Genomic DNA, 57671 nt, shown 5'->3' on the forward strand with positions numbered 1-57671 from the left:
GAGGCTGCCAGAGGAGGATAGAGCAGAAAAATCTGCTCTATCTGCACTTGGCCGAGGATTGGCAAGTTTCTCGACAGACTGAAGGTGATTGCAATGATGCGGTCATTCCTATGAATTGAAACAATATTTTCGTTTCAATACAATTATATTGATTCATAAAGGGATGTGTTATAAAATGAATGTAATGATAGCAATTTAGAAAGCGGGTGCGAGCGATGTTGGAGCTTAGCTTCAACGATCCGGATAAGCTGGTTGCCGTGGCCCACGCGTTATCGACGCGGGCGCGCGCAGACATGCTGCGGTTACTGAGCACGAGAAAGATGAACGTCGTGGAAATCGCGGAACAGCTTGGTCTTCCGGTATCTACGGTAGCGAATAACGTTAAGATCCTTGAGGCGGCCGGACTGATCAATACAGAGCTGCTGCCGGCGACGCGGGGCGCGATGAAGGTGTGCAGCCGCAATTACGATGATATCCACTTTGACTTTAATGTGCTCAAGTCGCTGCCGAAGGGCGAGGGAGCCTTGTATCAAATTGAGCTGCCGATCGGCCATTACAGCGACTGCGAGGTGTATCCGACCTGCGGACTGGCTGGACCAGACGGCTTCCTGTGCAAAGAGGACGAACCGGCGCTGTTCTACCATCCGAGGCATATCGACGCTCAGCTTATCTGGTTCCGCAAAGGCTACGTGGAGTACTTGTTCCCGCTCGAAATACCGTCGGGCGCCCGCGTCGAATCGATGGAGCTGTCGATGGAGATTTGTTCGGAGGCGCCGAACTACGATAATAACTGGCCGTCTGACATCACGCTGTGGGTGAACGGCCGGGAAGTCGGCTGCTGGACGAGCCCTGGCGATTTCGGAGACCGGCGCGGCAAGCTTAATCCGGCTTGGTGGTCGGATACGGCGACGCAATACGGATTGCTGAAGACGTGGCGGATCACGAAGGAGAAGACGATGCTGGACATGGTACCGGTGTCGGATGTGACCATCAACGATTTAAATATTAAGCAGCGTCCAAGCGTACGCATTCGAATCGGCGTGAAAGAAGATGCCGTGAACAAGGGCGGCGTCAATCTGTTCGGGAAGCATTTCGGCGATCACGAACAGGAGATTCGGATGAAGGTTCATTACGTCATGGATTAATCGCATTTTAGGCGACAGGAAAAGACCTTTAATTACACGATTCGTGTAGTTAAAGGTCTTTATTATGTTTTGTGTTACAAGAAAATGAAATGAAACCGTTGACAAATGGTTTTATTGGCACTAATATGAGTTTATAGAAACAAGATATATGTAATAAATCAATAAACGTATTTTGTTTCTAAATAAGGTGGGTTTTAGGAAAGGGAGGCACACATGAAAAAGAGATATTCTTTAGTACTGGCCGGACTGCTCTCGACTTCCTTGTTGCTGAGCGCTTGCGGAGGCAACAGCAACAGTAACAACAATGAAGGGAACACGGCATCATCCTCTGACACGGAATCAACTGCTCCGGCGGCAACCGAAAGTAAAGACACGGGTTCCAGCGGTAAGGCAGTCACCCTGCAATTCTGGACGCTGTTCGACGGTGGCGACGGCGCGAACATGCAGACGCTGATTGATGAATTCAACAAATCCCATCCGGACATCGTGGTGAAGAATACGAAGCTGGTGTGGGCGGAGTACTATACGAAGCTGATTACGGCGGTCGGCAACGGCAACGGTCCGGACGTCGGCATCTCCCACACGTCCCGTCTGCCGGATCTGATTGATCAAGGCGTTGTGACGACGGTGGACGATGCGGCAACGGACGCTGGCGTCGACTGGGCTTCCTACAACCAGAACCTGCTGAATGCGACGGTCGTGGACGGCAAACATTACGCAGCTCCGATCGACACGCATCCGTTCATTATGTTCTACAACAAGGCGCTGCTGAAAGACGCCGGTCTGCTCGGCGATGACGGCAAGCCGGTGCTGGAGCAATCCGCAGACGGCTTCGTGAACTTCCTGACGACGCTCAAAGAGAAGCTGCCGGCGAAGGTTACGCCATTCGCGTTGTCCAATTCCAACGACGACCCTTACCGTCTCTGGTGGGCGCTGTACTCCCAGCTCGGCGGCAACGACATCGTGTCCGACGATCTCAAATCGGCGGCAGTCGACCAAGAGAAAGGCGCGAAAGCGGCTGACTACATCCAGAAGCTGTACACGGGCGGCTTCATCAAGAAGAACGATCCGGACTTCTATAAAAACTTCCAAAGCGGCACAGCAGCGATCATGATGACTGGCGTATGGGCGACAGGCACGTGGGAATCGACGAAAGGTCTCGACTTCGGCGCGATGCCGATTCCGAAAATTTACGACCAAGAAGCGACGTGGGGCGACTCGCATACGATCATCCTGCCGACGACGAAGGACAATGATCCGGCGAAGCGCAAAGCGGCTATGATCTTCGCCGACTGGGTTGCTTCCAACGGACAGATCTGGGCGAAGGCGGGCCATATTCCTTCGAAGCCATCCGTTCTTGAGAAGCAAGAGTTCAAAGATATGCCGAACCGCAGCGACTACGCGAGCGTAGCGAGCACGGTTAAATTCAACAAGCCGTCCACGAAGAACTGGCAAATTCGCGACAACGCGTCGTTCAAGTTCCTGAATGAAGTGTGGGCGAACAAAATGACGCCGGCGGATGCGATGACGAAGCTGCAAGACGGCGTGCAAAAGGTTCTGAACGATTAGGCATACGAATAGAGACGCTTCGACAAGCTTGCGGTTCGAGAGAGCCGCGGGCTTGTCGGCGACAGGGAAGAGGCGACGCATATGAAGATGAACAAAATGAGAGCGGACGTGCAAGCGCTCCTGTTCTTATTGCCGTTCCTGATCGTGTATTTGCTGTTTACCATCTGGCCGATGATCAAAGGCGTTCAGATGACGTTCTACAAATGGACACTGATTAAAAAAATGGATTACGTCGGCTGGAGCAACTACTCCAAGATGCTCCGCGACCAAGAGATGTGGGACGCCCTATGGCACTCCACCATCTTCGTTATTCTGACCACGCCGACAATGATCGTGCTTGCGATCGTGCTGGCGTTGATTGCGAACCGCAAATCGCGGATGCAGAAGTTTTACCGCAGCATCTTCTTCTTGCCCAGCGTATTGTCCGTTGCGGTCGCTTCGTTCTTGGGACTGTTCGTGTTCCAGCCGTACACGGGTCTAGTCAATTCCGTTCTTCACCTGATCGGCATCTTGAACGAGCACCGGGAAATATATTGGCTGACAGAGACGAACTTGGCTTGGATCGCTGTTTCCTTAATTACGTTGTGGTGGACGGTCGGCTTTAACTTCATTCTGTACTTATCCGCTATGCAAGATATTCCAGACGAAATCTACGAGGCCGCCCGGTTGGACGGTGCGAACGATAGACAGACGTTCTGGAGCATTACGCTGCCTTACCTCAGCCCGATCACGAAGACGATCGCGATGCTCCAGATCATCGCTTCCTTTAAAGTGTTTCTGCAGATTCAGATTATTACCGGCGGAGGCCCGCTCGATCAGACTCGTCCGATCATCCAGCTTATCTACCAAACGGGCTTTAAGAAGAACGATCTGGGCTACGCGGCGACGATGTCGTATATGCTGTTCGCCATCCTGCTGATCCTGTCGATCATCCAGTATGCCATCAACAACCGGAAAGGGGCGAATACGTAATGAAATGGCTCTATCGCGCAATATCTCTCCTTGCCGCAATCGTTTTCTTGGCACCGGTCATCTGGATGCTTGTCGTCTCAATCAAGAAGGAAGGCATGAAAATCATCACCGTCGTCGACTGGTTCACGCCGCCGTATTCCTTCGCGGTGTACGACGAAATCTTGAACGGCACGAAGCTCACGAACTGGATGCTGAACAGCGTGCTGGTCGCCGTCGCGGTCACCTTGTTGACGGTCATCATTGCGGCTATGGCGGGCTTTGCCTTGTCCAAGGTGCCATTCCGGTACCGCGCCTTCATGTTCTTCTTCGTCCTGGCCGGCTTGCTCATTCCCGGCGAAGCGACGATCATCCCGCTCTATCAGGTGGCTAAGGACATGGATTTGCTTAATTCCTACGAAGGGCTCGTCATTCCGATGCTGGCCTCGCCGGTTGCAGTCATCGTGCTCAAAAGCTTCTTCGACGGGGTTCCGAACGACTTGCTGGAGAGCGTGCAGATCGACGGCGGCGGCGTATGGCGCATTTTCGCCCACATCATGCTGCCTCTCATCCGTCCGGCGCTCGCATCGATGGCGATTCTGACGTTCATCGGCTCGTGGAACAACTTCCTGTGGCCGTTCCTGTCCATTACCGACGATAATCTGTTCACGCTGCCGATGGGTATTCCGACGCTGATGAGCCAGTATTCCGAGGACTATGTGAAGCCGATGGTCGTCAATACGATCGCATCCTTGCCGATCATGCTGCTGTTCATTATCTTCGAGCGGCAAATTGTGAAAGGCGTCAGCCTGTCGGGTATCAAAGGATGACAGAAGCGGCGAACGCGCCCCGCAAGCGGGAGAGAGCCATCGATCTCTTCAAAGGTTTGCTTGTGCTCGGCATGGTATATTGCCATACGCTTCAATTTTTTAGCGACCAGCAGGTGTATCCGAATGGGCAGTATTGGATCGAAGTCATTAACCTGATTACGTTCTCCGGCTTCGTGTTCAGCTTCGGGTACGTCTCGCAGCTGGCCTATTATTCGAAAACATTCCGCAAAGCGGCTCCCCGCATGCTGATGACGGCACTCAAGACGCTTGCTGCGTTCTACGTATCGGGGACGGCTTACCGGCTGTTCATTGACGGCAGGGTGCTTAACTGGGATAACATCCGGCCGATTCTGCTGCTGAATGACATGCCGGGCTGGTCGGAGTTTCTGGCTTCATTCACGTATTTGATGGTGCTGGGTTTGGTATTGTTCGTGCCGCTGAAGCGGCTTGCGGAAATTAAGTGGTTCGCCTTCGCTATAGCAGGCGCGCTGCTGCTGACAACGTTCGTACCGTACGGGGACGTTCACGGGATGAAGTGGGGGCCTCTCCTCGGGACGCGCGACTTCGCTTCGTTTCCGGTGCTGCAATATTTCCCTTACTATTTGCTCGGCATATTGTTCGCCCGTTACCGCATCGTCTGGGATTGGCGCGTGCTCGCATGCGCGGCTGCCGCTTCCGCAGCTTTCCTGTGGAAATGGCTGTCGGCCGAAGGCCAGACGCTGCCGGAGCGGTTCCCGCCGTCGATCTGGTGGATCGCCGGTCCGGCGCTGCTGCTCTACGGCTATTACTTGCTGAGCCGGTGCATGGAGCGGTATCCGGCGCCGTTCGTTCCGCTCGAAGCGATGGGACGGAACGTGCTTTGGTACTTGGTGATGAGCAATGTGCTCATTTTTACACTGAAGGGCAATCAACAGAACAATGTGTTGTTAAGTGCATGGGACGGCTTCCTGATGGCGGTCGTACTGCTCGCCGTCGTGTCGTTCAGTATATGGATCATTACGAAAAAGAGATAGAGAACATAAGGAGATGTGGAGCATCATGTCAATGCAGCCTAGAGCAGAGTATCCTCGCCCGCAATTCGTGCGCGACCGTTGGTTGAACTTGAACGGGGAATGGGAGTTCGAATTCGACGATAATAACGCAGGCGAACGGGAAGACTGGCAGAGCGGCGCGCAGGCGTTCTCTCGAACGATCATCGTCCCGTACTGCTACCAGAGCGAGCTGAGCGGCATCGGAGAGACGGCGTTTCACGATATCGTCTGGTACAAGCGCTCGTTCCGGATTCCGGTTGAGTACGGGAACAGCCGTATTCTTCTACACTTCGGGGCCGTAGATTACGAGGCGCGCGTCTGGGTGAACGGGAAGCTTGTCGCTTCGCATGAAGGCGGGCATACGCCGTTCCAGGCGGACATTACCGATGCGCTGTCGGATGAAGATAACTTGCTTGTCGTCCGGGCGGTCGACTACAGCAAGGACGTGACGCTGCCCCGCGGCAAGCAATTCTGGGAAGAGAAATCTGCCGGCATCTTCTATACGAGGACGACGGGCATCTGGCAGACCGTGTGGCTGGAGCCGGTCAGCGAGACGCATCTGGGGCGCTGCCGCGTGACGCCGGACATCGACAATAACGAAGTGAAGCTGCAGGCGTTCGTGGAAGCCGCATCGGGACGCGATGTCTCGCTTCGCGCAACGGTGACGTTCCAGGGAGCGCTGGTGTCCGAGGATACGTTCCGGATGACGCGGGCTTCGGAGACGCGTACGATTACGATCCACGACTTCAACGATCATGGACTGGGCCGTTGGTGGAGCCCGGAGAAACCGAACTTGTACGACCTCCGATTGACGCTGCTCGTCGACGGGCAGGAAACGGATACGGTGCAAGCCTATTTCGGCATGCGCAAAATATCGGTCGAAGACGGCGTCGTGCTGCTGAATAACCGTCCGTACGAGATGCGGATGGTTCTCGATCAAGGGTATTTCCCGACGGGACTCTTGACCGCGCCGACGGATGAAGATTTGAAGCGGGACATCGAGCTGACGAAGGAAATGGGCTTCAACGGCGCCCGCAAGCATCAGAAGATCGAAGATCCGCGCTACTTGTATTGGGCGGACCGTCTCGGCTTGCTCGTCTGGGGAGAGATGGCGAACGCCTATCATTTCTCGGAATCGTACGTCGGCCGCGTAACGCGCGAATGGCTGGAAGCGGTGGAGCGGGATTACAACCATCCTTGTATCGTCGTTTGGGTCCCGATCAATGAGAGCTGGGGCGTGACGAACATTCTCGTGGACAGCCAGCAGCAGCAGCATGCGCTCGCGATGTACCATATGACGAAGTCGCTCGATCCGACGCGGCCGGTCATCTCGAACGACGGCTGGGAGCTCGTGAAGACCGATCTTGTAACCATCCACGATTACGAATGGCGCAAGGATGTGCTGGAAGACCGTTATTCCACGGTCGACAAAGCGCTCAGCGCTCGTCCGGGCAACCGTTGGATACTTGTACCGGGGTTCCCATATGAGGGACAGCCTATTCTAATGACGGAATTCGGGGGCATCGCTTTTCAGAAAAGCGGCTGGGAAGGCTGGGGCTATTCCGGCGCCTCGGACGACGAAGATTTCGAACAACGGCTTCGGGACGTCATCGGTCCGATTGCCAAGGCTCCGCTTCTGCAAGGATATTGTTATACGCAGTTAACAGATGTCGAACAGGAAATCAATGGCCTGCTCACTTACGACCGGAAGCCGAAAATTCCGCTGGAACGCATTCGGGCGATCGTGAACGGCCGGTAACGCGAACCGCGGGAGGAGGAAGGCGATGAACAGATGGGCGTGGACGGGCGTTCTGCTGCTGGCGCTTGGAATCGGCTCGATCGGCTGCGATTCTGATGGCGGCGGCAAGCCGGCGCCGACAGTGCGCACCTACGTCAACCCGATCGCCCTGCCGGACGAGTGGGGCGAATACGGGCTGGGCGATCCGTACGTGTTCTCGTATAACGGAGATTACTACTTATATGTGAGTACGCGGGACACAGATGCGGGCGTCAAAGTGTGGCGATCTCCGAATCTGATCGATTGGACGTACGAAGGGCTGTGCACGGAAGATCCGGTCACGACAGGCGCCTACGCACCGGAAGTCCGGTATTGGAACGGCAAGTTCTACATGTATACGTCGCCAGCCGGACAAGGCCATTACGTGCTGGTCAGCGACAAGCCGACAGGGCCGTTCACCGTCGCGACGGATAACTTCGGCCGAACGATCGACGGGTCGACGTTCGTGGACGACGACGGGCAGTGGTATTTCTACTACGCCGGCCCGATGGGCATTCAAGCGGCACCGATGACCGATCCGCTTACGGTGGCGTCTTCGGAGGCGCAGACGGGCGCCTACATGGGCGGCTGGACCGAAGGGCCGACTGTGTTCAAGCGGGGCGGCAAGTATTACATGACATACACCGGCAATCACGTCTTCAATAATGGCTATCGCGTGGACGTCGCTGTTAGCGATAACCCTTTGCAAGGTTTCGAAGGGCAACGGGGCAATCCTGCGCTGCTGCGCTCGGAAGGGGCGACCGTCGGGCTCGGGCACAATTCGGTCGTGACCGGCCCCGATCTCGATACGCAATATATCGTCTATCACAATCTGGAAGGGCACGGCGTCGTCGGCCCGCTGCGGCATATGAACCTGGACCGGATCGTCTGGAGCGGGGACCGGCTGCAGGTAGCAGGACCAACTTCCGAGCCGCAGCTTGTGCCGGCGCAACCGGCATTCTCTGAACGCTTCGAAGGCAAGGGACTCGGCAAGGCGTGGAAGAGTGCCGGGACTAAGGCGAAGTGGGAAGTCGATCCGGCGGCGCCCGGCTTGCTCGCGGACGCGTCCGGGGCTAGCAAGCCGGGCGTTGCGATGCTGCTCGCAAAGCCGGACACCGAAGAGCGGTATACGGCGGAGTTCCACTTGCAGCATCTGTCCGGCGGGCAGGGGAAAGCGGGCATCGTCTTCTCGTACCGCAATGCCGATAATTACGGCTTGGTCACGTGGAATGCCGAGAACTCGGAACTGGAAGCGAAGCTCGTTCGGGACGGCGAGGAAGTGCGGCTAGAGAGCGCGGCTGCTCACGTGCCGGACAATCTGGACGTCGGCGAGCTGCAGGCGCTGCGGATCGAAGCGGTTGGCAAGACGGTTCGCGTCTATCTGGCGGAGATGAAGCTACTCACGCTCGAACTGCCGGCTCCGGCTGGCGCTGGCCGAATCGGCTACGCCGTCGAAGGGGCAAAGGCGCGTTTTGGTTACGTTGCATTCAGCAATCACGTTGACGGAAGCGGGGCGGGCGATGCGTACGCGCCGTTGCCGGGCCAAGTGGATGCGGTTCATGCTGAGGGAGAGGGAGGCAAAGCCGAAGCGCTTGGCGTTGTTGACGACGGGAACGGCGGGCTGGCAGCGGCAGGGCTTGATGCGAATACGCCGCTGACCTACCGCGTGAACGTGGCGAAGGGCGGCGTGTACAGCCTGCGGTTCCGCGTTCGGGCCGGGAGCGAAGGCGTCCGGTTCGACGTGACGGAGGATGACGAAAGCAACGGTGAAAGCGGCGGCGGGAAAGTTGCCTCGAACGTGGAAGCCAAGCCTGAGAGCGGGACAGACGGTTGGCAGACGGTGTCTGTGAACGGCGTCCGGCTGACGGAGGGCATGCACCGCTGGACCGTGAAGGCGGCTGAAGGCCGAATGGATCTGGCGGGCTTCGAAGCGGCACCATACACACCGGTTGTCGCAAGAGAGGACGACTTCTCGCAGAAGCTGCTGCCGGGCTGGACGCGATTCGAAGGAATGTGGTCGGTGCAGGAAGGGGAAGTACGCGCATCGTCTGCCCAGAATGCCAAGCTCGTGACCGGAGAAGAAGGCTGGACTGATTACGAGATTCAGGCGGATATCACGGTCCCTGCTGCCGGCGGCCAATCGGGCATTGTGGTTCGGGCGACAGAGCCCGCCAATGGCCTAGAGCTGAATCAGAACCGGAACGATTTCATCCGCGGGTATTTCGCATACGTGGATCAAGAAGGCGTGCACCTCGTCAAACATAACTATGATACGGTTCCGCTTGCGGATGCGAAGCTCGCCATGCCGAAGGACGGCGGGAAGGTGCATTTGCGCGTAAGGGCAGCCGGAGGGCGGATTTCCGTCTTCATCGGGAATGCCGATGCGCCGGTCATTGACTATGCCGACAACGGTGCGGGCGCGTTCTTGAACGGGAAAGTCGCTTTGAAGTCTGTCGATACGGCCACGCGCTTCAGCAGTTGGCGGATCGATCCTATTCAGTAAAAATACTATAGAGATTAGGTGAATGAGAGATGACGCTTAGCATCTATCGCCCGGAATATCCGCGGCCGCAGTTCGTGAGAAACAACTGGACGAATTTGAACGGGGAGTGGGACTTCCGGTTCGATGACGACAATATCGGAGAAAACGAACGTTGGTACCGGCAGTTCGCCGGCGACCGCAAGATCGTTGTTCCGTTCACCTACGAGACCAAGGCGAGCGGCATCGGCGATGAGACCGCGCACCAATACGTATGGTACCGCCGTTCATTCGAAGTGGCGCCAGAGCAGCAGGGCAATCGCGTCATCCTCCATTTCCAAGGCGTCGATTACACGGCGAAGGTATGGGTGAACGGAGAATATGCGGGCAACCATCAAGGAGGTTACGCCGCATTCTCGTTCGACGTGACGCCGTTCGTCTCGTTCGAAGGAGCAAACGAAGTCGTCGTGAAGGCGGAAGACGGAGACAGCGCGACGCAGCCGCGGGGCAAGCAGCGGTGGCGCAAGGAAAACTTCGGCTGCTGGTACGTGCAATCGACCGGCATCTGGCAGACGGTGTGGCTGGAGTGCGTAAGCCCAAGCCATGTGGCGTCCGTCAAGATGACGCCGGACGTCGATGCGAACGCGATCCGGTTCGATTACCGGGTGAACGAAGGCTCAGCGAACGAACCGCTGAGGCTCACGACTTCCATTACGATGGACGGCGAACTGATTAAAGAAACGACGCAGCTCGTCGACCGGGCCGCTTTCTCCGCGACGATCGATCTCGTCAGCGAGAAGAGAGAATGGCGCGTTGAGCATTGGAGGCCGGGAAGTCCGAAGCTGTATGAGGTTTCCTTCTCTCTGACGGAAGGCGACCGGATCGTAGACCGCGTCGATTCCTACTTCGGCATGCGTAAGATCGCGATCGTCGAAGGGCAGATCATGCTGAACTACGATCAGTTGTATCAGCGGCTTATTCTCGACCAAGGGTATTGGACGGACAGCCATCTGACGCCGCCGTCCGAGGAGGCGATTATCGCCGATATTGACGCCATCCTCGCGATGGGTTATAACGGCGTGCGCAAGCATCAGAAGATCGAGGACCCCCGTTTCTTGTACTGGTGCGACGTGAAGGGCGTGCTCGTCTGGTCGGAGGCGGCTGCGACGTATGAATTCAACGATGAAGCGGTCGACCGCTTCACACGCGAGTGGCTCGAAATCGTGCAGCAGCAATACAACCATCCGTCCATTATTACATGGGTGCCTTTCAACGAATCGTGGGGCATCGGCAACGTGTTCGCCGACAAGCGGCAGCAGCAGTTCACGGAAGCGATCTACCATCTGACGAAGGCGTTTGATCCTTACCGTCCGGTTATCGTGAACGACGGCTGGGAGCATACGGTGTCCGACATCCTGACGCTCCACGATTATGAGGAGAACGGCGAGTCGTTCCTGAAGCGGTACGCGGACAAAGATGCGGTTGCGGGCAACAAGTTCGCATTCAATAACTTCCGCTTCGCTATGGCGCAAGGTTATGCCTACCGCGGACAGCCGATCATCATTAGCGAGTTCGGCGGCATAGCGTTCAAGGACGAGCAAGGCTGGGGCTACGGCAACCAGGTTGATAGCGAGGAGGCATTCCTTGCCCGGTTCAAGAGCATAACACAGGCGATCAAGGATACGCCTTATGTCAGCGGTTATTGCTACACGCAAGTATCCGACGTTCAGCAGGAAGTGAACGGCTTGCTCACGGAAGACCGCAAGCCGAAGGTTGCGCTCGAACTTATTCGTGACATTAATCTAGCGTAAAAGGAAGGAATAAGTGGCTTCTCGTTGCCGGTCGAGGTTCGACCGGCTCGGGAAGCTCTATTTTTGTTATAGTCTTAGGCGACTTTACGGCGAGGAATGAGGTGCGTGGGGGCTACTGCATCACCTTTTATGTCACACCAGACGAGGAATGGGATAAGGGGGGCAGTTGCATTCCTTTTCGTCTCCGGATCAGCACGAACGTTCATGGAGCAAGGAATGGCGTCGGATGTCGGCAAAAGCCTATTGTCGGCTGCGCTTTGCCGAGGTTTATGGGCGGACGAATGGCAGACGGGGCTGTTCCAATGACAGCATAAAAAATAGATTGTAAGTCCTAGTATTCCGACATATAATCTTGCTAAGAAATTATTCACACTATTGTCAAATTCGAGAGGAGATTCCCTATGAGCAGAAATAACGGTTTATCGGTTCAATCCATCGTGGCGGTTGGCATCGGCTCCGCACTGTTCGTTATTCTGGGCCGCTTCGGCTCGATTCCGTCCGGCATACCGGATACGAATATCGAGACGACGTATGCGCTGCTGGCGTTGTTCGCCGTTCTGTACGGCCCGGTCGCGGGAGTGCTCATCGGATTGATCGGACATACGTTGAAGGATGCGATTTTCTACGGTTCGCCATGGTTCAGTTGGGTTATCGCATCGGCTGTCGTCGGCCTCATTATCGGGTTTGCTTCCGGCAAGCTCGGCGTGCAGGAGGGTGAGTTCGGCAGGCCGCAAATTATCCGGTTCAACTTGTTCCAGATTGTGGCCAATGCGATCGCATGGTTCGTGCTCGCGCCGACGCTCGACATCGTGATTTATGCGGAGCCGGCGGATAAAGTGTACACGCAAGGACTCGTCGCGGGAGCGGCGAACATCGTGACAGTCGCAGTCATCGGTACGCTGCTGCTGATCGCATACGCAAGAACGCGCACGAAGCAAGGAAGCTTGACGCGCGAGGCATGAACGGACGCGTTAATAACATCCTGCACACGAATATCGAAAATACGAAGCCGGTGGTTCACGCAATCGATCACCGGCTTTGCTATTGGCTGAATACTATTTTCCTACTAAGAGGGCGATTGCTTTGAAGCAGCTTGAGGACAACGAGCCGATTATCGAGATTACTCAATTTACATTTCAATACCGCGCCCAAGCGGAGCCGACGCTTCGCGATATCTCGCTGACCATCCGCAGAGGGGAGAAGGTGCTGATCGTCGGGCCGTCCGGTTCGGGCAAAAGCACGCTCGCGCACTGCATCAACGGTCTTGTGCCGCACTTTTATGCGGGTACGATGCAAGGCTCTGCCCGTATTGCAGGAGAGGAGCTCGGCAAGGCGAGCATTTTCAAGCTGTCCGAGCGGATCGGCACGGTGCTGCAGGATCCGGATGGACAATTCGTAGGCATGACGGTCGCGGAGGATATAGCCTTCAAGCTGGAAAATGACGGTCTGCCGCAGCAAGACATGATTCGGCGGGTCACGGAAGCTGCCCGAAACGTCGGGATGGAGCAGCTGTTGGACGCTTCACCGCATGAGTTGTCGGGCGGCCAGAAGCAGCGGACGACGCTGGCTGGCGTGCTTGTCAGCGAAGCCGACGTGCTGCTGTTCGACGAGCCGCTCGCGAATCTCGATCCTCAGGCAGGAAAGCTTGCGATCGAGCTGATCGACCGCATTCACCGGGAGACGGACAAGACGGTCATTATCGTCGAACACCGTCTCGAAGACGTGCTTCACCGCAGCGTTGACCGGATCGTTCTAATCGAGGAGGGGCGCATCGTTGCGGATGCATCGCCGGACGAGTTGCTTTGTTCGGGGAAGCTGAGGCGGGCGGGTATTCGGGAGCCGCTCTATTGGACGGCACTGCAATATGCCGGATACAGCTTGACGCCTGCCATGAAGCCGGCAAGCCTGAACGATATTCAGCTCGGCGAATGGGTGCAGCCGCTCCAGAACTGGTATGAACAGGAGAGGCCCGAACCATTATTGGCGGCGGAGCGCCCGGCGGTGCTGGTGCTGGACGAAGTCAGCTTCGCGTATGAAAGGGACGGGCGTCCGGTGCTGAAGCAAGTGTCGCTTCGCGTGGGGCAAGGCGAGCTTGTGAGCATCGTGGGCCGCAACGGCGCAGGCAAGTCGACGCTGTCCAAGCTCGTGTGCGGCTTTTATAAGCCGACGGGGGGGCGCATTTTGTACAAGGGGCAAGATTTGGCCAGCGATTCGATTAAGGAGCGGTCGGAGCGGATCGGCTTCGTGATGCAAAATCCGAACCATATGATCTCCAAGACGATGCTGTACGACGAAGTGGCGCTTGGGCTTGTGCTTCGCGGTGCAGACGAGGCGTCCATTCGGGAGAGAGTGCACGATACGCTGCGGATTTGCGGATTGTACGAAATGCGGAATTGGCCGATCTCTGCGCTAAGCTTCGGGCAGAAGAAGCGGGTAACGATCGCGTCGATTCTCGTGCTGCAGCCGGAGGTGCTCATCCTGGACGAGCCGACGGCGGGGCAGGACTACCGCCACTACAACGAAATGATGGAGTTTCTGCTGACGTTGACCCGGCAAGGGAAGAGCATCATCGTGATTACGCACGACATGCATCTGATGCTGGAATACGCCGAGCGCGCGGTCGTGCTGTCGGACGGTGAAGTCATTGCGGATGGCGAGCCGGCCGAAGTGCTGACAGATGCCCGGATCGTAGAGGCGGCTAGTCTAAAAGAAACGTCGGTTTATGAGCTGGCGCTGCGGGCAGGCATCGAACAGCCGAAGGAATTCGTCCGCCGGTTCATCAGGCGCGACCGGAAGGAGCGCGGCGCATGAAAGCACGCATGCTGACTTACACGCGGCAGAACTCGCCCGTGCACCGATTGACGGGTGCGGCTAAGCTGATCTTTTTCGCGGCGTGGTCGGTGACGGCCATGATTACGTACGATACAAGAAGCTTGCTCGCCATGCTTCTGTTTAGTCTCGTTGTATTCCGGCTGTCCAAGGTGCGGTTCCGGGATTATTCGTTCGTGCTCTATCTCATCTTGTTCTTCTTCGCGCTTAACCATCTGGCGATATTCCTGTTCTCCCCGCTTGAAGGCGTGAGCATCTATGGCACTCGGCACGATCTGTTCCCTATTGCCGGACGCTACGTTGTAACGGAGGAGCAGCTCTTCTATCAGTTCAATATTGCGCTCAAATATGTAACGGTCATTCCGATGGCGCTGCTATTCATTCTGACGACCGATCCTGCTGAATTCGCGGCATCGCTCAATCGAGTCGGCGTTAGCTACCGGATCGCGTATGCAGTGTCGATTGCGATGAGGTACATACCGGACATCCAGCGCGATTACGAAAATATTGCGTTCTCCGCGCAAGCGCGCGGCATCGATATTTCGCGAAAGGAGAGGCTGACGCGGCGGGTGCGTAACGTCATCGGCATCTTAATGCCGCTGATTCTGACGAGCGTACAGCGGATCGAGACGGTCAGCGCGGCGATGGAACTGCGCGGCTTCGGCCAGCGGCGGAAGCGCACCTGGTACAACGGGTGCCCGTTCACGGCGCGCGATTACATGGCGGTGGCGCTGATTGCGGCAATCGTCATCGGTTCGGCGTGGTTGACGTTCCGGGACGGCACGCGGTTCTATAATCCTTTTCGCTAGAGGGATCGTAAATACGATTACCGTCAAATGCGTAGCGTGAATAATCCCCCCCTCCATCGTGGAAAATAAATGCGGCTTGTCCTGTGATTAGCAGGGCAGAGCCGCATTATGATTTTACGAACGAGGAGTATGCTTATGAATTGCCTGCGCATCATCGCGACGATCGTCATTCTGCTGTCCGCTGGACAAGCGTCATTGCCTATGCCTAAGGCGCATGCCGACGGTACGTTCCATTTCGGCTTCAAGAAGAGCGAGAACGGCCAGCCGCCGTCGATTGATCAAGAAGGGTTCAAGGGGCTGCTCTCCCGGTACGGTGCTGTATTTACAGGCAACATGTCGGCACCAGAGCTGTATCTGACGTTCGACAATGGCTACGAGAACGGGTACACCGCCGGCATATTGGATGTGCTGAAGGCGAAGCAAGTGCCGGCTATTTTCTTCGTAACGGGGCATTACATCAAGACGCAGCCGGAGCTGCTGAAGCGGATGGCGCAGGAGGGGCACTTGATCGGCAACCACTCCTGGAGCCATCCGGATATGAGCGTCATCTCTGCTGAGCAGATCAAGCAGGAGCTGGATAAAGTAAAGGAGCAAGTCCTTCCGCTGACGGGGCAGAAGGAGATGAAATATTTGCGGACGCCTCGCGGCATTTTTAATGAACGGTCGCTTGCGGTCAGCAAGCAATTAGGTTACACGAACGTATTCTGGTCGGTCGCCTACAAGGATTGGGATACGGCCAGCCAGAAGGGGGCGCAGTATGCTTTTGACAAAGTGATGGCGCAGCTTCATCCGGGGGCGGTCATCCTGCTGCACTCCGTGTCGAGCGACAATGCGCGAGCGCTTGGCCGGATCATTGATGCGGCGAAGGCGAAGGGCTATCAATTCAAGAGCTTGGATGAGATGAAGAGCCAGTCGCCGGAACCGGCGCCTGGGGCGGCGCCTCGGCCTGTACCGGGAACCGGTTTTGTCCCGGCGCCAGCACCAGCTCCATCGGGTCCGTAAAACATTTTTCCTATCCGAAGAATAGGAAAAGCGCTGCGGTAACATGCTACTTGTTGCGTGCCTTTCCACGGAGCGCGTAGATGGCATCAAGGAGGTGTTACATCATGGCGAAGCAATCCAATCAGCAAACATCCAAAGCGGCTGTTCAGTCGACCGAACTGAACCAACTGCCTGTAGCGGATACCGAATTCGCAGCTGAACCGGCAGAAGAAGCGGCTCAAGCATTCCAGAACAATAAGAAGCAGCAATCGCAGCAGCAGTCACAGCAGGAATATCAATAATGATTAGCCGCTGATTATAGATGCAAGAAAGAGGACGCCTGCGAGGGTGTCCTTTTCTTTGAGTCGTGCTTTTTGCTCTTGTTGCTTGTTGTATTTTGTACAATGAAAACCTTCTGTTGAGTTGGTCAAAATGAACTCGTTGCATTTCGTACAATGGAAAAAACGCAAAAGAGCGCTAAAGAGACTTAACTTGGTATTTCTGCACGAATCCGAGTGTACGAAATACAATGAGACTTGTTCCAGGCGCCTCAGCGCACGGATTCGATTGTACGAAATACAACGAAGCGCGAGGGAGGGCTTGTTATAGCGATTAGGCGAGGGAGGGCTCGTGATTGGCGCTTAGGCGCGAAGGCAGGCTCGTAAATAGCGCTTAGGCGGAGGCCGGCTCGTAATAGCGTAGGCAGAAGCGGTCTAGCAACAGCGTTAAGTCGGCGGCGGCAGAGGATCATGCACCGCGAACGACCGGCTGTTCTGTTCGAGCATCCGTTAATTCGGGTACAATACAGTAACAATGGATTGGAATGGAGTAAGCCGATGAAGCACGATAGGATGGATAGAGCACACAACACAGGCGCCGCGAATCAAGCATATAATGAAGAAAACGCATACAACGAACGTGAAGAAACGATGCCCGAGCCTCCCGAGCCTCCCGAGCCATCGCCGGCTGTCGACGGCAACACGGCCGACACGGCGAAGCTAATGCCGCAATCCGAGACCATTACGCTCGGCATGGGCTGCTTCTGGAGTCCGGAAGCGCTGTTCGGACATGTGCCCGGCGTGCTGCGCACGCGAGTCGGCTATGCGGGCGGTACGACGGAGCGGCCGACCTATCATGAGATGGGCGATCATTCAGAGACGGTGGAGATCGAATTCGATCCGAACATGGTGCCGCTCGAGCAGCTTCTCGGGCTGTTCTGGAAATACCATAAGCCGGTCAATATTAACGGTTACAAGGGAAGGCAGTACTGGTCGCTCGCCTTGTACCGCAGCGAAGAACAGCGGGCTGCAATCGAACGTATGAAGCAGCGGTTGGAGGAGGAAGGCGGCCGGCGGCTCGACACGGAAGTGGCGCCCTGCCGCTCCTTTTATCTAGCTGAAGCAAGACATCAGAAATATTACTTGAAGAGGTTCCCGGATGCCGTGGCGAAGCTCACCGAGCTGTATGGCACGGAGGAACAGTGGGTCGGCACAAGATTAGCGGCTAGGCTGAACGGACTGGCCAAAGGCTACACAAGCATGGGACGAATTGCCGAAGAAATCAGCCGCTGGCCGGAAGAGCAAGCGAATAAAGAACGGTTAATAACGGCAATACGCCGGATCCGATGGTAATTTGTCACCAGTTTGTTATGGAAAAATTGTCATATGAAGGTGTAAAATCTAGAAGTATGCTCATTATAAAGGGAAGGAGTTTAGAAAATGGCATCAGGTGAATTTATTACTCTGGTTATTGTGATCGCTGCGCTAGTATTGTTCCGTACGATGCGAAGCGTGCATCGGCCGATTCGAGGCAGCGGCATAAGGCTGCTGCTTCCGATCATATACATGCTTCCAGGCGCGTATTTGATTATGAACCCGAAGGCGCATGCACCGTCCTACGAATGGTTGGCCGCGATCGGTATCGGCATTCTGTTATCGATTCCGCTCATTTGGACGACGAATTACGAGGTGCGGGAAGACAAACAAGTGTATGCGCAGCGCAATCGAGGCTTTATTATCGCTTTCTTAGCTGTGCTCGCTATTCGCTTCCTCATGCGCGCTTACATAAGCGATATCGATCCTGATACGCTTGCCGCGTTGTTTATTACGGTTGCGTTCTCTTATGCCCTGACATGGCGTATCGTTTCATTCCTGAAGTTCCGCAAAGTCGCCCGGCTGCGCGGCGTGTAGTGTAAGCAAGCGGTCTTGAGACGGAAGAGCTTCCAGCAGGGGGCTCTTCTGTCATACTAAGGAACTAAACCGACAGATGGAGGCCGTTCATGAATAAAATTGTGCGAGCAGCGCTTGTATACGGTACATTGGCGCTCATCCTGTTCTACTACCGCAACGACGTCACGGACTGGCTGCAGCACGGGCATTCGCCGCTGTGGCTGTTATTCGGCGCAGCAACGCTGCTTGCTTTTATTCCTGTTCTGCCTTATAAGCTGGTCATCGGCACCCTCGGCATCATCTACGGTCCGCTGACAGGCGCTTTCCTAAGTTGGCTGGCCTCTGTGCTTGCTTCAATCGTCATGTTCGCGCTTATTAGGCGGTATTTTCAAGAGCAGGGCAGGGCGTACATTGCCCGGTTCCAGCAGGTCGAGCGGCTGTCCGTCTTGATGGAACGGCATCCTTTCGTCGCGATTTTCTTGGCGAAGCTCGTTCCTCTCGTGCCGAGCATGCTCGTTATTATTTATCCGGCGCTGCTGAAGGTTCGGCTTTCCACATTCGTCATTGCATCCGGACTTGGCAAAATTCCGGTCATGCTCGCCTTCGCTTTTCTAGGCCACGAATTGCTTCAGGATTGGCAGAGCTCGCTGCTTATACTCGGCGTGCATTCGTCATTGATCTTGCTCGTTGCGCTTCTGTACCGGTGGTGGGACCGGAGAACGCGTCATAGAGAGTATTGATGGCAGATCCCGGAAATTCGGTATACCAACTGTGTCAAAAGTTGTAGTAATATGGGTTCTACATTAATTTTTGTAACCTATAGACCAGTGGGGGATTACCAATCGAAGGGAGAAACAAGATGACTCTTATACAAGTACGCGACATTCGCAAGGAGTTTCAAATTGCCCGGAAGCGAGACGGCTTCTGGGGCGGCGTGCGCGGGTTGTTCTCGCAAGACTACGAGACGAAACCGGCCGTGAACGGCATTTCATTCGACATTCAGCCCGGCGAGATGATCGGCTTTATCGGTCCGAACGGAGCGGGCAAATCAACCACGATCAAGATGCTGACAGGTATTCTGGTGCCGACGTCCGGCGAGATTACAGTTATGGGCCGCATCCCGCACAAGCACCGCGAACAGAACGCGGCGAATCTCGGCGTCGTCTTCGGACAACGCACGCAGCTGTGGTGGGACTTGCCGCTTATTGAATCGATTGAATTGCTTAAGTATGTGTACAAAATTCCAGAAGCATCGTTCCGGCGTAACTTCGCCATGCTGTCCGAGCTGCTGGGCGTGGAATCATTCCTTCATACGCCGGTCAGACAACTTAGCTTAGGCCAGCGGATGCGCGGCGATCTGCTTGCTGCCTCATTCACGAACCCCCTATTCTATTCCTCGACGAGCCGACGATCGGCCTCGACATTATCGCCAAAGAGAAAATTCGAGAGCTCCTTGTAAGTGTTAACCGAGAGCAGGGCGTATCCGTGCTGCTGACAACCCATGATATGGCGGACATTGAGAAAACGTGCAACCGGATGATTATTATCGACTGGGGCCAAATGGTATACGACGGCCAGTTGGAGACGATCCGCCAGCAATATGGCCGTATCCGGTTCCAGTTCCATAAGGATCAGATGAGCGCTTCGCAGCTGATTGCCCGGATCTCCGAGCAGGAGGAGATTGCCGACCTGACGATCGAGGAGCCGGAAATCGAGTCGATTATAAAAGAGATATATGAAGGTTCCGCAGCAGTAAGGGAGACCGCGCCGACCGACCGGATACAGGTGAGCGTATGAGAGTGTATTACGAATTCACCCGCCGCGTATTCCGCCGTAACGCCGTGTATAAGGCGGAGTATTTTATTGGCTTGCTGAACGCTCTTATTGGCTTGTTCATCGCGGTGGCCATATGGAGCGCCGCGTACGGCGACAGCGATGTGATCGGCAGCATCACGAAGGAGCAGATGGTAACCTCCGCGGTCATCGGCATGCTTATTCGGACGATGATGAGTATGGATGAATATTTGTTCGATCACAAGATCCGGACAGGCGAGCTTGCCGTCGATCTGCTCAAGCCTTACTAAGTTCATGGGCTACGTGCTGTCGGTCAATATTGGGAACATGCTGTTCAACGTATGGACGAAGGTGGCGCCGGTGCTCATTGTCTCCTTTCTAGCCTTTCACCTCGTGCTGCCGGACCAAGCGTACATGATCGTATTGTTTCTGATCAGCTTGCTGCTCGGCTATTTCGTTTTATACGGCTTCAATCTGATCGTCTGGCTTTCGGCATTCTGGTTCCATCAGACTTGGAGCTTTATGACGATCAAGAATGCGGTCATCTTGCTTGTCTCCGGCGCGACTATCCCGCTCTGGTTCATGCCGGCGCCGCTAGAGAAGGTGTTCTCTTATTTGCCTTTTAAGGATGTTTATTTTACGCCGTTATCGATTTTTCTAGGCCAAGTGCCGGCAGACGATATTATGCTGACCTATTTGACGCAGATCGGTGGGATTGCCGCGCTGCATATATCGCTTGGATCATGTGGCGCAAGGCGCAGACGAAGCTTGTCATTCAAGGAGGTTAGCGAAAGTGCGAACGTTCAGCAAACATACCCCGCTTGAGTATGCCGTCTTGTACGGCAGATTTCTAAGCCTGTATATGCGGTCCAAAATGCAGTACAAAATGGACACGCTGCTCACGTCTGCCGCCGTCCTGATCCGCGAATGCGTGACGGTCGTGACGTTATATTTAATGCTGCAGAAGTTTTCGGTCATTAACGGCTGGGATCTCGGACAGCTTCTGTTCATGTACAGCTTCGTATTTCTTAGCTACAGCTTATGTATTCTAGTGTTCGCGGGAGTGAGGGATTTCCAAGGAATCGTTCATCAAGGGGAATTCGACTCTTATCTCACGAAGCCGCTTAATCCGCTGTTCCAGGTCATCTCGCGCCGCTCGGACTTAATGGCGATGCTGGGACATGGCGGGCTTGGACTTATTTTATTCCTATATGCGTTTCGCGAAGCGGGCGTTGAGGCGACCGGCATGAATGTGCTCAAGGTCGTGCTCGTGCTGATTGGCGGTATCCTCATCCAGGGCGCGCTGCTCCTTGTTCCGGCTTCGCTCACGTTCTGGCTTACGAAATCCAGCCAAGTGCAGGAGGTTATGTTTTACCAAATGCGCGGGTTCATCGCTTATCCGATCTCGATCTATCCCAAAATCATTCAATGGCTGCTGACGTATTTGCTTCCGTTCGCCTTCGTTAATTATTATCCTGCGCATTATTTCGTCGGCGTCGGCAGCGGCGGGGATGGCTTGGCTTACTTAACACCAGTTGTTGGGCTCGTATTATTCGGCTTGGCTCTGCTGCTCTGGAGGACCGGTATTAACCGGTATAAGAGCACGGGGAATTAGCTTGTACAGTTCATAGGGGGTACAACGTGCTTCACGTCGGCGACTCTCTGGTCAGCGACATTCAAGGAGCGCAGCAGGTTGGCATCGCGGCTGCCTGGATGAACCGTAAGGGTAAAGCTCTGCCTGATGGTATGAAGCCGGACTTCGTCGTCAGCGATTTTGATGAGTTGAAGGTGATTTTGTAACACCAATGGCAATTCGAGTTGCCCTTGTTGCATTTTTGTCCTATGGGCGCCCTGAGTCAGGCCGAGTAATGGGACTCTAACGAACTGGAGGAACGTTATTCGGCGGAAATACGGCTGTTTTTTGCTCTAACGAACCCACGGGACCTTATTTGCTCAAATTATCCTGCTTACCCGCCGAAAATGCGAAAATAACGCCGTTGGAGTTCGTTAGACTTGTAAAATCGGCTTTTGACGGCAAATAGCGTTTCTGTAATTCGTTAGAGCTGCACATCATCGGATCTCGAGTCGTTAGATCCGCGCTTCTTACAAGCTTCGCATATGCGACTCACCGTTTGTTTCGGTTTCTGCGCGGCCTGGCTGCTGCATCATCCGGTTGTTTTTCGGTTCCTTCGCCATTTGGCGGGAGCCCTCCCGATCGTGTAAGCTAAGGGAACTAGAACTGGAGGGATGCGTCGATGGCAGGTCAGAAGCATTATGTGGTGTGGGTTGGCAGGAAGCCGGGGGTGTACGCCGTATGGGCGGATTGCCAGAAGCAGACGAACGGCTATGAAGGCGCGAAGTTCAAATCGTTCGAGTCGAAGACGGCCGCGGAGACGGCATTCCGGGAAGGCTGGGAGCGACATTGGGGCCAAGGCGCCAAGTCGGCAAGCACGGGAGGCGGACAGTCCGGGACGTGGAAGGCAAGCGCTGGCGGAGGCGGGAGTACATACAAACGGTATCCGTCGTCGACGAAGTCGAAGGGGGCCGCAGATCCGGCGGAGCTGGAGATTGACTATGAAAGCATCTCCGTCGATGTCGGGACTAGCGGCAACCCGGGACCGGTCGAATATAAAGGTGTCGATACGCAGACTGGCGAGGTGCTGTTCTCGGTCGGCCCGATTCGCAAAGGAACGAACAATCTCGGCGAATTTTTAGCGATCGTGCATGCGCTCACTTATCTGCAGAAGCTCGGCAGCAACAAGACGATCTACAGCGATTCCGTCAACGCGATGAAGTGGGTGCGGGAGAAGAAGGTGGCGACGACGCTTGCGCGCGATGCCTCGACGGCGGATATATGGAAGCGGATCGACGAAGCGGTTCATTGGCTGCAGACGAACTCGTACGAGAACAAGATCGTGAAGTGGCAGACGAAGATGTGGGGCGAGATTAAAGCTGATTACGGCAGGAAGTAAGCGGGGGAGGTAGCAACATGGCTGAGATTACAATCGTTCAGACCGATTCGGAGATTAGGAGTACGTTCGAATTAATGAAGCAGCTCCGTCCGCATTTTGCGGAACGAAGCGATAACGAATATGCCGAGACGATCAAGCGCATGCAGCTGCAGCACGGGTATAAGCTCGCGGTTGTCTTCGAAGACGGGTAAGCGAAGTCTGCGGCAGGCTTTCGGATCACGGAGTCGCTCGCATGGGGTCGATATTTGTACGTGGACGATCTGATCACCGATTCGAACACCCGGTCTCGCGGCTATGCCAAGTTGCTGTTCGATTGGCTGGAGCAGCAAGCGAAGGAAGCCGGCTGCGGACAGCTTCACTTGGATTCAGGCGCCCAGCGCCACGATGCGCACCGGTTTTATTTGAACCGGAAGATGATCATTGCGGCGTATCATTTTCAACAAACGTTGTAACTCGGAGTGAGCGGGGGCGGAGAATATGAAATACAAGCTGGTTGCGCTGGACTTAGACGGTACGCTGCTCGACAGCGGCGGACAGGTGTCAGACAAACATATCGAGGCGGTTAAGAAAGCGCACAAGGCGGGAGTTCACGTCGTTATCGCAACGGGACGGTATCCTATGCAGACGGAACGGATCATTCAGACGCTGGATTTCGATGGAATCGTCGTTTCGAACGAAGGGGCCATTACTTTTAAGAGCAAGACAAAAGAAATCATTCAGCAATACTCGTACACCGTCGACGATATTGCGCCGTTGATTGATAGCTGCCGCCGTAACGGGGTTCATTTTTCGCTGACGACGGCCTTTGAGCATTACGTTGAATTCATGTCCCCTCAACAGATCGATAAATATATACAGTACGAAATTCAGCATACGTTGCATGATGACGTGATGAAACTGCAAGAGCCGGTCATGAAGCTCACGATCGATGATGAGAAGCGGGCTAACGGCTGGCAGCATTTCGTTCCGCCGTCGTCTATCAAATTACGGGCGGATTACGATCATTTCAAAGAGTACGTTCATCAGCAGTCAAGCAAGACGAACGGTTTAAGAAAGGTGCTTGAGTATTATTCCGTTCATCCATCCGAGGTTATTGCGATCGGTGATTATTATAATGATTTGGATATGATCGAGTATGCGGGTCTTGGAATTGCAATGGGCAATTCGCCGGATGAGGTCAAGGCCAAAGCTGGCGACGTGACGGGCACCAACGACGAGGATGGCGTGTATTACGCGTTGGAAAAACATCTGTACGGAAGATCTTGATGATGACCCGAAGACTACTATCCGCCTGTGCGGGAGGACGACAATAATGAGCATCGGGGAATGGACGGAGCGGGAGCTCCTGGATCGAATGGAAGCGGGAGGCGGCAGGGAGGCTGTGTTGTTCTACACCGCTATGTGCGGAACGTGCAAAGTGGCGGAGCGCATGCTTGAGATTGTGCAGGCGACCGGGGTGCCGGTTGGCATCCATAAGCTGAACATCAATTACGCTCCGGTGCTGCGCGAGCGTTGGCGGGTAACCAGCGTGCCATGTCTCGTGCTGCTGGAGGACGGCGAGCCGGTGGTAATGGAATACGCGATGGGCTCCGTCGATCATTTGTACCGGATATTGCTGCAATAGGGAAAGGGCTGCTGCTTCACATCTGCATCATGGTGCAGGTTCGAAGCAGCAGCCCTTTCGTTATTCCTGCGGCTTCTACAGATCGCCGAATTAGAGCTTATTCCCCGCAACGGTATCATCTTTGCTGCCCCTAACATTTGAAACGAAATATACCGATACAGACAGGAAACCGGATACTAATTTCGAATAGATAAAGTAGCCGTGACACATCTGACACACCGCAACGAATTCACAAGACAGGGGACGCTGAATCGAATGAACGCAATGAATTTTCAAGTCAATCTGAACGGCATGATTGATCTGCTGTCGAATCATCTGTATTCCGACAATTCGGTGTTCATCAGAGAATTACTGCAAAATGCGGTGGACGCCATTACGGCAAGGAAGAAGCGCGGACAACATTTTGAGCCGCAAGTAACGGTAGAGCTGCACGCCGCTCATACGGCGGCATTTCATGATAATGGCTGCGGGTTAACGGAGCTGGAAATCCGCGATTTCTTATCGCGCATCGGCAGCACGTCGAAGAAAGAAGAGATGGACGCAGGCGACGATTTTATCGGGCAATTCGGCGTCGGACTGCTGTCTTGTTTCATCGTGTGCGACGAGATCGTGCTGGTGACAAGGTCGTCGAACGAAGGCGCACCTGCGCTGGAGTGGCGCGGACGTCCGGACGGGACATATTCGATCCGCGAGCTGGCGGCGAGCATTCCGGTAGGCACATCCATCTATATCCGGGCGAAGGAAGATTACGAGCATTATTTTGAACACGACCAAATGGAAGAGCTTCTAAGACGGTACGGTTCATTCTTGGATACGCCAATCGTACTCGATAGCCAATGGGGTCCGATAAGGATCAACGATACTCTTCCGCCTTGGCGAATGAGCCGCGAAGAAGCGTTGACGTATGGCGAGCGGGAGTATTACAACAAGCCGCTTGATGTTATTCCGCTTCGTTCCTCGATTGGGGAGGCGGAAGGTGTTGCGTACCTATTGCCTTACGCGGTAAGTCTGCAGGAAGAGAAGCGGCACCGGGTTTATATGAAGCAGATGATGATTTCGGAGAAAAATAACCGGATACTGCCTTCGTGGGCGTTCTTCGTTAATGCGATTGTGAACGTTAACGGCCTGAAGCCGACCGCTTCGCGGGAGTCATTCCAGGAGAATGACTTGTTCTATGCGGTGCAGCACGAGCTTGGCGAAAGTATTAAGCGGCATCTCATCGACTTGTCGGAGACTGATCCGGATCTGTTCGCCATGATTATTCGCATCCACTACGCGTCCATCAAGACGCTCGCGATCGAAGACGAAGAAATCTACCGGCTGTTCATGCCGTATCTCAGCTTCGAGACGGTGTCCGGACGGATGGAAATGCGCGAAATTATTCAAACGTTGGCATTCAGCGAGCAGGAAGGCGCTCGCGATACGCGGCTGTACGTTACAGCGACGCTGGATGAGTTCCGCCAGATCGCGCGCGTCGCCAAAGCGCAGAACATGATAGTGCTGAACGGCGGCTACGTTCACGACTTCGAGCTTATCCGCAAGCTGACCGATATTTGGGACGACATTGAAGTAGACGTGTTGGACGTGCTCGACTTCTCGAGCCGGTTCAGACCGCTGAGGCCGATCGATGCGCTGCAGGCGGCGCCGCTGCTTGCGATGGCTAATAAGGTGCTGAAGCCGTTTCAGTGCGAGAGCTCGATTCGCTGGTTCGAGCCGGCTGAGGTTCCGGTGCTTTATAACACGAATGACGAAATTAATTTTTTGAAGATGGCTGAGAAGACGAAAACCGAAGGAAACGAACTGTTCGCGGACGTCGTGCGGGCGATAAGCGATGAGCTGTATGATGTGCCGTATGCGCGCCTCTGCTTCAATTACAACAATCCGCTTGTCCAGAAGGCGATGGAAGCCGAAGACGGCGAGTTGCGCAGAACGTGCATCGAACTCTTTTATACGCAGGCGCTGTTAATGGGCAACTATCCGATGAGCCAGGAGGAGCTGCGGCTGATGAACCACTCTCTGCTCGTGTTCATGGAGCGGGGGCTTGGCAGCGCAGACGGAGGGGGAGCATGAGGAGTCGGTTCGACGGGCTTCGTGATCAAGTGTGGGAGCTTCCGAAAGGAAAGCAGAAGCTGGCCTTAATGGAAGAAGCGATCCGGGTGGCGGATGAGCATCTGACCCGGGAAGACGCTTATGAGGCAAGGATGAGCTATTCCAATATGGCGGTCGAATCGAGCTATCCTGAGCGGCTGCTTATCTCGTTCTCTTGGTGTCTCGCCGAGTTCGACCGTAAGCCGGGCGAGCATTCCGCGCACATGATTATGTGGCATTACAAATGGGTTCTTGCCCGGGTGTGGCAGCTGCCGCAAATCGGGAAGAGCGAGATCGAGCGGATTTTTGCCGATTTCCATGATCGCTGTTTGAAATATGGCTATAGCCTCAGACCGTATTATCAGCAGCTTGTCCATTACAATCTGGCCAGGGGCGAGCTCGATGAAGCGCAGCGGTACTATAAAGAGTGGAAAGCGGCGAAGCGAGACCATTTCTCGGACTGCTCGGCCTGCGAGCAAGATTCATATGGACGCTACTACTTCGACTTGAACCAGAACAAGCGAGGCATGCGGATGCTGAAGCCGATACTCGAAGGCAAAGTCCGGTGCCGATCTGTGCCGCAGACGACATACGTCAACATGATGGAGCCGCTGCTCAAGCTCGGGCAGTTCGCGCAAGCGAAGGAAACGGCGAAGAAAGCGATGCGATCACTTGACGGGGCGGGCTATTTGACGGAATTCGGTTCGATACTGGAATACTATACGATTGCCGATATGTCCAAGGCGGTGAAGCTGTTCGAGCAGACGATTGCGGACGGTCTTGCGTGCAGGATGCCATGGATGCGGTTTCACTATTTCGTATCCGTGCGTTTGTTTTTGCTTCAATGGCAATCGGGCAATCGGCGCAAGAAGCTGGCTTCTCCGGATTCCGTCACGCTGGAATGGGTGGAGCAGGAGGTTGACCGGCTTGCGGAAGCATTCGACCGGCGAAACGGGAGCTCGTACTGCCGGACACTCTCGGCGAACAAGGAGAGACAGATGTTGAAGCTGAAAGCGGCCTATGCCGCTTGGAAAGGGTAAGTATGCCGCAGCATGATGCTGCAGCGATGATGTATGCCGGAGTCGGCGCCTAAGGGCGCCGGCTTTTTTTGTTGGTATGACACAAAAGTGATGCAACAGCGCCCACCGCGTAGTTAACGACACAAATTGGTACGTTAAGGACCAGTTGGAGTGCCCACCGCGTAGTTAACGACACAAATTGGTACGTTAAGGGCCGGATGGAGCGTGCACCGCGTCGTTAACGACACAAATAGGTACGTTAAGGGCCGGATGGAGCGTGCACCGCGTCGTTAACGACACAAAGTGGTACGTTAAAGACCAGTTGGAGTGCTGACCGGGTTGTTAACGACACAAATTGGTACGTTAACGGCCGGATGGAGCGTGCACCGAGTCGTTAACGACACAAATGGGTACGTTAAGGACCAGTTGGAGTGCCCACCGGGTTTGTTAACGACACAAAGTGGTGTGTTTAAAGTCCGCGATGGCGCTGCTTCAGCCACCGAATTATAGCGGCGGTCAGCTCGGCGGCGATGCCGGCGGCAAAGCCGAGCGTTGCGGCCAATAAGAAGCCGATGAAACCGATGAGGTCCTCCCAGCCCGTGTTATCGGTCGATGCCGCCGCCAACCAGACGAATCCGATCACCATTCCGACGGCTGTACCTAGGCTGATGAACCGCGCGCCGAGCCAACCGGTACCGCCGGCAACGGCGGACAGTATGACTGCGATGAGCAGCAGACGAAGGGCATACATCACCGTGAACGTTTGGCCGAACAGGCCGAATTGTATAAACAACAGCACCGCGCTGACGATTAAAGCAGCCACCGGCGTCGCGGTTAACCACCAGCGGCTATGAGCTGCGGGAATCCATTTCATCGATGAACACACTCCAGTGAAATGCAGAATGAGGATGCAAGCCGCTCTTGCATCCAATAGCTAATTTTTATATTTCGCCAGCCACGCCGCGCTCCAATCCGGGTAAGGCAGCGGCTGCAGCTGCTCCAGCGTTAATCCGTCAATGGACCAGCCTCCGCCAGCCGAGGAATTGTTATGAGGGAAGGAGATTCCGCCGAACGGGCGGCCTTCTGACTGATACACATAGACGTCGACAGAATCGTCTTGCAGCGGATGATGGCGGACGACATATTTGTCGACCTCGATCTGTGCGCCAATGTAATCGTCGACGTTGACGGGCTGCAACCCCCAAGCGAGCATATAGGGCGGCTCGACAAGCATGCGGCGGGTTAACTGGTAACTGGCGACATGCCCCTCGTAGGACAATACCTCGTATCCTTTATCCTCCAAATAGCGGTGGGCAGCCGGATATTCCCCGGAATAAGTGGATGCATTGGCAGAGCAAGCCGTCAAAACAATGGCTATAAGTGCGGCATAAATCCATTTCATTCGATTCTCAGCCCTTTCAAAGCTCTTCACAGTTATATGGGTATTGTTCCCTAACCTGACGAAATTGTGTAACAAGATGTTGCGCTAAGGCTAAAAATGTTGCGGCAGAACCGACAGGTGGCGGACACGGACAATGGCAAAAAAATAGATTATAAAATAAAACGTCTATATTAATATAGACAAAAACTAATAGCGTCTATATAATTGCGTCTATCGACTCTGGGACTTCGCGGCTGGCAACCGGGGCTGAGGAGATCGATGAAATGATGAAACCGTGCAGGAGGGGTTGAACCCATGTTACAAAATAAGTTTGTCCGGACCATTATGCTGTCCAGCATTTTGCTTCAGCTCGGCATATGGGTACGCAATTTTGCCATCTTATTATTCGTTACGGCGAAGACAGACAACGATCCGCTTTATGTGTCGCTCATATCCGTCGCAGAGTTCGCGCCGATTTTTCTGTTTTCGTTCATAGGCGGCGCATTCGCTGACCGCTGGCGTCCGAAGCGGACGATGGTATGGAGCAGTCTGTTGTCGGCCTTATCGGCTGGAGCGGTGCTGATCGTCGTTGCGCTAGGTTCTTGGCAGGCGCTGTTCGCAGCGACTTTTATCTCCGCTATGCTATCGCAATTCTCGCAGCCTTCGGCGATGAAGCTGTTCAAGCAGCATGTTCAAGAGGAGAAGCTGCAGAGCGTAATGGCGATGTACCAGACGGTAATTTCTATCTTTCTCGTGATTGGGCCGGCAGTCGGCGCATTCGTGTATGACAAGTTCGGACTTGAAATATCGCTTGCCGTAATGGGAGGTTTGCTGCTCGGCTCGGCAATCGTGCTTTCGTTGCTGCCGAGCGACGAACGGGAGTCGGATCCATCGAAGGAAAGTGCAGGCAGAGGAAGCTTGCTTGACGAAATGAAAGACGGGCTGCGTTACGTGGGACGGAATCCGTTGCTGAGGACGCTTGCCATTGCCTTTACGGCAGCTGGACTCGCGGCCGGACTCATTCAGCCGCTGTCCGTATTCGTCGCGGTCGAAAATCTGGGCAAGGACAGCAGCTTTCTGCAATGGGTTATCATCGCGAATGGTGCTGCAATGATGGTCGGCGGCGCTGTAATTATGACTTTCGCGCAGAAAGTGAAGCCGCAGGCGCTGCTTACGCTCGGCCTTCTGGTCAGCGCGGCCGGGACGGTGGCCGTCGGATGGTCGACGAGCGTCACGCTTACCCTCGTGCTGCAGGCTATGACCGGCTTGTTCTATCCTTGCATCCACATTGGCATTCAGACGCTCATTCTGCGGAATACGGAACCTGCATATATCGGACGGGTCGGCGGTACGGTGACTCCGATTTTCATGGGGATGATGGTGATTGGCATGTCGGTAGGCGGTGTTCTCAAGCATGCGACTTCATTATTCTCCGTGTTCGCCATCAGCGGCGTGCTGTTCTTCGTCGGTGCTATGCTGATGCTGCCGACGGTTCTCCGCCAATCGGCCGTGCACAGCCACGCGGCACAAAGATAGGCATCCAATTGGTGGGTGTGAGCAAAGCAAAAAAGCGTCCTTGAGGGACGCTTTTTTGCTTTGTTAGATTTTGTTAGATTGAGATAAGGCGGCTAAGGCGCTTCTGCATTACTCCCGTTTGTCTGTTCTGAATATGACGAGAATCGTGCTCCGCTGTGTGGACGACCCTGAGAGCGTCGGCTTCATGATGGAGCTGTAGCAGACGTTCACCACTTGATCCTCGCGCAGTTCGGATAGAAACTCGTTGGCTGATTTTGCCGCATAGAGCGAATCGGTATCGATAAATTCTTTGACTTGTATCATGATGGATCTCCTTCGGGAATGTGATGGCTTGGTCTAAGTATTGTCATTATTGTTTACAAAATCACCATGCAACGAACATTTTCCGTTTACATGGACGTGCTATGCTTCGCCTCGAGGAATGAGGAAGGCATGATACATAACACGGGAGGGTACTGAATCCATGTTTACACAACGGAGACGAAAGCTCGGCTTGACGTTGGCTTTATCAGCAGCACTGCTGCAGACGATTCCGGCGATCGGGGGACAGCAGGCGGTTGCGGCTGCGAGCTCGTCGACTGGCGTGCTGCCAGGCACGCCGTATAAGGCGGACGGCAGTTACGACAATAAAGTGCCGCATATTATGATTAACCAAGTATATGGCGCCGGTCTGAAAGATACGGCCGAGGCATTTTCGACGCATGGCTTTATCGAATTGTACAATCCGCTTGACGTTGACGTCAATCTAACGGGTTGGTCGCTGCAATATGCGGATCGGGGTACGGATGCGCAGACCGGGCCGACGAACGATTGGGAATCGCTTAATTTGACTGGCACGATCAAAGCTCACTCGAGTTTTTTGATTCTCGGGAAGGCAACAGGCAGCAGCGCCAGGTTAGATTTGAACGGCAAAGCGGATCAATCGTGGGACCGTTACATGAACAATAAAGGGATGAAAGTCGCGCTCGTTAGCAATACGACGAAGTTGACCGCCATCAATCCGTTCAATATAGATGCGGCTGGGACGAAAGCGGCAGGCTATGTCGACATGGTCGGCACAGGCAGCAACGATAACGGCAGCACAATCGACGGTTATGAGTCGGAATATCCGAGCGGCAAAGTCGAATACGGGGGCACGTCCAAGAAGATGGCGCTTCGCCGCAACGTGGACAACAGCAATAATATAATCGATACGGATAATAATAAGTTGAATTTCTATCAGGTCGATTATAGTAATGGGGCGACCCACCTTGCAGAGGTAGGCCCGCGCAACGGCGCTGCTGGACCTTGGGGAATTACCGTAGAGCCGCTTGCCGTTAAGACCGCGACACTGCCGTATGCGACGGCAGGCGTTCCGTACTCCGCGGCTGTTGAGTCCAGCGGCGGCACGAAGCCGTATTCTTATGCAGCCAGCGGGCTGCCTCAAGGTCTAGGCATCGACCCGTTGACCGGCATTATCGCCGGTACGCCGCTTGCGGCCGGGTCGTCGAATGTCACCGTAACGGTAACCGATTCGGTGTATTCGCCTCAGACAGTGACAAGTGCCGTTTACACCCCTCAGCCGCAGACGGCTTCGCGGACGTTGACGCTGAATACGAATCCTAGCGCTTACGTGGATCAGTTCACCGTAACGAAGATCGGCCACTACTCGGTCGGCGTCACGGATGAAGATGGCGGCGTCGCCGAAATCGTCAAATTCAACAAAGACAACGGAAAATTTTATCTCGTGAACGGCTCGGCGAATCCGCCGACTTTGGAAATCGTCAGCCTCACCAGCGGGACGATGACTTTGGATACGGCTGTTCAAGTTCAGACGCTTGTTGAGACGGACGGTTTTCAATATGGCGACTTGACGAGCGTGGACATCAATACAGCGAATAAACGTGTCTATGTATCGGTGCAAGAGAAAGATCCGATGAAAGCCGGACGTATTCTGGAACTCGATTACGATGGCAATCTTAAGGCTATCTATACGGCAGGCGTGCAGCCTGACATGATCAAATCGACGCCGGACGGCCGCTACGTCTTGACGGCGAACGAAGGGGAGCCTCGCGCAGGCGCGGATCCGAAGGGCAGCGTCACGATTCTCGATACGGCGACGGGAACGACGGTGAACGCTGAGTTCAATGATCCGGCGATCATCGATGACCGGGTCAATATTCGCGGTGCATCGGATCCGGCGACAGGCCAGATTACGTCGAAGGGTACGAAGGCGGATGCGCTGTACGATCTGGAGCCGGAGTATATTACGCTTTCGGCGGATGCGAAGACGGCTTACGTCACCCTTCAGGAAAATAACGCGGTCGCGGCGCTCGACCTGACGGCTAAGAAATTTACGTCCGTTAAAGGGCTCGGGCTTAAAGATTACAATGTGCCGCGCAATGCGCTCGACCTGGTGAAGGACGGCAACATTAAGTTGGAAAATGTTCCGTTCTACGGCTTATATATGCCGGACGGCATTGCGTCCTATACAGCGAATGACGGCGCGACCTACCTCGTGACCGCGAATGAAGGCGATGCGACGGAATGGCCGGGACGTACGAACGTCACGAAGATCAGTGCGCTTAAAGGCGGACTCGATCCGAATTCGGCAGCAGCCCAATTTTTGAACGGAAAGACGGCCTACGACGGTGTCGAAGTGATGAGCGGCCTCGGCAACGACGGCATCTACATGTACGGCGGCCGTTCGATGTCGATCTGGCGCGCGGATACGATGGAACAGTCGTACGACAGCGGCAGCGACTTTGAACGCATTACGGCAGAGCGTCTGCCGAACAGTTTTAATGCCAGCCACGCGAAGACAGCCAAGGACGACCGGAGCAGCAAGAAAGGCCCTGAGCCCGAAGATGTCAAAATCGGACAAGTCGGCGCCCGCACGCTTGCATTCGTCGGGTTGGAACGGGTCGGCGGCGTCATGATGTATGACGTGACGGATCCGGCACATGCGCAATTCGTGAACTATACGAACTCGCGCGTCTTCGCGCCGAAGGATAACTTGAACACCGAGACAGGACCGGAAGGCATCGAGTATATTCCGGCTTCGATCAGTCCGACCGGCAAGCCGCTGCTGCTTGTCGCCTTCGAAGTAGGCGGCACGGTTGCCGTATATCAATTGAACGTCTCGCAAGTGATGCTAGACCATAGCACGATGGCGCTGACGTCAGGCGGAGCAACGGGGCAGCTTCAAGCAACGGCAACAGCGGCGGACGGCACGGCTGCTGCTGTCACTTGGTCTTCGTCGAATCCGTCCGTTGCATCGGTCAACGAGCACGGCGCGGTGACGCCGCATGCTTCCGGTACGGCTGTCATCTCGGCGGTTACGGCCGATCGTTACGGCATGGCGTCCAGCACGGTGACGGTGCAATCGCAATCGTCCCCGGGTACAAGCACTGGACCGACGGGCAGCACAGGCGGATCGGCAGAGCAGGGCAGCAAGCCGGAAGACACGAAGGGAACAGCCGGAGACTCTGTGTCTTCAGGAACCGATAATGGTGTTGCTTACGCTTCAATCTCTCTGACGCTGATGGGCGGGGAATCCGCCGTATCGGAGGAGCTTGCCGGGAAGGCGATTGCGGCGATCGGACAAGCTTCGGGCAACGAACGGCGCTTGGAGCTGCATATCGATATTACGGGCAGCGGCACGGTCAGACTGTCGAAGGAAGCGGTTGCCCGTCTGGCTGAAGCGAAGCTGGATGAAGTAACGCTTCAGACGAACGGCGGCTCGATTGTTATCGGAGCGAAGGCTTGGAGCAAGCTGTTGGCTAAGGCAGCTTCGGGACAAGGAGATATTAGTATCCAAGTGACGAACCTGGACGGCACGGGCGTGCTGCAAGGAAGGCAGGTCGTTCACTTCCAAGTGCGGGCTGGCGGACAAGAGCTCGTTCGTCTGGAGGGCGGCGTACGTATCCGTCTGCCTTACGCTCCGGCACCAGGCGAGAATCCGAATGCCATCGTTCCATACGCAGTAAAAGCGAACGGTACGGCAGAACTGGTCGTCAGGGGCAGTTATGACCTGGAAAATAACGAGCTGCAGGTCGTGACCGACAGCTTGTTGACGGGCTTTGCAGCAGGTTACCATGCGGCGTCGTTCCAGGATACGCAGGGAAGCTTTGCTTCGGATGCGATCACGTATCTTGCCGCTCGCAATGTAATCGGCGGAGTCGGCGGCGGACGCGTCGCGCCGGCATCGAACGTGACGCGCGGCGATCTGGTCGTCATGCTGTCCCGGATTGCAGGCGTGCAGCCGGGCGCCTACACAGAGTCGCGTTACGCTGACGTAGATGTGAACCTGTACGATGCGCAAGCGATTGAGTGGGCATCGGACCTTGGCATCGCGGGCGGCACGGGTGCGGACCAATTTAGCCCTGCATCCGAAATCACGCGCGAGCAGCTCGTCACGATGCTTGTCCGGTTCGCGGAGCAATTCGGACTTGAACTGCCTCGCACGGCGGAGCCGGTCGTATTCGCGGATGCCGCCAGCATTTCGGGTTATGCGGCGGATGCGGTCGCGGCTGCGCAGCAAGCGGGCCTCGCCTCTGGCCGGCCGGCTGCAGGAGGCAAGGGAGTCTTGTTCGCTCCGCAAGCGCCGGCGACGCGCGCCGAAACGGCCAAAGTGCTCGCGCTGATGATGGAGATGCTCGTAAACCAGTAAGCGGGTTGGCTTCAATAACGATTAAAGCGCTGTTTCACAGTCCTGACGGGCTGAGAAACAGCGCTTTTTTGTATCCATGATTGCGGGTGCATACATGTTGCAGGCTGCTTGATTGTATTCTGTGCAATGAAAACAATCCGGTGTTCGTCATGGAGGAGCTTCGTTGCATAAGGTACAATTCATTTCAGTACAAAAGACCTCATTTGTCGCATTATTCCCCATTTTTCCAGATTCCAATTGTACAGAATGCAACGAAACCAACCCTCAAGGTGCAGCAAAGGCCTCTTCGTTGCACAAATTGCAAGGAGCGGGAGGCAGTATAACCGCCATCAGCGATCTATCGATTCCTCCGCGCCGGTCTCTGCGATCGCGTCCATCGCGTACAGGCTCGCGACAAGCGAGAGCCACTTACCGGCATTGCCCGTCCATACTTCCTTGTACGTTGCGTTGTTGAATTGCGGCCAATACGGCTCGTCTTCATTGCCGAACGTCTGGATGCCGACGGGGATTTCGCCGGTCAGCTCCCCGCTGAGCACCGCATACTGCTGGGCGTACCGGTAGCCCTCGCCGCGCATAAGCGATTGGCCGAACGGATTGCTGCCGACGATCCACGCAAGCTGCCCAGCGGCAATGTCGATCAGCTCCGTGTCCTTCATATAGGCACCAGCGATAGCGGCCGCTTTGCCTGCAGACAGGACGACCGCGTTGTTGCCCCGGAACGAGAACCAGACCGGGAACCGGCGCAAATACAGCGAGTCGTTCAGACGAACGCCTTCCTGCAGTTGACGGCCGTAATCCTCGCGCGCATGCTCGTCGATAAGCAAGTGCTGCAGGTTGAAGCTGTGCTCATCGGCATATTCATCTTCCCGGTACACGCCGCTTGCTAGCATGGGATACGGGGCGGTGTAGCGGGACAGCCACTTCACATATCGGCCGTAGGCTTCAATCGAATCAGCCCAATCGTCCGCATCGGGATGATCCGGCTGGGTTTCCACAATAGCCGCGAAGGCCTCCATATACAGATGCTCCCGCGACTGATGGTTGAAATGCTGGACAACCTGCCGATTCGTGCTTCGGTAAAAGAAACCGGCCACAGCCGTTCCGTCCGCGAGCGGAACACCGGCGAGCTCTTGAGAGCCGAGCACGTAAGCGATGAATTCCGCAGCATGCCTCGCATAATGCTCGCCGCCTGTCACCCGGTATAGCATCGAGGATGCCCAAGAGGCAGTCGCCATGTACAAGCTCTCGGATGTCATGTAGGTATGCTCCCACATGATCGGCTTCTGGTTGAAGCCGTGCATGGCGAATTCGTCCAGCGCATATTGAAAATCTTCCTGCGCGGCCTGCAGCAGCCTCGCCGCAAGGGCGGCGTTCGGCAGCCGCAGGTGGATGTAAGCCGCGATGCCCGCGCAATAGAAGTTCTCGTAAGCCTGGTTATGAACCCGGGCCGCCGCATCGTCCATGCCGCCAATGCGCCCGTCGGTCCAACGGGTCATGCCGGCACTCGTCGCACGGTAACCATCGCCGAAGCGTGTCTTCAGCAGGAAGTCGAGTCCCCATTCGCCTTCCTCCAGCAGCCGCCAATATAAGTCCTCGTCATGGCGGCGGGCTTGCTCGGCCATTTCGAACAGCGCCATCGTCACTTCCGCCGACTGAATCGTCTGCTGCGAGACGTCGCCGGCATCATGCCATCCGCCGTTGTACGATAGGAGCAGTCCGTTATGCTTGGCCACGATGTCCGCATGGCAGCTGCCATGAACGCCTGGAACCGGATAACCGCACCGTTCACCAAAAATAAAATTCAAAGCCTTCCATACCGACGGCTGCCACACTTGCGCGGCATCGCCGATCTCGAAGCTCCCGGTAGCGGCTTCTTCGGCACGCAAGTAGTAGCGGCCTTCCTGCGTGAAGCTGCTGAAGTCGAGCAGCGCGTACTGCCCCAGCGCCGTTCCGGCTGGGCGAACCTCCGCAGTGAAGACGGCCGCCTCATCGTCGCAGCGGATCAGTTGAAAGCTGGCGGCCGTCCAAGCATCGGCCGAGGCGAAGGCGATTTTGGCACCGTGAGGAAGGTAGCCGCTATGAGAATAGATAATCTCTCTCTCGGCAGGGGTCCAGCCTTTGGAGACGAGCTTTTCGGCGGCCCGCTCGAGCTTGATGCTTCGGACGCGCAGCGCCATCTCGTCGCCGGTCGCCCGGTCTTTGCCGTTGAGCATATAGCCGATTGCGATTTCTGTCACGGCATCCCGCGGCAATTCCTCCATGTTCAACTGTACGGAATTCCATTCGCCGCTGCGCAGGTTCATGCCGTGATAGCCTTCCCGGTCGTACAGATCCGGGACCGGAATGGCGCCTTCGTTGCGGAACTTGATACGCACATAAGCATTCGGCACGCCCGGAAAGTCAGGCCGCAGCTCCAGCGTAATCCGGTTATAGCCTGTCCAGTCGGCGCGGGGGAGCTTCAGCACCATCCACGCGTTGCCGAAGTTCGTGTAATCGCCGTCCTCCGGAGCTCCTTCCGGCCAAGCAGCCATCGACGTTGGCGAATGCAGCAGTAGAGGAGCATCCAGGTCATCGGAGGGAACGGAGCCGGACTCCATTATTTTATTCGGTACCGAAAAGCCGGTCTGCCCCTGCGCTGCCGCTGACAATTGCAGCTCTCCGACGCCCCGGTGCGACCAATCCGATGTATCCGTATGGCTGCCGAGCAATATAACCGATTCGATAACGGCATGCTGCCGCTGCTCGCGCTCAAGCGAGTGTTCGTCATAGAGCGGCAGCGGGCGGTGAATATAGCCTGATCGTCTAACGTCCGACATGAACGTTTCATGCATAGCTTGGGGCCACCTTTCGAGAATCTGAAGATGAGGGCTGCAGTTGCAATTCTATCACCGCTATTGTAATGAAACGGACAGCTATACACGATAGCAAAAGTTGCGCTGTTGTACCGATTCGTGCGCGATTCAGCAGGGCGTTAATTCTTGTGCGTCTATTGACAGGGATCGATTGCGGCACTAGGATAGGGGCATCCAAAGAAGAGAAAGAATTTTAAATAGTCATATTGACAATCTAAAAAGAAGAGCATATACTGGAAACATGAAGGAGGTGCTGAGATGACAAGCAAATATCGGACGCCGGACGGACTGCCGGTCGATATCGCCATATTTACGATAACGTCTCACGCCAAGCCGGGCAATTATAAAATGCTGGCCGACCGCAAGCTCGAGGTGCTGCTCGTCCGCCGAAGCGCTTCGTCTGAAGCGTACCCAGGCTGCTGGGCGTTGCCGGGCGGATTCTCCGGAGAGAACGAGACGCTGCTGGAAGCGGCTTACCGCGAACTGAAGGAAGAGACGAACGTCGATTCCGACGTGATGATCGAACAGATCAAGACGGTTTACTATCCGGGCCGCGATCCGCGGGGATGGATGCCGTCGGTGCTGTACTGCGCGCTCGTGAAAGAGGAGCATCTGCAGCGGTTGTCCGCCGACACCGACGCGGACGAAGCCCGATTGTTCCTTGTCGAGGAGGCACTGGAGCTTACGCTTGCCTTCGACCATGGCGCCTTGCTGCAGGACGCACTCGATTACATCCGATCCAAAATGATGACAACGGCGCTTGCGAAGCAGTTCCTGCCGACCGAATTCACGATCCGCGAGCTGTATCAGGTTATCCAGACGGTCGTGCCGTCATTCGAGGAAGACCTGGCGAACTTCAAGCGCAATCTCATGACGACGAAGACGCGGCAAGGCTTGATCCGCGAGGCGGTCGATTCATCGGGCTCGCCGAAGACGACGGACCGCAATTCGAACCGCCCGGCGCAGCTTTATCTTTATACCGATTATGAACCGCGTATTTCAATTTATAATTCCGGACTCTTTTGAGCATCGGAATTTTTAACGGAATTCTATATAGTCAATACGACATTAAACATGAAATTTATGGAGGGTAACATGATGTTGAACATGATTCGCACGAACCCGCTGCTGCTGACGGACAGCTACAATCTTTCGCACGCGCGCTTAAAAATCAATATGGATTGGGAAGTCAGCCATTTGTATAATCGCAGGGAAGGGATGATTTTGTACGGCTTCCGCGAAATCGTAACTGGCCTGCTGGCGATCCGTATTACGGAGGAGCATATCGCGGAGGCGGAACAGGGCGCTGCGATGCAGGGACTACGGTTTCCTTCGGAGCTGTTCCGCCGGGTGGTGGACGAATGCGGCGGCTACGCGCCGATTGCAGTCGAATCGGTGCCGGAAGGCACATGGTGCCCGGCGGGAACGCCTTTTGCCCAAGTTTATAATACGGCAGAAGGGTTCGGGGAGCTCGTCACGTGGTGGGAAGCGGTCTTCATGCATGCTTACTTCCCAAGCGGATGCGCGACGGAGGCGTTCCATATGCGGAGGTACCTGGAGCGCAAACAGGCGGAGCACGGGTATGACGATTCGTTTCTGTGGCGCATTCACAGCTTCGGCTTCCGGGGGCACCGGAGCTTGGAGGATGCTTACTGGGCGGGCACGGCTTGGAATTTATCGCTGCAGGGAACGGACGATTTTCACACGACGAAGCATACTCCGCAGGCGGTCATCGGGAGCATTGCAGCGCTCGCGCACAAAGTCACGCAGCAATTCGACGACGAGTTGGCATGCTTCATTCGGGCGATCGACGAAACGGCCGCGGCCGGCGAGCGGATTGTCGCTCTAGTCATCGATACTTATGATGCGGACCGGGTGATCCAGCAGTATTTGCCGACGATTGGCCAGCATGCGAGAGAGCGCGGCATTCGTATCGTCATGCGGCCGGACAGCGGCGATGTTCTGCGGCAGGCGGCAGACATCTATGAGGCGGCGCGTGCGCATGGATTGCTCGACACCGTCGGCGTTATTATCGGCGAAGGCATGAGCTTCGAACAAGTGAAGCGTTATGACGCGCAGCTGGAGCAATGGGGCGTGCCGCTTCCGTTCGTCGCTTACGGCGTCGGATCGGGCTTCTATAATCATATCGACCGCGACACGTATGGCTTGGCGATGAAGACAGCTTACAGCAATGGCAAGGATCGGATGAAATTTTCGATGACGCCGCTGAAGCGGAGCATTCCCGGCCGCGTTAAGCTTGTGGTTGCCGCTGGCGTCATGATGGCCGAGGCGGAAGGCGAGACGGAGCGCGAAGGGTTGTACGAGACGGTCTATAAGCATGACGGAACAGGCGCGCCGCACAGGCTGGATGCTGGCCCGGCGTTCTGGAACGGAGTGCGGGAGCGGATGCGCGTGCAGAATACGGCGCAGCAGACGATTGAGCTGTCGGCTGCGATCGAACGCAAAATCGCGTTGATCGCGGAACAATATTTGAAATAAGGGAGAGGTTGTCTATGGCGGACCGGACGGGGAGAAACGAAGGCGCGAATAAAGATGGCGGCGTGAATGGTATGAACGGCATGAACGGCATGAACGGCATGGAGAGCATGGACGGTACGATCGGCACGGGAGGCATGGATGGTACGAAGCCATACCGGTTCGGGTTTATTCTGGGCAGATTCCAGCCGCTTCATATCGGACACGAGCATATGATCAATGCGGCGCTCGCGGCATGCGACCGGGTGCTGGTGCTCGTCGGCTCCGCGCAGTTGCAAGGAACGGAGCGCAATCCGTTCGACGCCCAGTTCCGGATGCGGCTGCTGCGCCTCGTCTACGGCGACCGCATCGAGATTGCGCCGCTGCGCGACTACTCGCACGAAGGCGACCATAGCCATGACTGGGGAAGATACTTGCTTCAGGCGGCAAAAGGTTACGGGGAAGAGCAGGGGTTTCCCGCGCTGGACCTGATGATCGCAGGCGATGACGAGGAGCGCGGGCATTGGTTTCCCGGGGAGGCAATCGCTGGCATCGACCATCTGGTCGTTCCGCGCATCGACATTCCGATTAGCGCGACTCGGCTGCGGGAAGCGATCGCCACAGGCGACCGTGCATACTGGGAAGCGTACACGAACCCGGTGCTGTATGGCGAATTCGAAGCCATTCGCGAAGCGTTGATGAAGGTGGAGGCTTACCGGCGTTGAGTGTGGATCGCTCGACGTCCGTTCGTGCATACGCAGCGCATAAGCACCCTTTAGGGGGGCTTTTTTTTATGCCCTGCATGGATTCTGTCCGCAGGCTTCATGATTGTAACGGTCCCAGACTGGCGTACGATAGCATCAGTTGTAATGAATAAAATGGATATTGTACCAATAGTTAAAATAAGACTAAAGAAATATATTATTTACCATCTTATGGGTTGTATGCTAAATAAGGCAAGAGAGGTTCAAATCTTTGAATCAATCTTGACGAAATAGCGGGGACATGAATTGTGATAGAAATAGGAAGAACTAATGCCAGAAGACTTCGACCGGCCGGCTGGTATTGGTGCTGATCGTTTGTATTTATACTTCAAGTGACTCAGTTTTTATTCTGTTTACTCATGATTCATAGAGGGTGAAGAGCCTTTGATGTGCTTGCTAGGTTCATATGAAGGAGGGGATCGTTCTAATAGAGTGTAATTGATCTTCAGCAAATTAAAAATAAGGAGGCTATTCGTTTAGATGAAACTCAAAAAAATCGTTTCTTTACTTGTTGCTTCTGCTATATCTATATCCGCAATGAATATTTCACCTGCCAACGTACTTGCAAGCAAGATTGAGACGACGAGTATTACGACTCAGCAGGGGTATAAGCTTACATGGGATAGTAAGCCGGCAGGAAAGGTGCTCACTAGTGTTGTAATCGACAAGTCTGTTTATACCTATACTTACGACGATAAGAGCAGGAGGACCTCGAAAAAATCGGGCAATAATAAAGTTTCATACACATACGATAATGACTTCAATCTTATTGCTGAAACGAGAGGCAAAGATGTTTGGACGTATCAATATGATCTCACGAATCAGATTTCAGGATTTACTCTTAATGGCGTATCCTATTTATACGTGAAGGACGCAAGTTTTAACGTCACTGCGATCACGAATCCGGATAACACGGTGCTAGCCCAATATTTTTATGATAATAATGGTATAGTTAGCTCCGTTCTCGGTCAGAATCCTTCGGGCGAATGGGTTGATATGAGCAGCGACAGCTCTTTTATCGGGACGAAGAATATGGTCCGGCTGCACTCGTATATTTTCGATACGGAGACGCAGTGGTATTATGATGGGTTTAGATACTATGATTCCGTGAACAACGTATATGTTGGCGGAACGGATAATCTAGACGCTATTTCGACTTTCGAGAAATTTATGTCCCAGAACGCATCGGGTGACGTTTCCGCTTATGTTTCGCAAGAGCTTGTTGTTTCAATCACGAATTGGAAGAATGCTTTGTTGGGCACTGCTAGTTTCGGCACACCAATTAATACCCATAGTTCTTCTTGGTATAGCGGTTTATCTGATGTGGAGCTGTTAGCTAGATTAATTTATGGTGAGAATACGTTCAACAGTTCAGATCAGAACGCGGTATCGTGGGTACTGATAAATCGGAAAAATAAAGGTACATTCGGGAGTACCTATAGAGCGATCGCGACTGCTTCTGGACAGTTTGCGCCGATGACAGGTGGCGCAACGGATACGGATGATGCAAGAGTGCCGAAGAAGAAAAACTCTGACAATAGCAGTAATATCCTTTGGGAGAATGCTGTGTGGAATGCATGTGTGCTGTTATCAACATCCAATGCAACCGATCTTAGCAGCTTGATAACGAAACCTACCGGTATATCCGGCCAGCTATATTTTTATGGATTAAATTACTTTCTGACTCCCGGCGTCAGCCGGGATGGAACATCCGGATTGGAAGCATACGTGGGATCATGGACTGGAATTAAAAATATCGTCGTCGTATATTCTAATACCGATGTATACCAGAACCCAGCAACCCTTAATGCTATTAAAACACAAGACAAGCTTGATTCATTCGAAGAAAGAAATACACATAATATTTTCTTTGATCTAAAATAAAGGAATAACGCAACAGGGGGCTTATTGCTCCCTGTTGTGGTGCTTTCGTAGAAATGCTTTATTTCTCTGGAACAGGGGGAGCAGTAACATGAAACATAAGATTGTATTGAACATTCTCATGGTGGGCATCGTTCTGCTTGTTAGCTCTTGTGGAGCTAACGATAACCGTAGCAATACTAGTCCTGACGAACGATTGCCAGTTGGTTACACAATTGCGAATATCGAGAGCGCGATTGATGAATGCATCAACTATATCATGTGGAATAATCCAGAGGAAGAAATCCCTAGACCAGCGGGCTCTGAACCCTATGTCGGGCAGCAGGTTTCAGTTGAAGTGAGATTATATACGGACCCGTCCGGCGGTCACAAAGTATACGCGCAATCAAATGTAGACATCTGGAAAGATTTGTTGTTCAAATTTGATCGATTAGGTGGAGAAGTGTACTGTACGGGTCATGCAAATCCGGTAGAAGAATCAGGGCCGGAAGGCGATTATGAAGTAATCGATACGATATCACTCCAAGTTCAGCCGGTGCGTGATCCCCATTTTGGAACATCGCCGGAGAAAGATCGAATGATAAAGACAGTCGAGAACAAAGTGACGGCGATGTGCGAAGATTTTACTGCAGGTTCGGATGGGAAATTATATTTGGATTCCGATGTTTACATGGTGGACTTCTATGAATATGAAATGTCTGTGGGATTTTGGTTTGTTCTTAAAGGTGGAAATGCATATTACTCAGGGGTAGGACTTCGATTGGATAAAACAACAAATGAATATGAAATTACTGGAAAGAAAGGATTTCCATTAAACAACATCGATTCAATGAAGAAGGGCGACCCTGGCAGATTCATGTTTGATAGAATGGTTCAGGCTGCGATCAAGCACTATAAGTGCGGCGAATCCGGACTGAAATCTGTATAGCGATGAACAACTAGCCACAATCGACATCATAAAAGCCGCCAGTCTCCCAAGAGATTGGCGGCTTTAAATTTTAAACCCATTAACCTTTATTCGAAGAGGTCCACATGCTCTCGATCTGCTCCAGCGACTTGCCTTTCGTCTCTGGTATGACACGCCACGTGAAGATGACGGTGATGAGTCCCATGACGGCGTAAATCCAGAACGTTGGTGCCGGTCCAGCCGATTTCAGCATGGGCGGGAACGTCTGAGAGACGATGTAGTCGGCTGCCCACAGCGCCATCGAAGCGATGGCTATAGCCCGGCCGCGAATGTGGTTCGGGAAAATCTCCGCCAGCAGAACCCAGACGACAGGTCCGAGCGAGATGGCGAACGCAGCTACATACACGAGCAGCAGAATGAGCACGATCGGTCCCGACGTATCGGTATGGAAGGCGAAGCCGATGAACAGCAGGCAGAGCGTCATTAATGCCGAGCCGGTAAGCAGCAGCGCTTTGCGGCCGACTTTGTCGATGAGCCAGATGGCCAGAATCGTGAAGGCGACGTTGATCGCGCCGACGAGTATCGTCTGAAGCAGCGCGGCGTTCGTGCCGGCGCCGGTTTCTTTCAAAATTTCCGGCGCATAGTACAGAACGGCGTTAATGCCGGTAACCTGCTGCAGCACGGCGATGACGACCCCGATAATGAGGGCGGTGCGAAGGCCGGGCTTGAACAGTTGGCGCAGCGAGCCGCGCGTTTCTTCTTGGAACGATTGCTTAATATCGATTACTTCTTGGCGTGCGCCTTCCTCGCCGTGCACTTTGACCAGAATGTCCAGTGCTTCGGCTGCCCGACCTTGCTTGATGAGCCAGCGCGGGCTCTCGGGTACGAGGAACAACAGAATCATGAACAATGCGCCGGGAACAGCGCCGATGCCGAGCATCCAGCGCCAAGCCGTCGATACATCCCAAGCGTCGTCGCCGAACGATGCGAAGCCGCTGTTGACGAAGTACGTCAGGAAGATACCCGTTACGGTAGCGAGTTGGTTGAAGGCGACGAGACGGCCGCGGTAGCGCGCCGGTGCGATTTCCGCATTATACAGCGGGCACAGCGTCGAAGTGATGCCAATTCCGAGTCCGCCGATCATCCGCCAGATGATGTACGTGCTGAACGTGTCCGGCAAAGCGGAACCGATCGAGCCGATAATGAAGAGGAGAGCGGCGGCGATCAGCACTTTTTTGCGGCCGAGTCTGTCGCTCAGAATGCCCGAAGCGCCTGCTCCGACAATGCAGCCAATAATAAGGCTTGATACGGCCCAGCCAACCTGAACCTCGTTCAAAGAAAACCGCTCCTGCATAAAGCCGACGGCGCCCGATACGACTGCCGTATCGAATCCGAACAGCAAGCCGCCGAGTGCGGCGATAATGGACATCAGCGTAACGAATTTCATGTTCACCGCATGATTCGCGTTCGCGTCGTTTACGCCTTTATCTTGTTGTATAGGCATTGTAATAGCCAAGTTGGATGCTCCTTCCGAATAACGAATGAACCGCCCGTAAGAATAGGCTCAGGTGGCGGCGTCACTCATTATAGCACCCGGCATGGCGGGCCGAAGGAGCAATCGACAGCACAATTTTGCGCGTTTCCCGCACATTTCATGCATGCCGGCAATCCGATTGGTCGGGCGTTCCTTGCACCCTCACTATTTTGCTTCAGCACCGCAAAATAATCCTCTTTACGCCTGCGGATCCGATGGCTTCACCGCTCCGGTGCGATAATCCGACGGCGTCAGTCCGGTCACTTTCTTGAACACCCGGCTGAAGTAATTCGGATCTTTATAGCCAACCTCGAAGCATATTTCTTTCAAGCTAAGCGTCTCGTCATCCATCATCTGCTTCGCCTCGTTAATTCTTAATCGGGTCAAGTAATCGATGAACGACTCTCCGACATACTGCTTAAACACTTTGCTCAGGTAAAAAGGGTTCAGATGTACGTACTCGGCGACTTCCTCGAGCGACAGTTCTTCCTTGAACCGCGATTCGATGAAGCGCTTCGCACGTTCCAGCGCGGATACCGTCTGCTGCTCGCGCAGCTCGCGGCTGCGCCGAAGCGCCGACAGCACGTAAGCGCTGGCTGCTTCATCCGCAGCGCTGCCGGCAATACGGCTGCGTGCGTCGGCCTCGCCGCCGATGCCGCTGGCTTGTTCCCGCTGTCCGCCCGGCAGCGGCCCGCCGGCGCTTTGCAGTTCGGCGAACAGGCATAGCCCTCCGCCGCTGCCGCAGCAGGAGGAGGCGAACACCGCCTCCACGTAAGAGCGGCGCATGCCCTCGACGCCTTGATTCACGGTGCCGACGCCGATAGAAGCCGGCAGGCGCAGGCGCTCCTCCGTCCAGCGTGACAGCCTCTGCGCGAACAGCAGCGCTTCCGAGGATCCGCGTTCAGCATTCACACGGCCGGGCTGCGGTTCGGACTGCACTCGCTGCGGAAAAAACACCGCCATATGCCGGTCGATAATTGAGCTGACAAGGCAGCCGCCCTGCGATCTCGCGAACGCGCGGACTTCCTCATACAGCGTTCTGCGCTCGCGCTCGTCCGCCGGCAGGTCGCTCCAGGCGGCTACAACCGCACAGCCGCCATCCAGAGGGAAACCGACCCAAGCGGCCAATTGCTCGGCTTCCGTGCCGATCACTTGGTCGACCATGAACATGAGTGCCAGTTCGTTCTGCATGAGCGGCTCCAGCTCATTCATTCGGTTCAGCAGCGCAAGCCGCTCGCCGCGCTGCCGTTTCTCTGCGTCGAGCTCTTGAACGAGCCGCTGCAGCAGAGCAGCGATCTGCTCGCGGCCCGCCGGTTTGATGATATACTGTTTCACGCCGAGCTCGACGGCTTCCTGCGCATAAGCGAAATAGTCGTAGGCAGTAACGAGCACCAGCTTCGTCTCCGGCATCCGGGCACGAATTTCGCGAAGCGCATCCAGGCCTTGAATGCCGGGCATATGGATATCCATAAAAATGATGTGCGGCCGCAGCTCCTCCGCCAGCTCCAGCGCTTTGCGTCCGTTGTCCGCGAACAGCAGCTCGAACGTATCGGGCATCGTACGCCGGATGATCCATTCCAACCCTTCGCGCTCCAGTGCTTCGTCATCGGCGATCAATAGTCGGTACATCGGGCTTGTCCTCCTTTCTATTCGTTCCGCTCCGGTTCAGCCCGGGCTTGGTGCCGCAGGCTCAGACGGCAGTGTCAGCGTTACGCGCGTTCCTTGCCCCAAGACGCTCTCGATTGCAACTAATCCAGACGCGCCGTAGAACAATTCAAGCCTGCGGAATACGTTGCGCGTGCCAAGTCCGGCCGATTCGGTACGCCGTCCGGCTCCGGCCAGCGGTGAAGTGCCGATTCGACTGGACGTATTCTCCATGCGGACCGGATGGTCGGCAGCCGAATGATTGAGCAGCGCTTGCCGCGCGTGCTCCGGCATTCCTTTGCCGTTGTCGGCGACGATGATCCGCACCGTTCCGTCCGCATCGCGTCTAATCTGAAGCGAGATGACCGCGCCTTGCTCCATCTGCTCGACACCGTGAACGAACGCGTTCTCGACGAGGGGCTGAAGTGTTAGCGGAGGGAGCGGGGCAGACAGGGCGCTTTCGTCGATCTCGCGTTCGAATGCGATCCGGTCGCGGAAGCGGGCTTGCTGAATGGTCATATATGCCTCGACGTGGCCGAGCTCCTCGCGCAAGGATACCGGCCGGTCGAGCTGGCTTAAGTTATAGCGAATAAGCTGCGACATCGAGACGATGAGATCGCTAGTCCTCTCGGCTCCTTCGAGCAGCGCTAGCTTCGAGAGCGCATTGAGCGAATTGAACAGAAAATGCGGCTGGATCTGGCTTTGCAGCGAGCGAAGCTCCAGTTCATTCAGCAGTTGGCGTTGCTCGCTCTGCTCTTGTTCGAGGCGCGCCCGTTCACGCAGCCCGCCCAGCATGCCGCGGAAGGCTTCGGCCATCGCACCGAGTTCGTCGCGGCCGGCCAGCGCGGGCGGCTCCGCTTGCAGATCGCCCTTCGCAATCCGGCCGGCCGATTCGACGAGCGCATCGACCGGGCGAGTAATGCTGCGCGAGATCCATAACGCCAGGACGGCGGCCAGCAGTGTCTCGGTTACGAACACGGCAGCGCCCAGCCGGCTCAGCGCAACGTTCTCTTGTTGGATGCGGCGAAAGACCGGCCGGTCGGCTTCGAGCTCCGTATCGACCAGCCGGCTGCCTTCCTCGCGGATGAATAGAGCAGTCGTCTCCGCTTCCTCATATAAGCGAAGGGAATCGGAGGTAGAGGAGGCGTTCATCGCCGCCTGCTCCTGCTCGATAAGCGTCTCCATCATGCCGGTATATCCGATGGAGGCTGCGGCGCTGTTGCTTGCGAGCAGCGAATCGCGAAGACCGCCGAGCTGGCGCTCCAACGACCGCGTCGCTTCGGCGGACGCTTCAGTCGGGTTGTCCAGATGGCTGTACAGCGTCTGGAGCAGCGAATCGGCAGTTTGGGCCGCTTGCTTGTAGAGCAGCAGCCGTTCCATCATGCCGTCATAGCTTCGCTGCACGACATTGGCGCTCCGGTACAAGAAGAACGTCGTCGAGCCGACCATGATGACGAGCAGCGGAATGAACAGCAGCAGCTTCATGCGTATCGTCATGGGCATTCCGGCAAGCCGAGCGTATGGGCTGTCACCAGCGATGCGGAGGTGAAATGCTCGGCTGTCTTCGATGGCGATTCTGTGGCGCTGGTTGCGGCAGAGCCATGCTGCTGCAGCTGCAGGACGGCTTGAAATCCCATCTCATAAGGCTGCTGCACGATCGTGCCTCGAATCGTACATTGTTCGATCGCTTCCCGGGTTCCCGGCAAATCGTCAAAGGCATACAGCACGATATCCGGTGATCGAAGGGTATTCCCGTGCTTCGCGTCTGCCGGTGTCTCCGGTTTTGTTTGCTCCGCCCGTCTGACGGCTTCCGCCATACCAGGGCCGTCAAGCGCACTGAAGCCGACAATCGCATCGAGTCCAGGATGGCTGCTCAGCATATCGGTCGTCTGTTCGACAGCCCGGAGCCTTGAATTGCCCGTCGTACGAATATCGACGATCTGCAGGCGCGGATAGCGGTCTGTTACGTCGCGCAGACCGGCGAGCCGCAGCTGCTGGTTAATGGAACTGCTGCCGATCAGCACGCCGACTTGGCCGGCTCCGCCTGTTTCCTCCGCGATGAGCGTCCCCATCTGCTGCCCGGCTTTGCGGTTATCTGTCCCGACATACGCCTCGCGCTGACTGTCCGGCTCGTCGGCATCGACGGTGATGACGCCGATGCCGCGGCTGACGGCATCATCGATTAGAGCCCGGTAGGCGGTGTCATTCAGCCCTTGAATAATGACGGCATCGCTCTTGGCAGCTATTGCTTTGGCAAGCAGGCGGGCTTGCTCGCTGGCATCGATCCGGCCCGGTCCGGTATATTCAAGCGTCATGCCCAGCTGTTTCGCAGCATCCCCGGCTCCGCGTTTGACCTCTTGCCAGAATGGATTGTCCGCTTCCTGTGCAATGAGCGTGATGCGGTACCCGGCTGATGCCGGCTGGCCGGAAGGTTCCGTCCCGACCAAGGAATGGGCAAGCTCGCGCGCCCGGAAGGCGGAGGCGTAGAAGGCAGCCAGCACCGCAGCGAACATAATGAAAAGGGCAATCAACCCGATGGTAGCGGTCCGATTAGACATGAAGAACTCCTTTTTGATTCAAGGCGACTGAAGGTTACTGTCGCTTTCGATATTTCTTATTATGGTACTTTATCGGCTCGACAATCAACCAAGGTGCAGGAAACCATTAGTTTTGCAATACATAACAGGCACGAACGGTATTTTAATATAGAAATATATGGTTGGAAATCAAAAGAGACCCTATAATGATCATAATGTCGATATCGAAATAGGGGGACGGACATTAGACATGCAGACAGATAGAAGAGACGAGCCGTTCGAATCGATGCCTTTCACGGAGCATCGACTGCCAGCCTCGAACGGAGGAAGGGCCGATGCGGACGCGATAAGCCGGGAGACGAGCATTTTAACTAGCTTCTTGCGGAGATTTACGGCATACGCGATCGATAGTATGTTGTTATCGGTCATTTTTTTGAGCGGTATTTACGCTTTGTATCTTGTTGTGAATCTCACGGTTTTAATCTGGGTCGGCATTGTTATTTGTGTGATCACGGCGGGATTTCTGTACTATTGGCTAAATGAGGCGTGGTTCGGAGCGACAGTAGGCAAGTGGGCGCTTCGGGTTCGAGTCGTGAATAAGGAGGGGCAGCCGCCGGGGCTCCGGAAATCGCTGATTCGAAATTTGATTCGAATAGCCGAATTCAGCCCGTTCATGCTGAACGGTTTCGCAGCAGGCATTCTCGTCATGGCCGTACCGAGCAAGCAGCGGTTGGGTGATATGGCGGCGGGCACTTATGTGCTGCCTGTTCGCAATACGCTGCCGCCAAGCGCACGCAGGTCGACTGCAATGAGGCGGCTGTTTGTGTCGATTTCGATTGTTGGCGCAGCGGGAACCATCGCCGCAGCCGCAACCGTTAACCAGTGGACTCAAGTATTTTGGAGCGAGCAGACGTTTCAGACGACGGACGGTCGGTATGAAATTACGGTTCCCGGACACTGGGACCGCAGACGTGATGTCGAGAACGGATTGTTCATTAACAGCTACATTTCGAATGCCTTTGTCTACATGGATGGAGCGACTGACGAGGAGATGAGCGAGTATCCGGCGGTTCAGGCATTCGGCGACTATGTTCGCGGATGGATTGTGGGCCAATACTCAGCCGTTCTCGATGATGCAGCATTTACCCGAATGGATCTGAACGGCAATCCAGCTTACCGGTTTCGGATGCATGGCATTGATGAGGATGGGACTTGGAAGTCCTATACCGTCACGGTAACGGGGGATGGGGATCGGAATTACTTTATTGTTTCCTCGCTTTACGATACGAATCGCCGATTCAGCAATATAGAGGAATTTTGGCAGCAGCATGCCGAGGACTTGGATAAGCTCAATGGATGGGTCGGATCGTTCAAACCGGCAGCGGTTGAATAACAGCCGGCATTCGACGAAATGAGTTTATTAGCGGATATTCGAATCGGAGCAGAGCGGGAAGGCGGGTCGGGGACATGATGGAAGAGCAGGCAGGCAAAGGGTACAACGCAGTTGCATTTTCACCCATTTCGGGAAGGCCGGTATACCGTGAAGGGGATCAAATAAACCGTGCGGATGTAGAGCAGATATGCGAGCAGATCAATCCGTTCACGGGGATGCTTAGAAGATGGGCAGCTGCTATTATTGATAATCTCTTTCTATATTCCATTATTTTGGCCATATGCCCGTATCTAATGGCGGCAACCGGAGCGAGCGAGAGCGATGTCATGACGGTATTGCCTTTCGCCGTTCTGTTTGGTGCGCCTTTTATCGGAATCTTTTATTTTTGGCTGAGTGAGGCGTTCTTCGGGGCGACGATTGGCAAGTGGGCGCTGCGGATACGAGTTGTCAGCCGGGACGGCGAATGGCCGAGGCTTGGAGCGTCGTTCCTTCGGAGTCTTCTTCGCTCACTCGAGCTCAGTCCTATTATGATCTATGGCCTCGTCGGATTTATTCTCGTGCTTGCGACTCGTCTGAAGCAGAGGCTCGGCGATATGGCGGCCAGTACGGTCGTGCTGGATGTATCCGATATTCCGCCTCCTTCCAGAGGAAACTTGAAGGCGATGCGCATTACACTCCTTACGCTGGCTGCCGCTGGCGTCATAAGCTGTATGGGCGGCATTATGACGATCAGCCGGTGGGTGCAGGAAGCCGATCGTCTGCAGACGTTCGTAACAGAGGATGGCCGCTATCAGCTGTCGGTGCCTGCTGATTTCGAGGAAAGCCGCGAAGAATATGACCAATCGGGGCTGCTTCTTACGAGTGAAGCATACGATTCGGTTATCTATGTGATGGATGGCGGGGACGAATGGGACGGATCGTACACGCTTGAACAATTCGCGGATCAGATGCGTGTCGGGGTATCAGAGGGATATGAGGCTGAGCTTGAAGGCGATGAGATGCAGCGGCTTGATTTGAATGGCAACGCCGCTTACCGCTTCACCATGCACCGTCAGGACGAGGACGGCTATTGGTATTCCTACACGGTTACGGTGACCGGTGACGAGGAACAATTTTATTGTATCGTCGCTTTGTTTATTGGGCCGGACGACGAGATCGACAGCATCAGAAGCTTTCATGAGCAGTATGCCCGTCAAATCGAAAGGCTTGACCGGTGGGCAGGGACGTTCGAACAAGTGCATCGTACGATTTCGATCTAGCAGAAGAGGCCGACCGCAAAGCGATTGTATCGATCGCTCGCAGCCGGCCTCTTTCTTAGCGCATTAATCTTCCTTCAGCTTCACATTTGATAAGTCCACACCGTTCTGCAATGCGCCAATGCTGTAACCAAACGTCATTTGCAGATGCGGATAATCGGGGAACTGCTCCCAGTCGCCGCCCCATTCGAAGTGGAGCGATTTGGCGATGGAGACGACTTCCATCCAGTCGGATTTGCCGTTGCCGTTCATATCGGCTTCCATGTCCCAGCTGGCGGAGCCGTCTTGGGTCAGTAGGGCAAAATCGAGTGCAAGCCCAAAATTATGAAAGGATTGGCCGCCCTTCGCGTTGGTGACAACGGCGCCGCCGGCATCACGGCCTTTACGGTAGAGCGCATCCTGTTCGTCCGCGCTTCTAAAGCTGTCGGTGATAAGGATGCGAATGCCTTTCTCCTTCGTGAGCTCGACTAATCGGTCCGCTTGGGTTTTTACGATCGGGTGCAGCTTAGCTTCGGCGCTTTCCCGCTGCTTCGGCTTCGTGAAGTCGGTCAGCCGGCCGAGCACCGACGCGGCGATAAGTGCAATCAAGATAAGCATAGGTACAAGCCATATACGGCGCCGCCGCTTGCGGTATAAGGAACGCCGGGTGTATGACGCTCCGGGCAGCGAATTGGGATCTAATCGCAAAAGTTAAACTCCTTCATCCATGTTTTCAGTCGCGCAGATTATTATTATACCGATCTGAGGCTAAAAAAAGCTTAACCCAATGCTGAAGAAAAGTTAAGCTTTAGGCTGCCAGGAGATAACAAAAGGCTGAGCGACGGTTGGTGTATGCCGTAACCTGCTCAGCCTTTATGTTAATGGATTAAATTGTTAATGCTATTACTATGCTCTTAAGCACGTGAAACGTTACAGCAAACCGGCGTGCTGCAAGCCCCGGCGGATACCGCCTTCATCGACGTGGGCCGTCACGTAGTCGGCGTGCGGCAGAAGCTCTGGATGCGAGTTGCCCATCGCAATGCCGAGACCGACGGCGCCGAGCATCTCTTTATCATTCAGGCCGTCGCCGAATGCGGCAGCTTCTTCTGGAGCGATGTTCAGATGCTTCAGCATCGCTTCGATGCCAAGCGCCTTGGAACCGCCCTCAGACAGCACGTCCATTGCCGTCTTGTGCCAGCGGACGAGGCGCAAGCCTGGAAGCACATCGGCGTACAGTTCTTCTTCATGCGCTTCGCAGTGCAGGAATGCTTGATAAATGTTCGTTTTCTGCCAATATTCCGGGTCGTGGCCCGGAAGCTCGATTCGGAGCGAATTAACCGAATCCAGCATATGCGGATGCGAGTCCGTATCGGCGTAGTACGTTTCGCCGCCTTCGAATACGAGCGGATGGCCGTGCTTGCCGGCTTGCTCCACAAGGTTCTCCAGACGTTCGCGCGGAATCGGCCGCTCGAACAGGACGCGTCCTTGATGGACGACGTAAGCGCCGTTTAGACTTACATAAGAATCGATGCCGAGCAGCTCGCTGATCGGTTTGAAGAAATAAGGAGCGCGGCCCGTCGCAATGGCAATCTCGACGCCGCTGCTTTTCAGCTCACGAAGTGCGTTAATCGTGTCTTGCGGAATTTGTTTATCCTCGTTCACTAACGTTCCGTCAATATCGAAGAATACGATTTTATAGCTCATGCTGATTCTCCTATCCCTAGTATCTCTCTTTCGACTAGCTTTTATACGGCCTATCATACTATGGATGGCTTCCCGAGTCGAGCAGTTGGAGATATTAGGCACTGCATAAGAGGGCGGTTGTTCGGACAGTCTAACGACTGGATAAGGAGGCGATAATCGGTGACGAATACGAATTCCGGCGATACCGGACAGTTTGTGAACGAAGTGAAGGCGCAGCAGCACAGGCAGGAGAAGAACAAGCAGCGGTTCGGCAAAGGTACGCCATCCCAAGCCCTGCAGACGAAGCAGCATACGAATAATCCGTAGACTTGGAAGTCGCTTCTCTAGCTCAAACGTAACCGAATAGCGGAATAAGCGTCCTGCTAGGACGCTTATTCCTTTGTATGCTGCTGCCGCGGCGAATTTAAGAGACTCGTAACGTCGCTTATTTGCACATTTGGTGCCTGAAAGCGAGTTATTGGCGCATATAAGAGACCTTTGCAGGTACTTAATGGGTTCGAGCATAAGCGAAGGGTGAAATAAGAGTCCTAATAGGACTCTTATTTCTTGGTTTGCTGCTGCTACGGTGAATTTAAGAGACTTGTAACGTCGCTTATTTGCACATTTGGTGCCTGGGAGCACGCTGCTGGCGCATATAAGAGACCTTTGCAGTTACTTAATGGATTCGGGCATAAGCGAAGGGTTAAATAAGAGTCCTGTTAGGACGCTTATTTCTTCGTATGCTGCTGCTGCGGTGAATTTAAGAGACTCGTAACGTCGCTTATTTGCACATTTGGTGCCTGGAAGCATGCGGCTGGCGCATATAAGAGACCTTTGAAGGTACTTAATGGGTTCGAGCATAAGCGAAGGGTGAAATAAGCGTCCTAAGAGAGCGCTTATTTTTCGCATTCCACCAATGAGGCGGTTTAAGAGACTCTTCCATTCACCACCAAAAGCCTGGCAGTCACTTAAGCTGCCAGGCTTTCTTGAGTCTACTCTCCAGGCTCCCATTCCGGCGCATCAGCTGGAACTTCGCTCTCGAAGCCCGGAGGCAATGGCTCTTTGTCTTTGCCGGAGTCTGCGCTGACGCGATATTCCACGCCAGTCACATCATACAGGATCAAGAGGCATTACACTCCTTCCGTCACGATATCTCTGAGCTCTCTACGAGCCAATTATCCCTATCACAATATAATTCTGTTGAATAGTATGACTAGAAAGACAGCAGAATAGGAGGCGATCCCGGATGGATGCCGCGAATCCTTCGATTGTTCAGGAGTTGGAGCGGGTGTCGCTTGGAACGAATATGATGATCTGGTTTTCGAATTCGGGGTTTATTCTCGTTAAATTTCAAGGCTTGAAAGACAATACGGCATTGTTCGCAGTTGGACCAAGCATGCTGCGGGTGGCAGTATCCGAAATTAAAGCCATGTTGATTTAACGGGGAGGGAGAAATCTTTGTGCAAGAAAAAGAATAAGGCTTCGAACAAAAAAGCTGCTCGCGCGAAGCCGATGCTCGGTACGGTTCATCTTAGCGAGAGACAGTCGACCATACTGCTTAATTATATGAATCTCCATTCAATGTTCGCCCAGCGGTTCACCGCTGCGATGCGAGCAGGAGACGTCAATCAGATCAATAAATTATTAAGAATGATCGGAGTCAGGGTAAGGCCTATGCCTATTATACCGCGATTGCCGTAATGTTCTGGATCGGGATGCGGAATACGACTTCGCCTTGGAACAGAGCGATGGAATCGTCGATGATTCCTTGGAAATACAAGTAGTAGTAATCCCCCCCACTGCTGAACCAGACATAGACGGGCGAGCCCAGACCGAGTTGTTTGAGCTGGCTCAAGATTTCGTCGTACCCTGTAATTTTGACCATCAAGATCACTCCTTGATACTGAAGATGGTATAATCTATGAAATTGCTGGTGGAGTGTGACAGGTTTCCGGCCTAATTGCTAGATTACAGCTAATAATGGTTGATTGATCTTACTAGAGTCATAATGGAGAGATAGATGACCGTTCAGTGCAGATGATGCTGCGGGACGGTTTTTTTGCATTCGCAAAAAGATGAGACCGCGGCCAGCGGCCCGCAGTCCACAAAGCAAAACGGATGAGCTGAGATCGCCTGATCTCTTCGGCTCATCCGTTTATTTGTCTTATCGAATAGGCTTACGGTTCAACGCCCCATTGAAGCTGTCCGGACAGATAACCGGTCATCTTCGTCCAGTCCACATAAGAGGAGCCGGTCGGGCTGAACGAGTAGTCTCCGGTCTGCGTGTAGTTGGACCAGTCGGTGCGCGAGATGCGGATTTGAACTTCGGCCGAAGCGCCTGGCGCGAGCGAGCCTGCGCCGCTCGTGAAGCCGATCTCGAAGTACGTATCGGCGCCTGTCTTCGGTGTTGCCAATGTGACGAATGTGCCCGTTACATTCGCGCTGCCGACATGCGACCAGTCGCACCAGAACGCTTGCGTGTTGTTCGCATCGGCCGTGTAGTAGTAACGAAGCTTCACATTAGACAGGTTGAGCGCCGACGTTCCCGTATTCACGATCTTAACGCGAGGAGCGATCGTGTTGCTGGAGGCGGCAGTCGTACCGCTGAACATTTGGATCTTGAAGCTGCCGTTCACCGGCGGATTCGTCGTCGTTGTATCGGAGACGGATACGGCAAGAGATGCAGCAGCGCCTGCGCTGAAGTTGAACGTCAGCGTCGTCGTGCCGACCGCTTGAGCGGCAAGATAGCTTTTCTTAATCGTAACCGAAGTGCCGCTTACCGTGTAATCCGTGCCGGATACGAGCGTCACCGAGCCATTCTTAATGCTGGACAGCGTATTGCCGTTCAACGTCATCGTGACGGCGACGTCCGCTTGATTAGCCGTGTTCTTATCGAACGATGCGCTTGTCGGCGTAATCGTCGAATTCACCGGCGTCGTTACCGTCGTATCGACGACCGTGACGGATAGCACCGGATCCGTGCCCGCACTGAAGTCGAACGTCAGATTCGTCGTGCCGACCGATTGGGCGGCGAGATAACTTTTCTTAATCGTGACGTTGGAGCCGCTCACCGTATAATCCGTACCGGATACGAGGGAGGCCGATCCGTTCTTAATGGCGGACAGTGTGTTGCCATTGAGCGTCATCGTGACGGCGATGTCCGATTGGCTGGCAGTCTTCTTATCGAACGATGCGCTCGTCGGCGTAATCGTCGAATTGACCGGCGTCGTCACCGTCGTATCGGCAATCGAGACGGCGAGCACCGGATCGGTGCCTGCGCTGAAGTCGAACGTCAGATTCGTGGTGCCGACCGATTGGGCGGCG

54 protein-coding genes (1 of these 54 running past the window's edge) are annotated in these 57671 nt (G+C 54.7%); 41 read left to right on the plus strand and 13 right to left on the minus strand.

Annotated elements, in window-relative coordinates:
• Positions 1–215 precede the first annotated feature (215 nt).
• The 29 genes from PKO01S_RS17895 (at position 216) to PKO01S_RS18025 (ending at position 27895) form a co-directional block, all read left to right on the plus strand.
• A complete protein-coding gene (locus PKO01S_RS17895; protein ID WP_127532810.1) occupies positions 216–1145 on the plus strand; it encodes an ArsR/SmtB family transcription factor in 930 nt (309 codons plus the stop codon).
• Between the two features lie 213 nt (positions 1146–1358).
• Complete coding sequence (locus tag PKO01S_RS17900; RefSeq protein ID WP_127532811.1) at positions 1359–2714, plus strand: ABC transporter substrate-binding protein; 1356 nt, start codon at positions 1359–1361, stop codon at positions 2712–2714.
• Between the two features lie 81 nt (positions 2715–2795).
• On the plus strand, positions 2796–3686 hold the full coding sequence (locus tag PKO01S_RS17905; protein ID WP_127532812.1) for a carbohydrate ABC transporter permease: 891 nt from the start codon (positions 2796–2798) through the stop codon (positions 3684–3686).
• Entirely contained in the window at positions 3686–4492 is an 807-nt protein-coding gene (locus tag PKO01S_RS17910) for a carbohydrate ABC transporter permease (RefSeq protein WP_127532813.1), read from the plus strand. The genes PKO01S_RS17905 and PKO01S_RS17910 overlap by 1 nt, the downstream gene beginning before the upstream one ends.
• The gene (locus tag PKO01S_RS17915; protein ID WP_127532814.1) at positions 4489–5505 is read left to right on the plus strand and encodes an acyltransferase family protein; all 1017 of its coding nucleotides are present in this window, start codon (positions 4489–4491) and stop codon (positions 5503–5505) included. The genes PKO01S_RS17910 and PKO01S_RS17915 overlap by 4 nt, the downstream gene beginning before the upstream one ends.
• A 25-nt stretch (positions 5506–5530) precedes the next feature.
• Positions 5531–7282 carry a glycoside hydrolase family 2 protein gene (locus PKO01S_RS17920; protein ID WP_127532815.1) on the plus strand — a complete coding sequence of 584 codons (1752 nt, stop codon included), beginning with the start codon at positions 5531–5533 and terminating at the stop codon, positions 7280–7282.
• 25 nt (positions 7283–7307) lie between these two features.
• On the plus strand, positions 7308–9803 hold the full coding sequence (locus PKO01S_RS17925) for a family 43 glycosylhydrolase (protein WP_127532816.1): 2496 nt from the start codon (positions 7308–7310) through the stop codon (positions 9801–9803).
• Between the two features lie 29 nt (positions 9804–9832).
• Complete coding sequence (locus PKO01S_RS17930) at positions 9833–11590, plus strand: glycoside hydrolase family 2 protein (protein WP_127532817.1); 1758 nt, start codon at positions 9833–9835, stop codon at positions 11588–11590.
• 401 nt (positions 11591–11991) lie between these two features.
• Positions 11992–12552: an ECF-type riboflavin transporter substrate-binding protein gene (locus PKO01S_RS17935; protein WP_127532818.1), complete on the plus strand. Its 561-nt coding sequence runs from the start codon at positions 11992–11994 to the stop codon at positions 12550–12552.
• Positions 12553–12673: 121 nt separating this feature from the next.
• A complete protein-coding gene (locus PKO01S_RS17940; RefSeq protein ID WP_127532819.1) occupies positions 12674–14401 on the plus strand; it encodes an ABC transporter ATP-binding protein in 1728 nt (575 codons plus the stop codon).
• Entirely contained in the window at positions 14398–15228 is an 831-nt protein-coding gene (locus tag PKO01S_RS17945) for an energy-coupling factor transporter transmembrane component T family protein (RefSeq protein ID WP_127532820.1), read from the plus strand. Before PKO01S_RS17940 ends, PKO01S_RS17945 begins: the two co-directional genes overlap by 4 nt.
• A 129-nt stretch (positions 15229–15357) precedes the next feature.
• Positions 15358–16230 (plus strand): delta-lactam-biosynthetic de-N-acetylase, encoded by an 873-nt coding sequence (pdaA, locus tag PKO01S_RS17950; RefSeq protein WP_127532821.1) that lies wholly within the window; start codon positions 15358–15360, stop codon positions 16228–16230.
• 104 nt (positions 16231–16334) lie between these two features.
• Positions 16335–16511, plus strand: a complete 177-nt coding sequence (locus PKO01S_RS17955; protein ID WP_174818587.1) for a hypothetical protein — start codon at positions 16335–16337, stop codon at positions 16509–16511.
• Between the two features lie 447 nt (positions 16512–16958).
• Positions 16959–17840 (plus strand): peptide-methionine (S)-S-oxide reductase MsrA, encoded by an 882-nt coding sequence (msrA, locus tag PKO01S_RS17960; RefSeq protein WP_246070619.1) that lies wholly within the window; start codon positions 16959–16961, stop codon positions 17838–17840.
• A gap of 87 nt (positions 17841–17927) precedes the next feature.
• Entirely contained in the window at positions 17928–18398 is a 471-nt protein-coding gene (locus PKO01S_RS17965; protein ID WP_127532822.1) for a cytochrome c biogenesis protein CcdC, read from the plus strand.
• 89 nt (positions 18399–18487) lie between these two features.
• Positions 18488–19117 carry a TVP38/TMEM64 family protein gene (locus PKO01S_RS17970; RefSeq protein WP_127532823.1) on the plus strand — a complete coding sequence of 210 codons (630 nt, stop codon included), beginning with the start codon at positions 18488–18490 and terminating at the stop codon, positions 19115–19117.
• A 119-nt stretch (positions 19118–19236) separates the two neighbouring features.
• Positions 19237–19836 (plus strand): ATP-binding cassette domain-containing protein, encoded by a 600-nt coding sequence (locus PKO01S_RS29370; RefSeq protein WP_246070620.1) that lies wholly within the window; start codon positions 19237–19239, stop codon positions 19834–19836.
• 26 nt (positions 19837–19862) lie between these two features.
• Positions 19863–20174, plus strand: coding sequence for a hypothetical protein (locus tag PKO01S_RS29375; RefSeq protein ID WP_246070621.1), 312 nt, complete (start codon positions 19863–19865; stop codon positions 20172–20174).
• 2 nt (positions 20175–20176) lie between these two features.
• Entirely contained in the window at positions 20177–20461 is a 285-nt protein-coding gene (locus PKO01S_RS17980; protein WP_127532824.1) for a hypothetical protein, read from the plus strand.
• On the plus strand, positions 20394–20996 hold the full coding sequence (locus PKO01S_RS17985; protein ID WP_127532825.1) for an ABC-2 family transporter protein: 603 nt from the start codon (positions 20394–20396) through the stop codon (positions 20994–20996). The genes PKO01S_RS17980 and PKO01S_RS17985 overlap by 68 nt, the downstream gene beginning before the upstream one ends.
• Positions 20965–21786: an ABC transporter permease gene (locus tag PKO01S_RS17990; protein ID WP_127532826.1), complete on the plus strand. Its 822-nt coding sequence runs from the start codon at positions 20965–20967 to the stop codon at positions 21784–21786. Before PKO01S_RS17985 ends, PKO01S_RS17990 begins: the two co-directional genes overlap by 32 nt.
• A gap of 26 nt (positions 21787–21812) precedes the next feature.
• Complete coding sequence (locus PKO01S_RS17995) at positions 21813–21971, plus strand: HAD family hydrolase (RefSeq protein WP_127532827.1); 159 nt, start codon at positions 21813–21815, stop codon at positions 21969–21971.
• Between the two features lie 455 nt (positions 21972–22426).
• Positions 22427–23143 carry a ribonuclease H gene (gene rnhA, locus PKO01S_RS18000; protein ID WP_127532828.1) on the plus strand — a complete coding sequence of 239 codons (717 nt, stop codon included), beginning with the start codon at positions 22427–22429 and terminating at the stop codon, positions 23141–23143.
• A 17-nt stretch (positions 23144–23160) separates the two neighbouring features.
• Positions 23161–23334, plus strand: a complete 174-nt coding sequence (locus PKO01S_RS29380; protein WP_246070622.1) for a hypothetical protein — start codon at positions 23161–23163, stop codon at positions 23332–23334.
• A gap of 24 nt (positions 23335–23358) precedes the next feature.
• On the plus strand, positions 23359–23595 hold the full coding sequence (locus PKO01S_RS29385) for a GNAT family N-acetyltransferase (RefSeq protein WP_407669666.1): 237 nt from the start codon (positions 23359–23361) through the stop codon (positions 23593–23595).
• A 25-nt stretch (positions 23596–23620) separates the two neighbouring features.
• Positions 23621–24409 carry a Cof-type HAD-IIB family hydrolase gene (locus PKO01S_RS18010; RefSeq protein WP_127532829.1) on the plus strand — a complete coding sequence of 263 codons (789 nt, stop codon included), beginning with the start codon at positions 23621–23623 and terminating at the stop codon, positions 24407–24409.
• A 46-nt stretch (positions 24410–24455) separates the two neighbouring features.
• Positions 24456–24767, plus strand: a complete 312-nt coding sequence (locus tag PKO01S_RS18015; RefSeq protein WP_127532830.1) for a thioredoxin family protein — start codon at positions 24456–24458, stop codon at positions 24765–24767.
• A 255-nt stretch (positions 24768–25022) separates the two neighbouring features.
• Positions 25023–26837: an HSP90 family protein gene (locus PKO01S_RS18020; protein WP_246070624.1), complete on the plus strand. Its 1815-nt coding sequence runs from the start codon at positions 25023–25025 to the stop codon at positions 26835–26837.
• A complete protein-coding gene (locus PKO01S_RS18025; RefSeq protein WP_127532831.1) occupies positions 26834–27895 on the plus strand; it encodes a hypothetical protein in 1062 nt (353 codons plus the stop codon). The genes PKO01S_RS18020 and PKO01S_RS18025 overlap by 4 nt, the downstream gene beginning before the upstream one ends.
• 448 nt (positions 27896–28343) lie before the next feature.
• Here PKO01S_RS18025 and PKO01S_RS18030 read toward each other — a convergent pair whose 3' ends face one another.
• Positions 28344–28748 carry a hypothetical protein gene (locus tag PKO01S_RS18030; RefSeq protein ID WP_127532832.1) on the minus strand — a complete coding sequence of 135 codons (405 nt, stop codon included), beginning with the start codon at positions 28746–28748 and terminating at the stop codon, positions 28344–28346.
• 60 nt (positions 28749–28808) lie between these two features.
• Positions 28809–29276, minus strand: coding sequence for a hypothetical protein (locus tag PKO01S_RS18035; RefSeq protein WP_127532833.1), 468 nt, complete (start codon positions 29274–29276; stop codon positions 28809–28811).
• 294 nt (positions 29277–29570) lie between these two features.
• Here PKO01S_RS18035 and PKO01S_RS18040 point away from each other — a divergent pair, with 294 nt between their 5' ends.
• Positions 29571–30791 carry an MFS transporter gene (locus tag PKO01S_RS18040; protein WP_127532834.1) on the plus strand — a complete coding sequence of 407 codons (1221 nt, stop codon included), beginning with the start codon at positions 29571–29573 and terminating at the stop codon, positions 30789–30791.
• Positions 30792–30899: 108 nt separating this feature from the next.
• Here the strand turns inward: PKO01S_RS18040 and PKO01S_RS18045 are convergent, their stop codons facing one another.
• On the minus strand, positions 30900–31094 hold the full coding sequence (locus PKO01S_RS18045) for a hypothetical protein (protein ID WP_127532835.1): 195 nt from the start codon (positions 31092–31094) through the stop codon (positions 30900–30902).
• Positions 31095–31254: 160 nt separating this feature from the next.
• On the opposite strand from PKO01S_RS18045, the gene PKO01S_RS18050 reads away from it, so the two are divergent.
• Positions 31255–35442, plus strand: a complete 4188-nt coding sequence (locus tag PKO01S_RS18050; RefSeq protein ID WP_127532836.1) for a choice-of-anchor I family protein — start codon at positions 31255–31257, stop codon at positions 35440–35442.
• Between the two features lie 329 nt (positions 35443–35771).
• Here PKO01S_RS18050 and PKO01S_RS18055 read toward each other — a convergent pair whose 3' ends face one another.
• On the minus strand, positions 35772–38273 hold the full coding sequence (locus PKO01S_RS18055; protein WP_127532837.1) for a glycoside hydrolase family 9 protein: 2502 nt from the start codon (positions 38271–38273) through the stop codon (positions 35772–35774).
• 279 nt (positions 38274–38552) lie between these two features.
• Between PKO01S_RS18055 and PKO01S_RS18060 the strand changes: the two genes are divergently transcribed.
• The 5 genes from PKO01S_RS18060 (at position 38553) to PKO01S_RS18080 (ending at position 44342) form a co-directional block, all read left to right on the plus strand.
• Positions 38553–39320 carry an NUDIX domain-containing protein gene (locus PKO01S_RS18060; protein WP_127532838.1) on the plus strand — a complete coding sequence of 256 codons (768 nt, stop codon included), beginning with the start codon at positions 38553–38555 and terminating at the stop codon, positions 39318–39320.
• A 69-nt stretch (positions 39321–39389) separates the two neighbouring features.
• Positions 39390–40793 (plus strand): nicotinate phosphoribosyltransferase, encoded by a 1404-nt coding sequence (locus PKO01S_RS18065; protein ID WP_246070625.1) that lies wholly within the window; start codon positions 39390–39392, stop codon positions 40791–40793.
• A 14-nt stretch (positions 40794–40807) separates the two neighbouring features.
• The gene (locus PKO01S_RS18070) at positions 40808–41494 is read left to right on the plus strand and encodes an adenylyltransferase/cytidyltransferase family protein (protein ID WP_127532839.1); all 687 of its coding nucleotides are present in this window, start codon (positions 40808–40810) and stop codon (positions 41492–41494) included.
• A 519-nt stretch (positions 41495–42013) separates the two neighbouring features.
• The gene (locus tag PKO01S_RS18075; protein ID WP_127532840.1) at positions 42014–43417 is read left to right on the plus strand and encodes a cell wall hydrolase; all 1404 of its coding nucleotides are present in this window, start codon (positions 42014–42016) and stop codon (positions 43415–43417) included.
• Positions 43418–43505: 88 nt separating this feature from the next.
• Complete coding sequence (locus PKO01S_RS18080; RefSeq protein ID WP_127532841.1) at positions 43506–44342, plus strand: hypothetical protein; 837 nt, start codon at positions 43506–43508, stop codon at positions 44340–44342.
• Between the two features lie 79 nt (positions 44343–44421).
• Here the strand turns inward: PKO01S_RS18080 and PKO01S_RS18085 are convergent, their stop codons facing one another.
• From PKO01S_RS18085 to PKO01S_RS18100, 4 genes are all read right to left on the minus strand, one after another.
• Complete coding sequence (locus PKO01S_RS18085) at positions 44422–45825, minus strand: sugar porter family MFS transporter (protein ID WP_127532861.1); 1404 nt, start codon at positions 45823–45825, stop codon at positions 44422–44424.
• A 228-nt stretch (positions 45826–46053) separates the two neighbouring features.
• Entirely contained in the window at positions 46054–47484 is a 1431-nt protein-coding gene (locus tag PKO01S_RS18090) for a helix-turn-helix domain-containing protein (RefSeq protein ID WP_127532842.1), read from the minus strand.
• Between the two features lie 36 nt (positions 47485–47520).
• Positions 47521–48996 carry a sensor histidine kinase gene (locus tag PKO01S_RS18095; protein ID WP_127532843.1) on the minus strand — a complete coding sequence of 492 codons (1476 nt, stop codon included), beginning with the start codon at positions 48994–48996 and terminating at the stop codon, positions 47521–47523.
• The gene (locus PKO01S_RS18100) at positions 48993–50057 is read right to left on the minus strand and encodes a substrate-binding domain-containing protein (protein ID WP_127532844.1); all 1065 of its coding nucleotides are present in this window, start codon (positions 50055–50057) and stop codon (positions 48993–48995) included. Before PKO01S_RS18100 ends, PKO01S_RS18095 begins: the two co-directional genes overlap by 4 nt.
• Before the next feature lie 229 nt (positions 50058–50286).
• Between PKO01S_RS18100 and PKO01S_RS18105 the strand changes: the two genes are divergently transcribed.
• Positions 50287–51429: an RDD family protein gene (locus PKO01S_RS18105; RefSeq protein ID WP_164779657.1), complete on the plus strand. Its 1143-nt coding sequence runs from the start codon at positions 50287–50289 to the stop codon at positions 51427–51429.
• 74 nt (positions 51430–51503) lie between these two features.
• The gene (locus PKO01S_RS18110; RefSeq protein ID WP_127532846.1) at positions 51504–52688 is read left to right on the plus strand and encodes an RDD family protein; all 1185 of its coding nucleotides are present in this window, start codon (positions 51504–51506) and stop codon (positions 52686–52688) included.
• Between the two features lie 63 nt (positions 52689–52751).
• Here the strand turns inward: PKO01S_RS18110 and PKO01S_RS18115 are convergent, their stop codons facing one another.
• Together PKO01S_RS18115 and PKO01S_RS18120 are read right to left on the minus strand one after the other, a co-directional pair.
• Positions 52752–53372 (minus strand): M15 family metallopeptidase, encoded by a 621-nt coding sequence (locus PKO01S_RS18115; RefSeq protein ID WP_246070626.1) that lies wholly within the window; start codon positions 53370–53372, stop codon positions 52752–52754.
• A gap of 222 nt (positions 53373–53594) precedes the next feature.
• A complete protein-coding gene (locus PKO01S_RS18120) occupies positions 53595–54368 on the minus strand; it encodes a Cof-type HAD-IIB family hydrolase (RefSeq protein ID WP_127532847.1) in 774 nt (257 codons plus the stop codon).
• Positions 54369–54527: 159 nt separating this feature from the next.
• Here PKO01S_RS18120 and PKO01S_RS18125 point away from each other — a divergent pair, with 159 nt between their 5' ends.
• Positions 54528–54674: a DUF4023 family protein gene (locus PKO01S_RS18125; protein ID WP_127532848.1), complete on the plus strand. Its 147-nt coding sequence runs from the start codon at positions 54528–54530 to the stop codon at positions 54672–54674.
• Between the two features lie 665 nt (positions 54675–55339).
• On the opposite strand, the gene PKO01S_RS29625 is transcribed toward PKO01S_RS18125, so the two are convergent.
• Positions 55340–55471 carry a hypothetical protein gene (locus tag PKO01S_RS29625; RefSeq protein ID WP_281278937.1) on the minus strand — a complete coding sequence of 44 codons (132 nt, stop codon included), beginning with the start codon at positions 55469–55471 and terminating at the stop codon, positions 55340–55342.
• A gap of 122 nt (positions 55472–55593) precedes the next feature.
• Between PKO01S_RS29625 and PKO01S_RS18130 the strand changes: the two genes are divergently transcribed.
• Together PKO01S_RS18130 and PKO01S_RS28865 are read left to right on the plus strand one after the other, a co-directional pair.
• Positions 55594–55788 carry a hypothetical protein gene (locus PKO01S_RS18130; RefSeq protein WP_127532849.1) on the plus strand — a complete coding sequence of 65 codons (195 nt, stop codon included), beginning with the start codon at positions 55594–55596 and terminating at the stop codon, positions 55786–55788.
• Between the two features lie 17 nt (positions 55789–55805).
• Positions 55806–56048, plus strand: coding sequence for a hypothetical protein (locus tag PKO01S_RS28865; protein ID WP_164779658.1), 243 nt, complete (start codon positions 55806–55808; stop codon positions 56046–56048).
• On the opposite strand, the gene PKO01S_RS18135 is transcribed toward PKO01S_RS28865, so the two are convergent.
• Entirely contained in the window at positions 56029–56232 is a 204-nt protein-coding gene (locus PKO01S_RS18135) for a hypothetical protein (protein ID WP_127532850.1), read from the minus strand. The two genes, PKO01S_RS28865 and PKO01S_RS18135, sit on opposite strands and share 20 nt — an antisense overlap.
• A 292-nt stretch (positions 56233–56524) precedes the next feature.
• On the minus strand, positions 56525–57671 hold the final stretch of the coding sequence (locus PKO01S_RS18140; protein WP_174818588.1) for a X2-like carbohydrate binding domain-containing protein. 2477 nt of this gene lie beyond the right edge of the window; 1147 of the gene's 3624 nt are visible here — the last part of the coding sequence; its start codon lies off the right edge, out of view; its stop codon occupies positions 56525–56527.

Origin of the sequence: Paenibacillus kobensis NBRC 15729, from assembly GCF_004000825.1 — a bacterium.
Taxonomy (GTDB): domain Bacteria; phylum Bacillota; class Bacilli; order Paenibacillales; family Paenibacillaceae; genus Paenibacillus_T; species Paenibacillus_T kobensis.

Coding starts and splice junctions, on each gene's coding strand:
- PKO01S_RS17895 (WP_127532810.1), top strand. CDS start 216: ATGTTGGAGCTTAGCTTCAACGATCCGGATAAGCTGGTTGCCGTGGCC.
- PKO01S_RS17900 (WP_127532811.1), top strand. CDS start 1,359: ATGAAAAAGAGATATTCTTTAGTACTGGCCGGACTGCTCTCGACTTCC.
- PKO01S_RS17905 (WP_127532812.1), top strand. CDS start 2,796: ATGAAGATGAACAAAATGAGAGCGGACGTGCAAGCGCTCCTGTTCTTA.
- PKO01S_RS17910 (WP_127532813.1), top strand. CDS start 3,686: ATGAAATGGCTCTATCGCGCAATATCTCTCCTTGCCGCAATCGTTTTC.
- PKO01S_RS17915 (WP_127532814.1), top strand. CDS start 4,489: ATGACAGAAGCGGCGAACGCGCCCCGCAAGCGGGAGAGAGCCATCGAT.
- PKO01S_RS17920 (WP_127532815.1), top strand. CDS start 5,531: ATGTCAATGCAGCCTAGAGCAGAGTATCCTCGCCCGCAATTCGTGCGC.
- PKO01S_RS17925 (WP_127532816.1), top strand. CDS start 7,308: ATGAACAGATGGGCGTGGACGGGCGTTCTGCTGCTGGCGCTTGGAATC.
- PKO01S_RS17930 (WP_127532817.1), top strand. CDS start 9,833: ATGACGCTTAGCATCTATCGCCCGGAATATCCGCGGCCGCAGTTCGTG.
- PKO01S_RS17935 (WP_127532818.1), top strand. CDS start 11,992: ATGAGCAGAAATAACGGTTTATCGGTTCAATCCATCGTGGCGGTTGGC.
- PKO01S_RS17945 (WP_127532820.1), top strand. CDS start 14,398: ATGAAAGCACGCATGCTGACTTACACGCGGCAGAACTCGCCCGTGCAC.
- pdaA (WP_127532821.1), top strand. CDS start 15,358: ATGCTTATGAATTGCCTGCGCATCATCGCGACGATCGTCATTCTGCTG.
- PKO01S_RS17955 (WP_174818587.1), top strand. CDS start 16,335: ATGGCGAAGCAATCCAATCAGCAAACATCCAAAGCGGCTGTTCAGTCG.
- msrA (WP_246070619.1), top strand. CDS start 16,959: ATGCACCGCGAACGACCGGCTGTTCTGTTCGAGCATCCGTTAATTCGG.
- PKO01S_RS17965 (WP_127532822.1), top strand. CDS start 17,928: ATGGCATCAGGTGAATTTATTACTCTGGTTATTGTGATCGCTGCGCTA.
- PKO01S_RS17970 (WP_127532823.1), top strand. CDS start 18,488: ATGAATAAAATTGTGCGAGCAGCGCTTGTATACGGTACATTGGCGCTC.
- PKO01S_RS29370 (WP_246070620.1), top strand. CDS start 19,237: ATGACTCTTATACAAGTACGCGACATTCGCAAGGAGTTTCAAATTGCC.
- PKO01S_RS17985 (WP_127532825.1), top strand. CDS start 20,394: ATGAATATTTGTTCGATCACAAGATCCGGACAGGCGAGCTTGCCGTCG.
- rnhA (WP_127532828.1), top strand. CDS start 22,427: ATGGCAGGTCAGAAGCATTATGTGGTGTGGGTTGGCAGGAAGCCGGGG.
- PKO01S_RS29380 (WP_246070622.1), top strand. CDS start 23,161: ATGGCTGAGATTACAATCGTTCAGACCGATTCGGAGATTAGGAGTACG.
- PKO01S_RS18010 (WP_127532829.1), top strand. CDS start 23,621: ATGAAATACAAGCTGGTTGCGCTGGACTTAGACGGTACGCTGCTCGAC.
- PKO01S_RS18015 (WP_127532830.1), top strand. CDS start 24,456: ATGAGCATCGGGGAATGGACGGAGCGGGAGCTCCTGGATCGAATGGAA.
- PKO01S_RS18020 (WP_246070624.1), top strand. CDS start 25,023: ATGAACGCAATGAATTTTCAAGTCAATCTGAACGGCATGATTGATCTG.
- PKO01S_RS18025 (WP_127532831.1), top strand. CDS start 26,834: ATGAGGAGTCGGTTCGACGGGCTTCGTGATCAAGTGTGGGAGCTTCCG.
- PKO01S_RS18030 (WP_127532832.1), bottom strand. CDS start 28,748: ATGAAATGGATTCCCGCAGCTCATAGCCGCTGGTGGTTAACCGCGACG.
- PKO01S_RS18035 (WP_127532833.1), bottom strand. CDS start 29,276: ATGAAATGGATTTATGCCGCACTTATAGCCATTGTTTTGACGGCTTGC.
- PKO01S_RS18040 (WP_127532834.1), top strand. CDS start 29,571: ATGTTACAAAATAAGTTTGTCCGGACCATTATGCTGTCCAGCATTTTG.
- PKO01S_RS18045 (WP_127532835.1), bottom strand. CDS start 31,094: ATGATACAAGTCAAAGAATTTATCGATACCGATTCGCTCTATGCGGCA.
- PKO01S_RS18050 (WP_127532836.1), top strand. CDS start 31,255: ATGTTTACACAACGGAGACGAAAGCTCGGCTTGACGTTGGCTTTATCA.
- PKO01S_RS18055 (WP_127532837.1), bottom strand. CDS start 38,273: ATGCATGAAACGTTCATGTCGGACGTTAGACGATCAGGCTATATTCAC.
- PKO01S_RS18060 (WP_127532838.1), top strand. CDS start 38,553: ATGACAAGCAAATATCGGACGCCGGACGGACTGCCGGTCGATATCGCC.
- PKO01S_RS18065 (WP_246070625.1), top strand. CDS start 39,390: ATGATGTTGAACATGATTCGCACGAACCCGCTGCTGCTGACGGACAGC.
- PKO01S_RS18070 (WP_127532839.1), top strand. CDS start 40,808: ATGGCGGACCGGACGGGGAGAAACGAAGGCGCGAATAAAGATGGCGGC.
- PKO01S_RS18075 (WP_127532840.1), top strand. CDS start 42,014: ATGAAACTCAAAAAAATCGTTTCTTTACTTGTTGCTTCTGCTATATCT.
- PKO01S_RS18080 (WP_127532841.1), top strand. CDS start 43,506: ATGAAACATAAGATTGTATTGAACATTCTCATGGTGGGCATCGTTCTG.
- PKO01S_RS18085 (WP_127532861.1), bottom strand. CDS start 45,825: ATGCCTATACAACAAGATAAAGGCGTAAACGACGCGAACGCGAATCAT.
- PKO01S_RS18090 (WP_127532842.1), bottom strand. CDS start 47,484: ATGTACCGACTATTGATCGCCGATGACGAAGCACTGGAGCGCGAAGGG.
- PKO01S_RS18095 (WP_127532843.1), bottom strand. CDS start 48,996: ATGACGATACGCATGAAGCTGCTGCTGTTCATTCCGCTGCTCGTCATC.
- PKO01S_RS18100 (WP_127532844.1), bottom strand. CDS start 50,057: ATGTCTAATCGGACCGCTACCATCGGGTTGATTGCCCTTTTCATTATG.
- PKO01S_RS18105 (WP_164779657.1), top strand. CDS start 50,287: ATGCAGACAGATAGAAGAGACGAGCCGTTCGAATCGATGCCTTTCACG.
- PKO01S_RS18110 (WP_127532846.1), top strand. CDS start 51,504: ATGATGGAAGAGCAGGCAGGCAAAGGGTACAACGCAGTTGCATTTTCA.
- PKO01S_RS18120 (WP_127532847.1), bottom strand. CDS start 54,368: ATGAGCTATAAAATCGTATTCTTCGATATTGACGGAACGTTAGTGAAC.
- PKO01S_RS18130 (WP_127532849.1), top strand. CDS start 55,594: ATGGATGCCGCGAATCCTTCGATTGTTCAGGAGTTGGAGCGGGTGTCG.
- PKO01S_RS18135 (WP_127532850.1), bottom strand. CDS start 56,232: ATGGTCAAAATTACAGGGTACGACGAAATCTTGAGCCAGCTCAAACAA.